Source organism: Nonomuraea sp. NPDC052129, from assembly GCF_040680095.1.
In the GTDB taxonomy this organism is placed as follows: domain Bacteria; phylum Actinomycetota; class Actinomycetes; order Streptosporangiales; family Streptosporangiaceae; genus Nonomuraea.
This window is the reverse complement of the sequence record NZ_JBFAVX010000052.1, coordinates 1-56,103: the sequence shown is the minus strand read 5'-3', so window position 1 is coordinate 56,103 and position 56,103 is coordinate 1. Positions and strand designations below refer to the sequence as shown.

Sequence of the window (56,103 nt, the reverse complement as noted above, 5' to 3'; positions counted from 1 at the left end):
GACCGGCCGGACCGGGCGGTCCACGTTGTGGAAGTGCTGCCACAGCGGGGCCATCCAGCTCATGGGGTGGCGGTGCGGGAGTTCGATGACGACACGGCGCCTGGCGTGGGCGTTCAGCGCGCGGAGGAAGTCGGCCAGGTCGGGCACGTTGTAGATGACGTGGGCGCAGACCACTACGTCGGCGACCGGCACCTGCTCCGCCACGTCGGGCCAGCGGCCTTCGATCGTGGTGAGCGGGACGCCGAGCTTGTCCGCCCTGAGGGTGAGCTCGTCGAGCATCGCGGCGGAGGTGTCGACCGCGTACAGCATGGAGAACCGGTCGTGCAGCGGCAGTGACGCGGCGCCGGTGCCCGCGCCGACGTCGAGCAGTGTGGCGCCCTCGTCCAGCGCCTCGATGAGGTGCGTGGCGGTCGGCCCGTCGTCGGGCTCGGCGAGCGCCCTGTCGGTGCGCGTGGCGAAGCGCGCCGGGTGATGGCCCCACGGATCGACCGGCGCCTTGGCCATGATCTCGGCGGGGATGGCCCAGGAGTCCAGTCGCTCTCGCCAGCGGGTGGCGAGTTCTTCGGCGTCCATGGAGATGAGCATGCCACGCATATTCACGGTTACTCGCGGGTAGCATTTCGAGTAAGGTTACTGGCCAGTACATAACGCCCCCGGTTCAAGGAGATCGACACTCATGGGCCACTACAAGAGCAACGTCCGTGACCTGGAGTTCAACCTCTTCGAGGTGTTCGGGCGACGCGAGATCCTCGGCACCGGGCCGTATGCCGACATCGACGAATCGGTGGCCCGCGGCATTCTGGAAGAGGTCAACAGACTGGCCACCGGTGTGCTCGCGGACTCCTTCGAGGAGGGCGACCGCCACCCGCCGGTCTTCGACGCCGCCACGAGCTCGGTCACCGTGCCGGAGGGCGTCAAGAAGTCGTTCCGGGCGCTGGTCGACGGTGGCTGGGCGCATCTCGACCTGCCGCGTGAGCTGGGCGGCCCCGGCATCCCCCGGAGCCTGGCCTGGGCCACGGCCGAGATGGTCCTCGGCGCGAACCCGGCCCTCTACATGTACGCCGCCGGCCCCAACTTCGCCTACACGCTGTGGGAGGTCGGCACCGAAGACCAGAAGCGCTTCGCCGAGCTGGCCATCGAGCGCGACTGGGGCGCCACCATGGTACTGACCGAGCCCGACGCGGGCTCCGACGTCGGCGCGGGCCGGGCCAAGGCGATCCGGCAGCCCGACGGGACCTGGCACATCGAGGGCGTCAAGCGCTTCATCACCAGCGCCGAGCACGACATGTCCGAGAACATCTTCCACCTGGTGCTGGCCCGCCCCGAGGGGCACGGACCCGGCACCAAGGGTCTGTCGATGTTCCTGGTGCCCAAGTTCCACGTGGACCTGGAGACGGGTGAGCTGGGCGAGCGCAACGGCGCCTACGTCACCAACGTGGAGAAGAAGATGGGCCTGAAGGTCTCCACGACCTGCGAGCTCACCTTCGGCGACAAGCACCCGGCCATCGGCTGGCTGGTCGGCGACGTGCACGAGGGCATCAGGCAGATGTTCATGGTGATCGAGCACGCCCGCATGATGGTCGGCACCAAGGCCATCGCCACGCTCTCCACCGGCTACCTGAACGCCCTGGAGTACGCCAAGAGCCGCGCCCAGGGCGCCGATCTGACCAGGATGGCCGACAAGTCCGCGCCTCGGGTGCCGATCACGCACCACCCGGACGTACGCCGCGAGCTGATGCTGCAGAAGTCGTACGTCGAGGGCATGCGCGCGCTGGTGCTCTACACGGCCACCTTCCAGGACGCCATCCAGATGGACCCCGGAGACCGGCACGCGCGCGACATGAACGACCTGCTGCTGCCCCTGGTCAAGGGTGTCGGCTCCGAGCGGTCGTACGAGCTGCTCGCCCGGTCCCTGCAGACGCTCGGCGGCTCGGGCTACCTGCAGGACTACCCGATCGAGCAGTACATCCGCGACGCCAAGATCGACTCCCTGTACGAGGGCACCACCGCGATCCAGGGCCTGGACCTGTTCTTCCGCAAGATCCTGCGTAACCAGGGCGCCGCGATCGGCTCGCTGCTGGCCGAGATCAACGCCTTCGCCTCCTCCGACGCCGGCAACGGCCGCCTCAAGGAAGAGCGCAAGCTGCTCGCCGAGGCCGCCGCAGACATCAAGGTCATGGGCGACACGATGGCCGGCTGGGCGCTGGGCGCGCTGGAGACGCCGAGCGAGGTCTACAAGGTCGGGCTCAACACGACCAGGCTGCTGCTCGCCCTGGGCGACCTGGTGATCGGCTGGCTGCTGCTGCGCCAGGCCGAGATCGCGCTGACCCGGCTCGCCGACGGCGAGGACGCGTTCTACCAGGGCAAGGTCGCCGCCGCCTCGTTCTTCGCGACGACCGTGCTGCCCCGCCTGGCCACCGAGCGCCGGGTGCTCACCGCCACCGGCCAGGACCTGATGGACCTGCCGGAGGACGCCTTCTAGATCCGAACAGACCAGCCGCCTCCCGCTGAACGCCCGCTTCACTGTGAAGCGGGCGTTTCTGCTGAGAAACGCACAGTCCGTACGCCCCGCACGGGGTACGTTCGCGGCATGAGCGCGTCCACCCACGATCACCCGCTGGCCCCGCCTCGCCTCGAAGAGGTCTCGGCGGGCGTCTTCGCCTACATCCAGCCCGACGGCAGCTGGTGGATCAACAACACCGGCTTCCTGGCCGGGCGGCGCGGCGTGATCTCGATCGACGCCTGCTCGACCGAGCGCCGCACTCGGGCGTACCGGCGGGCCATCGCCGAGGTCACCGACCGGCCGATCACCACGCTGATCAACACCCACCACCACGGCGACCACACCTTCGGCAACTACCTCTTCCCCGAGGCCACCATCGTCGCCCACGAGCGGACCCGTGAGCTGATCCTGGCCGAGGGCATCCCCGATTACCGGACGTTCGCCTGGTCGCCCGACGTGGAGTGGGGCGACCTGGAGGCGGTGGCGCCGTTCCTCACCTACACCGACGGGATCACGGTCTACTCCGACGACCTGCGCTGCGAGGTGCGGCACGTCGGCTTCGCCGCGCACACGACCAACGACTCCTATGTCTGGATCCCGGAGCGGCGGCTGCTGTTCGCGGGTGACCTGGCCTTCAACGGCGGCACGCCGTTCGTGCTGATGGGGTCGGTGACGGGCGCGATCGAGGCGCTCGCCCAGCTCAGGGAGCTGGGTGCGGAGACGGTCGTGCCCGGCCACGGCGATGTGTGCGGGCCCGAGGTCTTCGACCCGGTGCGGGGCTACCTGGAGTTCGTGCTGGCGACCGCCGAACGCGGCCGGGCGGCGGGGCTGACTCCCCTGGAGGCGGCCCGCGAGACCGATCTGGGCGAGTGGGGCGAGCTCCTGGACGCCGAGCGCATCGTCGGCAACCTGCACCGCGCCTACGCCGAGCTGGACGGACTGCCCCGTGGCGGCACGATCGACCTCGTCGCCGCCGTCGTCGACATGATCACGTACAACAACGGAAAGCCACTGTCCTGTCTCGCCTGAGTGTGATCACCCATACCCGGGTATGACCGAGGGCGTACGCGTTCTTTGCCGTCCTGGAGGTCGTCATGGGTGTCGGGGTCAGCATCTTCTTCCTCACGCTCGGCGCCATCCTGCGATTCGCCATCGAGCCGGACGTGTTCGGTCAGAGCGTGCACATGGACACGATCGGCGTCATCTTCATGATCGTCGGCGGGGTGGGCGTGGTCCTGAGCATTGTGCTGGCCCCGAAGCGGGGGCGCACCTCTGACCACCAGCTGATGCACCGCGAGAACAACCCGCCGGAAATCTAATGGCTTGGTCGATCGACCTTCAGGCGGCAGGTGTGGCGGCGATGGTGGCCTTGAGGGCGGCATCGAGCGGAGTCGCGGTCATGCCGAAGGTGTTCTCGAACGCCGAGGAGTCGACGACGAACGGGCGGTCGAACTGGTAGCGCGTCTCTTTCAGCTCACGGATCACGGGGTTGATCAGCTCGAGTGCGAGCAGGATCGGCGCCGGGGGGCGGTTGAGGCGCGGTGCGGGCGCTCCGGCGAGTTCGCACAGCCGCCCGGCCAACGCGCGGGCCGATAGCGCGGCGTTGTTGGGGGTGTGCCAGGCGCGGCCCCAGGCGCGCTCGTCGGTGGCGGCGATGGCCATCGCGGCGGCCACGTCGGGCAGGTAGGTCCACGAGTGGGGCTGGTCGGGGTCGCCGAGGAAAGAGGTGCTCTTGCCGGCGAGCAGCGAAGGCACGAAACGGGTGCCGACGGGCGTCTGGTCGCTGGCGCCCGGACCGAAGTAGTCGGAACTACGGATCTCGGTGACGCGGGCACGGCCGGCCTGGTGCGCGGCCAGCGCGTCGGTCCACATCTTGACGCGGACACGGCCCTTGACGCCGGGAGCGGCGAGGGGGAGATCCTCGACCATCGGCGTGGTCACGGGTCCGTAGGCGTAGAGGTTGCCGGCGGTGACGAGCACCGCGCCAGTGGCCTCGGCGGCGGCCAGCAACGCGGAGGCCAGCGGCGGCCAGTCCTGGGCCCAGCGGGGGTAGGCGGGACCCGCGCAGTTGTGCAGGGCGTCAGCGCCCTTGACGATCCGGGTGAGCCGGTCGCGGTCGGTGAGATCGGCCGCGACGGACTCGACGCCGGCTGGGCCCTTGCCTGACCTGGTGATCACGACGACCTGGTGCCCCTGGGCGAGCAGGTGCCCGGCGAGGTGCTTGCCGACTTGTCCCGCTCCGGCGATGACGTGCTTGCCCATGATGTCCTCCGTTTGATGCGCTGCTCTCTTACGAGATCAATGCTCTCTTAAACTGGCGACCGAGTCAAGAGCAGTGCTCTCATTTCAGGTCGCCGATCCAACGAGTCTTACGGAACAGCAGGTCGCGGGCTTGGGTGCGGCCACGGTCAACAGGCGTTTGGGTTGCTTGGCAATCTGATGGAAGGGTCTCCCGGGAGCGGGTAATCACAGGTGTCCCTGTTCCCCGGCAAGGGAGACCCTTGCATGATCGCATCTGTTGACGGAGCGGTCGCCGATCCCGAGCGGTTCGCGACGGTCTTCGACGCGTACTACGAGGAGATCCGGCGCTACATCGGCCGCCGCCTCGACCTCGACATCGCCGAGGACCTCGCCGCCGAGACCTTCCTCATCGCCTTCCGGCGCCGCGACAGCTTCGACGCCGCCAAAGGCGGCATCAGATCCTGGCTGTACGGCATCGCCACCAATCTCGTCGGCAAGCATCGGCGGGCCGAGCTCCGGCGCTATCGGGCGCTGGCCAGATCCGGCCCGCCTCCGGACGAGGGCGGCCATGACCAGCGGGTCGCCGATCGGGTCACCGCCGGAGTGACCGTACAGAAACTCTCGGCCGCGCTGGCCGGACTCTCGCGCGGTGAGCGCGATGTGCTGCTGCTCGTCGCCTACGGCGAGCTGACCTACGACGACGTGGCCGCGGCGCTCGGCATCGCCAACGGCACCGTCGCCTCCCGGCTGAGCCGGGCCAGGACCAAGCTGCGTGACGCGCTGGGAGTTGAGGTGTGATGAAGGAGTTCCAGCTCATCGACGATGTGATGCCGGACGTGCCGCCCGCCGATCCGGCCAGGACGATGGGGATCCGAGCGCGGCTCATGGGCCGCCCCCCGCGCCGCCGGCTGCCCGGCTGGTCCCGGGTGACGCTCGCGGCGGCGGCCGTTTCCCTGGTGCTGGTCGGCGGGTTCGTGGTGGTGCCCAGACTGGGCGGGAGCGAGGTCGACACGGCCGCCACCTCGAACGTGCCCCCGGTGCTCGCGGCGGCGGCGGACCGGCTGGCCGCGCAGCCCCTGGGCACGGGCGCCTGGTGGCGGCGAGAGACGCTGCAGGTGGGGAGGATCAGGACCAAAGCCAACCCATCGTTCACCGTCGAGCAGCGCGTCACACAGGTGTTGTGGGTGAACCGGGAAGGAGAGGAGCAGCTGGAGCAGGGGGACGTCACGTCCGCGCTGCTCACTCCCGCCGACGAGCAGGCGTGGAAAGACGCCGGCTCGCCACCGCTCTGCGTCCCCAAGGGCAAGTGCGCGGTCGCCACGCTCTTTTGGCCCTCTGCGGACCCGGAATCGCTGAAGCCCGTGACGCGGTTGCCCACCGACGCGGAGGCGCTCAAGGCCGAGTTGCTGACGAGGCGTTCGGCCGGTGACGGACAGACGGAGGCCTGGTGGCTCTGGGCGACGGCCAAATGGCTGCTCTTCGAGACCCAGAGCACCCCGGGCACGAGGGCGGCGCTCTATCGGATGCTCGCGGGACTGCCTGGCGTGCAGGTGACCGACAAGGTCTCGGACGTCGAAGGGCGAGCCGGAGTCGCGTTGCTGTTCGAGCACCCGGATGGGTATCAGCAGCAGATCATCATCGATCGGGAGAGCGGCGACCTGCTCGCCGCTCAGACCGTGCTGCTCCGGCCGAACGGCGAGTACGGGCGCCCTGACGGCCGGCCGCTCGAGTCGTGGGTGATCAAGAAGCTGGGGTGGACCGACGAGACGCCTAAAGGCTGAGCTGCACGGCCGCCCGGCTCGCGATGATGGGCTTGATGTGCTCCGCGATCACCTTCTGGTGTTGAGGGTGATCGCGGTACACCAGGTAGTCGTCGACGTTGTCGAAGTCGGCGACCACCCCGAACTCGTGGTTGCCCTGGTTGATGCCCGCGTCGGCGGTCGCCGTGTAAGCGCGGATCTCCGGGATGATCCCCGGCAGTTTCCGCAACTCGGTGGCCACCGTGGCCTTCTGCTCCTCGGTGGCGTCCTCGGTCCAGGTGAACAGCACGACGTGGCGAATCATGAGGTCAGCCTATCGAGATCCGATCCGCGTTCGGGCCACCGTTGGCCGTCGTGGCGGTGGCTCTGATCTTGTTGACTCCTTGCGCGAGGGTGACGGTGAGGGTGGAGGTCTGCCAGGTGTCCCAGTTGCCGGTGGCGTTGAAGTCGCGGTTCACGGCGGCGCCACCGTTGACCGTGATGGACATCGGCCGGTTCACCGTCGTGCCGTTGGCGTAGCGCAGCTCCAGAGTGACCGGTCCCGCCACGGGGGCGTTGACCGTCCACTCGACGTAGCTGCCGGTCAGGTTGTCGTAGTTCACGAACCCGGTGCCCGTGTAGCCGTCATGGTTCGACTCCACCACGCCCTGCGAGATCGTCGCGTCCTCGGCCTGGTAGATCACCGGGCCGCTGCCGGTGGTCTCGGTGACCGCGTTCGAGGCGTCCGAGGTGTTGCCGGCCGCGTCGCGGGCCTTGACCGTGAACGTGTACGACGTGGCGGCCGTCAGGCCCGAGACCGTCGCCGTCGTGCCGGTGACGGTGGTGGCCAGGGTCGTGCCGTTGTAGACGTCGTAGCCGGTCACGCCGGTGTTGTCGGTGGAGGCGTCCCAGGCCAGCGAGACGCTTGAGGACGTCTTGGCGGTGCTGTGCAGGTTGCCCGGCACGCTGGGCTGCTCGGTGTCGGGCGGGCCGGTCGGACCGGCCGGGACGGTGAGCGTGGCGGTGTTCCAGCCGGAGACCCTGACGCTCGCCGCGCCACTCAGGTCCGAGGCGCGGAACGTGGCGGTCAGCGTCTTGGACTCGCCCGGCCACAGGCTGATGGCGTTGTCCGACCACTGGATCGGCAGCACCGGCTTGCCGGCCGCGTCCACGACGTGCGCGTCCAGCATGAACGCGGGGATCGCGCCCGTGCCGGTGTTCTTGATCGTCACGCTCACGTTCCCCGGGGACGGTGAGGTGGCGGAGGCGGTGATCGGGGCCTGGGCCAGGCCGTTGAGCCCGGTCAGGTTGGCGTAGCTGGTGGTCGGCACGTAGTACCAGTCGTTGTTGTCCCAGTCGATGACGTCGCTCGCGGTGGACAGCGCGTACACGTTGCGGTCGATCTCCTCGCCGCCGCGCAGCAGGCTCAGCCGTACGAGGTAGGTCGTGGACAGGCCGCTGATCGACGGGACGGTGACCGCGGTGGCCTTGCCGCCGTCGGCGGGGGCGGTGACGGTGGCCGTGTTGGTGTACTTCGAGGTGCCGTCCATGTTGAACACGTCGGTCTTGACCGTCAGGCCCGAGGCGGCCGAGGTGCCCGAGTTGACCACGACGACGGACTTGTTGTCGTAGGAGTACTGCACATGCAGCGGCTTGTTCGCCTCACGCGCGCCCCAGTAGGCGCCGCCCTGGTCGAGGTAGTAGTCGAACAGCTGCCAGTGCAGCGACGACCAGCCGCTGTTGAGCATCCAGTAGATGACGCCGGTCGAGGGGTTGCTGGAGTCGGTGAAGTTCCGGCCGTAGGCCTCGAACTGCGCGCGGACCGCCTCGTACTGGGCGAGCTGCGCCTTCTTCACATAGTCGTTCAGGCTGGACGGCACGCCGTACCGGCCTCTGAGGGCGTTGTGGTAGATCGTCAGATTGTTGAACGTGCTCGACGGGGAGCGGTGATACTGCGTCGCGCTCGGGCTCTGCCAAAGCGAGTTGATCTGCGCGGTGGTCATCATCCGCTTCAGTGAATCGAGCGTCGGCACGTCCGGGCCCGCGCTGGTCTCGGAGTTGAAGCCGAACGCGCCGCCTTCGCGCTTGTTGTACCAGTAGTTCGGCGGCACCCACTCGTACGGGCCGGGCATCTTCAGGCCGGAGTTGCCCAGTTGCGGGCTGGACTTGTCCGAGGCCACGGAGACGATCGGCAGCGGCCATTCGGCGGCTGTGAGGGCGTCGAGGTAGTTGGTCTCTTTCTGGGCCGTCGGCGGGTTGTCGGAGCCGATCAGGAACGAGATCACGCTGGGGTGGTTGCGCAGCCGGGTGGCCTCCGCCTGCATCGACGCCTTGGCGATGGGGTAGTCGGCCGTGGCGAACGAGCCCTCCCACTTGTTACAGCACTCCCAGCCGGGCAGCATCAGGATGCCGTACTTGTCGGCCAGGTCGTAGAGCTCGTCGGTGTCCAGGTGGCCTTCGACGCGGATGGTGTTCAGGCCGAGGTCCTTGACGTAGCGGATCTTGTCTTCGAGGTAGCGCAGGTCCTTGCGCAGGAAGATGTCCGGCGACCAGCCGCCGCCCCTGATCAGGATCGACCGGCCGTTGATCTTGTAGAAGCGGCGGCCGCTGGCGTTCTTGCCCGACTCCACCTTGCGGACGCCAAAGCGCTGGGTCAGCGAGTCGCTCACCGCGCCGCCGACGGTCGCGGTGAGGTTGAGGTCGTAGAGGGGCTGGGCGCCCATCTGGTACGGCCACCAGACCTGCGGGTTGTTCAGCGTCTGACTGAACGTGATCCGTTTCGTCTCGTTCGCAGCTAACGAGACGTTCTGGGAGAAGCTGAGTGAGCCGATCGTGCCGCTGACCGTGGTGGTCACCGCGCTGCCGGTGCCGTTGCGTACATCGGCCTTGATCGTCAGGTCGGCGCGGTCGAGCGCCGGGACGGCCAGGTTGGTGATCACGTGCGCGTCGCGCAGGGAGACGTCGGCGCTGCGCCTGATCAGCACGTCGCGGAAGATGCCGGTGTTGTCGTCGCGCGGGACCTGCACCCAGTCGATCCAGCCGATCGTCAGGTGGTTGTTGGGGTTGTTGGCGTTGACGCGGAAGGCCACCGAATTGGCGCCCGGGTGGACCAGCGCGGTGATGTCGCGCTCGTTGCGGGTGTAGGCGCCGGCGATCTGGGCGGCCGTGGCCACCTGGCCGCCGTTGACCCACACGTCGGCGCTCGACATCACGCCGCTGATGTCGATGAACGTGCGTAACCCGGTCTCCGAGCCGAGCGTGAAGTCCGAGCGGTACCACCAGGGCACGTCGAAGTCGGCGGTCGGGATCGACTGCATGTTCGTGGAGAAGAACGGGTCGGAGTAGACGTTGTTCTCCAGCAGCCCGGCCAGGACGGTCGAGCGCGGGCCGACCGGATACCAGCCGGAGGCCGCGTAGCCGGGAGTGGAGATCGCGGCGCCGGAGTCCGACACCTTGGCGGATGACTGGATCTTGTAGCCGGAGAGAGCTGTCGAGGAGGCGGTCGCGGCCGGGGCGGCCAGGGCGACACCTCCAGCGCTGACCAGCAAAGTGCAGGTCCAGAGCAGGATGAGGATGAGCCGGGAGCGCGCCATGGGTCCTCGCAAGGCCGATGGAGTTTGTTAATAAACCTTCTTAACAACTAAACGCGATCTCGTAAATGCCCAAATTTCTGGACATCGTGGAGTTGGCTGGTTATTCTCAAATCGAGACTGACTCAGCTTGAGAAGGACTTGCGATGGAAGAGTTCCTGGCCGGTTACGACCCGCGGCGCTACCCGCCGGTCGCGGTGACGGTCGATGTGGTGGCGCTGACCATCCGCGACCGGCGGCTGCACGTCCTGATCGTGGAGCGCGGCGTCGAGCCGTACGAGGGCGCCTGGGCGCTGCCCGGCGGCTTCATCAGGCCCGACGAGGACCTGGCGGGGGCGGCGGTGCGCGAACTGGCCGAGGAGACCGGGCTGGACACCGCGCCCGCGCACATCGAGCAGCTGGCCAGCTACGGCGGTCCCGGCCGGGACCCGCGGATGCGGGTGGTGTCGATCTCGTACCTGGCCTTCGCCCCCGACCTGCCCGATCCCCGGGCGGGCACCGACGCGGCGGCGGCCGTGTGGCATCCGGTCGACGACGTGCCTCGGCTGGCCTTCGACCATCAGCGCATCCTGGCCGACGGCGTGGAGCGGGCCCGGTCGAAGCTGGAGTACACCCCGCTGGCCACGGCGTTCGCGGGCGACACGTTCACGATCTCCGAGCTGCGGCTGATCTACGAGAGCGTCTGGGGCACGCCGCTGCACGCGGGCAACTTCCACCGGAAGGTGCTGTCGGTGCCGGGGTTCGTGGAGGGCACCGGGGAGACCACGCAGACCGGCGGGCCCAGGGGCGGGCCCCGGGCCAAGTTGTACCGCGCGGGCGACGCCCGGCTGCTGCACCCCGCCCTGCTGCGGCCCTCGCGGGAGGAGGAGATCCGGTGAACGAAGCGAGATCCGGTGAACGCAGAGGAGGTCCGGTGAACGCAGAGGAGGCCGCGTCGATCGTCACAGGGGCGCGTTCGGCCGCCGACCTCTTCACGGGCGACTCCCCCGCGCGGGTCTACCGGCGCTATGCCCGGTTACTCCACCCGGACCTGTCTCCGGGGACCGCTGAGGCGTTCGCCAGGCTGGCCGAGTTGTGGTCCGACTTCAACCGGGGTCAGCAGGTCGGGCCTTATCGGATCGGGCCGCCGCTGCATCGGGGTGGCACCGCCGTCCTCTATCCGGCGGACGGCGACGCGCTGCTCAAGCTGCCGCGCGACCCGGCCGACAACCACCTGCTGGCGCGGGAGGCCGCCGCGCTCACCCGGCTCGCCTCGGACGCGGACCCGCGCTTCCTGCCCTACATCCCCCGCCTTGTCTCGAAATTTCGGCATAAAGCTGGGCGGGCCGTACGGCAGGCGAACGTCCTCAGCCGGGCACCCGGCGGCTTCGTCCCCCTGACCCGGATCGGCACCGGCCTCGACCCCCGGGACGTGGCCTGGATCTGGCGGCGGCTGCTGGTGGCCACCGGCCTGGCGCACCGGGCCGGCGTCACGCACGGCACCGTGCTCCCCCGCCACGTACTCGTCCACCCCCTCGACCACGGGCTCGTCCTCGTCGACTGGTGCCGGTCACAGCTCTCCGACCCGTCCGACGATGTGCTCGGCCTCACCCGATGCGTCGCCGGGCTGCTCGGCGAGCACCCCCGCACGATGCGCGCCTTCGTTCGCGGCTGCCTGCTGCGCCCGCCCTCCGACGCGTGGGCGCTGCTCGGCGAGCTCGACGAGCTCCTCGAAGACCTTTACGGACCGCGTACCTACCGGCCCCTTCACCTCTAGGGAGAACATCATGGGCAGCGGAATCTGGTCCACCGACGTCTACAGCTCGGCCGCCCGCTACCGGGCCGCCACCGGCGCCAGCGCCTTCGCCTACAGCGACGGCGGCGCCTCCACCACCCACCCCGACCTCGACCCGTTCGGCGTCACGCGGGAGAGCCGCGACTCCGACGAGCACCCGGACTCGCTGGCCGTCGCCGTGCTCTTCGACGTGACCGGCTCGATGGGCCACGTCCCGCGTACGCTGCAGGCCAAGCTGCCCGACCTGCTCGGGCTGCTGCTGCGCAAGGGGTACGCCGCCGACCCGCAGATCATGTTCGGCGCCATCGGCGACGCGACCTGCGACCGGGCGCCGCTCCAGGTGGGGCAGTTCGAGTCCGACAACCGCATGGACGACCAGCTCGGCCAGATCCTGCTGGAGGGCGGGGGCGGCGGGCAGATGTCGGAGTCGTACGAGCTGGCCATGTACTTCATGGCCAGGCACACCTCGATCGACTGCTACGACAAGCGCGGCAAGCGGGGCTACCTGTTCATCATCGGCGACGAGCTGCCCTATCCGCGGGTCAGCGGGAAGGCCGTCGCCAAGCTGATCGGCGACCCGCGCCCGCGCGACATCGACGTGGCCGCGATCGTCGCCGAGCTGACCGAGAAGTACGACGTCTACTACATCCTGCCCGCCGGCTCCAGCTATGCCGGCGACGCGCGGGTGCTGCGAGTCTGGCGCGACCTGCTCGGCCAGAACGTCCTGGAACTCGACGACCTCGACGCGGTCTGCGAGACCATCGCGCTCACGATCGGGCTCGGCGAGGACGCCATCGGTCTCGACGAGGGCCTCGATGACCTGGCCGGCCTCGGCTCCGCCGCGGGCGCCTCGGTGTCGAAGGCGCTGGCCAAGCTGGACCGCGGCACGCTCGTGGTGTCGGAGCCGCTCGACGGGCTCGACTCGTGATCGAACGGCTCGGCGCGCTCGACGGGCTCGGCGCGCTCGATGGGCGCGACGCGTGAGCGAACACGTCATCGTCGTCGATCTCGGGTACGGCGACGCGGGCAAGGGCACCGTCGTGGACTGGCTGTGCGCCACGCGGCCGGTCCACGCGGTGGTCCGCTTCAACGGCGGCGCCCAGGCGGCGCACAACGTGGTGCTGCCGGACGGGCGGCACCACACGTTCGCGCAGTTCGGCTCGGGGACGCTGCGGGGGGTGCCGACGCATCTGTCGAGGTTCGTGGTGGTCGATCCGCTGGCGCTCTCCGCCGAGGCCGCCCATCTGGAGCGGCTAGGCGTGCCGGATCCGTTCGGACTGATCACGGTCCATCGGGACTGCCTGCTGGCCACGCCGTACCACGTCGAGGCGGGCCGGCGGCGCGAGCTGGCGCGCGGGGCGGAGCGGCACGGGTCGTGCGGGATGGGCGTCGGCGAGGCGATGGCGTACTCGCTCTCGCATGGCGCGCTCGCCCCGCGCGCGGGCGACTCCCCCGCGACGCTGACCCGCAAGCTCGGCCTGCTGCGAGAGACGCTGGGGGTGGACGGGCCGCCGGTGGCGGACTGCGTGGCGGCCTACCGGGCGTTCGCGTCGCGGGTGCTGCTGGTGGACTCCACCGATGAGCTGCTCAGGCGCGGGCCGGTGGTGTTCGAGGGGGCTCAGGGGGTGCTGCTGGACGAGAACCACGGGTTCGACCCGTACACGACCTGGAGCACCACGACCTTCGCGAACGCGCTGGAACTGCTCGGCGGGGCCGGGGCGATCCGGCTGGGCGTGCTGCGGACCTACACTCCCCGGCACGGGCCGGGGCCGCTGGTCACGGAGGACCCCACGCTGGAGCTGCCGGAGCCGCACAACGGCACCGGGCCGTGGCAGGGGCCGTTCAGGGTTGGGCACTTCGACGCCGTGGCGCATCGGTACGCGGTGGAGGTGGCGGGCGGGGTCGACGGGCTGGCGCTGACGCATCTGGACGCGCCGGTTTCGCGGCTGTGCCACGCGTACGAGGGGGGTGACTTCCGGCTCGGCGACCCCGCCACGCGGACCGCTCGGCTGCTGCGGGCCAAGCCGGTGTACGGCGACGCCGTCACCGACTGGCCCGCGGCCGTGGCGGACGCTCTGGGCGCACCCGTCTGGGTCGGGTCACACGGCCCGACCTCGGCCGACAAGCGCGTCCTCACGCCCGCCCTTGATTAGCTCCAGGCGAGCATGCGGAGTGGGTCCTCCAGCATGGCGCCGACGTCACGCAGGAACAGCGACCCCAGCTCACCGTCCACGATCCGGTGGTCGAAGGAGAGCGCCAGCGTCGTCACCTTGCGCACCGCGAGCTCGCCGTCCACCACCCACGGCATGTCCCGTATCTGGCCGAAGGCGAGGATGGCGGCCTCCCCCGGGTTGAGGATCGGGGTGCCGGTGTCGACGCCGAACACGCCCACGTTCGTGATCGTGATCGTGCCGCCCGCCATCTCGGCCGGTTGGGTGCGGCCTGCTCTGGCGGTCTCCGTGAGCCGGCCCAGCTCGGCGGCCAGCTCGGGGAGGGACAGCCCGTGGGCGGACTTGATGTTGGGGACGACGAGGCCGCGCGGGGTGGCGGCGGCGATGCCCAGGTTGACGTAGTGCTTGACCACGATCTCCTGAGCGGCCTCGTCCCATGACGAATTGATCATCGGATGGCGCCGGGCCGCCGTGAGCACGGCCTTGGCGACCAGGAGCAGCGGCGAGACCTTGACCTCGACGAAGTCCGGGATCGTACGCAGCCGCCGGACCGCCTCCATGGTCTCGGTGACGTCGAGCTGGAGGAACTCGGTGACATGCGGGGCGGTGAAGGCGCTGGCCACCATGGCTTGGGCGGTCATCTTGCGGACGCCCTTGACCGGGACGCGCTCCTCCTCGCCCGGCTGGGTGATCGCCCGCGGGGCGGGCTGCTCCGCGGCGGCGTGGACGTCGTCCCTGGTGATCGAGCCGTTCGGGCCCGAGCCGGCCAGGGTGGTCAGGTCCACGCCCAGGTCCTTGGCCAGCTTGCGTACCGGTGGCTTGGCCAGGACGGCGACCCGCTGCGGGGTGTCGGGCGCCGCCGGGCCGGATGGCGCGGTGACCTCGACGCGCGACGGGTTCGCGACCGGGGTGGCCGGGATCACGGGCGGCTCGGGAGCGGCCGGGATCACGGGTGCCTGGGCGGGCCCGTCAGGGCGGGATTTGCGGGGGCGGCGTTTCGTGCTGCCGGTCTTGACGCCGTAGCCGACCAGGACCGCCTGGCGTTCCTCCTTGGGGGCGGGGCTGCCGTGGGCGCCGGGTTCGACGGCTCCCTCCGCCGGGGGGCGCGGGACCAGGTCGTCCGCCAGCGCCTCGATCCGGTCGTCCTCAGCCGCCTCTGTCTGGGGGACCCCGTTGCCGGCGGTGTCGTCCGGCTCGTCCGTGTCGACGGCGATGATGGGCCGGCCGACGTCGACCGTCTGCCCCTCGTCGGCCATCAGTCCGGAGACCACGCCGTCCCAGGGGATCGGCAGCTCGACGATGGACTTGGCCGTCTCGATCTCCACCACGATCTGGTTGACCTTGACCGTGTCACCGGGCTTGGCGTGCCAGCGGACGATCTCCGCCTCGGTCAGACCCTCGCCCACATCGGGGAGCTTGAATTCACGTCGCATGAGTCCCCCTCCTCAGTAGCCGAAGGCGCGGTCGACGGCGTCGAGCACCCGGTCGAGGTCGGGCAGGTAGTGCTCCTCCAGCTTCGAGGGCGGGTAGGGCGTGGAGAAGCCGCCGACGCGCAGCACCGGTGACTCCAGCTGGTAGAAGCACTGCTCGGTGATCCTGGCCGCCAGCTCGGCGCCGAAGCCGCTGTAGACCGGCGCCTCGTGCACCACCACGGCCCGGCCGGTACGGCGTACCGACTCCATCACCAGCGGCGCGTCGAGCGGGTTGAGCGAGCGCAGGTCGAGGACCTCGACCGAGCGCCCGTCGGCCTCGGCGGCCGTGGCGGCCTCCAGGCAGGTCTTCACCATCGGGCCGTAGGCGATCAGCGTGATGTCCGTGCCCTGGCGCACCTGCCGGCCGCGGTCGAGAGGCAGCCACCAGTCGGTGCCGACGGTGTCGATCTCGGCCTTCTCCCAGTAGCGGCGCTTGGGCTCGAAGAAGATGACCGGGTCTTCGCAGCGGATGGCCTGCTGGATCATCGTGTACGCGTCGGCCGGGTTGGAGCAGGCGACCACGCGCAGCCCGGCGGTGTGCGTGAAATATGCCTCCGGCGACTCGCTGTGGTGCTCGACCGCGCCGATGCCGCCACCGCAGGGGATGCGTACGACGACGGGCAGCTTGATCGCGCCGAGCGAGCGCATCGGCATCTTGGCCAGCTGGGTGATGATCTGGTCGGCCGCGGGGAAGACGAAGCCGTCGAACTGGATCTCGCACACCGGCCGGTAGCCGCGCAGCGCCAGGCCGATCGCGGTGCCGATGATGCCCGACTCGGCCAGCGGGGTGTCGATGACCCGGTCCTCGCCGAAGTCCTTCTGCAGGCCGTCGGTGACCCGGAACACGCCGCCGAGCTTGCCGACATCCTCGCCCATGATGAGGACCTTGGGGTCGTCCTCCATGGCCTTGCGCATGCCCTCGTTTAGCGCCTTGGACAGGCTGAGCACGGTCATGACGCCTCCTTCGGCGCGACGGTCATGCGGCGCTCAGGGGTTCGCTCACTCACTGAAGCCCTCCAGATAAGCGGCGTATTGGGCGCGCTCCTCGTCGATCAACGCGTGCGGCTCGGCGTAGACGTGCTCGAACATCGCGAGCGGCCCGGGGTCGGGCATCGCCAGGCAGCGCCTGCGCAGGTCGGCGCCGAGCTGGTCGGCCTCGCCCTCGACCGAGTCGAAGAACGCCTGGTCGGCGAACTCGTTTTTGAACAGGTACGCCTTGACGCGCTCGATCGGATCCTTGAGCTTCCACGCCTCCAGCTCGCTGGCCACGCGGTAGCGCGTCGGGTCGTCCGTGGTGGTGTGGGCGCCCATCCGGTACGTGAACGCCTCGATGAGCACCGGGCCCTGGCCTTCGCGGGCGTTCTTGAGCGCCTGCCTGGTCACGGCGAGGCAGGCGAACACGTCGTTGCCGTCGACCCTGATGCCGGGGAAGCCGAACCCGGAGGCCCTGCGGTAGAGGGGGATGCGGCTCTGCTTCTCAAGGGGCTCGGAGATGGCCCACTGGTTGTTCTGGCAGAAGAACACGATCGGGGCGTTGAACACGCTGGCCCAGACGAACGACTCGTTCACGTCGCCCTGGGAGCTGGCGCCGTCGCCGAAGTAGGCGATGACGGCCGCGTTCGCGTCGTCGCGCTGGACGCCCATCGCGTAGCCGACGGCGTGCAGGGTCTGGCTGCCGATCACGATCGTGTAGAGGTGGAAGTTGTGCTCCTTGGGGTCCCACCCGCCATGGTTCACCCCGCGGAACAGGCCGAGCAGCTTCACCGGGTCGACGTCGCGGCACCAGGCCACGCCGTGCTCCCGATAGGTGGGGAAGGCCATGTCGGCGTTGGTCAGCGCGCGGCCCGAGCCGATCTGCGCGGCCTCCTGGCCGAGCAGCGAGGCCCAGATGCCGAGCTCGCCCTGCCGCTGGAGAGCGACCGCCTCCAGGTCGATGCGCCGGACGAGCACGAGGTCGCGGTAGAGGGACCGGACCTCTTCGGGTTTGAGGTCGATGTCGTAGTCGGGGTGCTCGACCCGCTCACCCTCGGGGGTGAGGAGCTGGACGAGCTCCGGGGGTGCTTGTGCACCACGAGAGGCGTCGAGTGTCACGTGCCACTCCTGTGCGGTCAGGGCCGGAGTCGATGGGGTTGCCACCTTAGGCCAGCCTTTCGAGCGTCGGACCATGTGGTGGTGGTTCGTACGCGTTTGGGGACATGGTGGCAGACGTCACAGCCCTCAGCGCAAGCCCCATGCCCTCCCCGTTCCCGTTGTGTTGCCTGCCACACGCGCCGGTAGGCTGGCTTTCCCAACTCCCACCGCACCCAGGAGGAACGCAGTGGCGCGCGTCATCGTAGACGTCATGCTGAAGCCCGAGATTCTCGACCCACAGGGCCAGGCCATCGCCCGCGCGCTGCCCAGGCTGGGCTTCTCCGGCGTCGCGGCCGTACGGCAGGGCAAGCGCTTCGAGGTCGAACTGGACGGTCCGGCCGACGAGTCGGCACTTGCGGACGTCCGAAAGATGGCCGAGACGCTGCTGGCCAACACCGTCATCGAGGACTACGTCGTGCGGGTTGAAGAGTAGAACAGCACATTTGACGCATCGAAATACCCGCGAGCGGCTAAAGTCGGGTTCCGGCATGCCACAATGCCACGGGCTTGCCAACAGTAAATAACAACAACGTGATTTTGCGGTTAGCCCCGATTTCACGGGGAAACCTACTCCAGGTGACATTCCGGAGCCCGGAGGAGTCCGGTGGATATTGAGTTCTCGTTGGCGCTGCCTCGGGATGCGATCGGCATACCGATGGTCAGACGAGTGCTAGGGGATGCGATGCGTTCGCTCAACGTGAGCGAGGCGTGCATCTCCGACATGCTGCTCGCGGTCTCCGAGGCGTGCTCTAACGCGGTACGCCACGGCGGCCCGGCCAACCGTTATGAGGTCACGGCCTCGATCGGCTACGGCCGCTGCGACGTACGCGTCGTCGACAACGGGGTCGGCCTGCCCTCGATGCCCCTGCACTTTCCGCCCCCCGACACCGAGAACGGCCGTGGCCTGCTGATCATGCGCTCGGTCGTGGATGAGATCTCCTTCGGCATCACTCCTGGCCGCGGCACCACGGTCCACCTCCGCAAGACCCTCGCCTGGGAGGAGACGGCGAACCGCCGCTCCCGCGAGCTGGCCGCGGTCTAGCCGTCCGCTCCATCTGACCCCTTCGCGGGCCGTCGCAGCGGCCCGCCCCTTGGCATGCCGTACCGCTGTTGGGAGGCATCGTCGAGCACCAGATAACCTTGGCGGTGCACACCACGAACGCTGGAGGAACGCAAGACATGAGCGCCCGCGTGGGGGTAGTCACCTTTCCAGGAACTCTCGACGATCAGGACGCCGCCAGAGCGATCAGACTGTCCGGCGCGGAAGCGGTTCCGCTGTGGCACGCCGACCACGACCTCAAGGGTGTGGACGCCGTCTTCCTGCCCGGCGGCTTCTCCTACGGCGACTACCTGCGGTGCGGCGCCATCTCGCGGTTCGCGCCGCTGATGCGGGAGCTCGTCCCGGCCGCCCGTGAGGGGCTGCCGGTGCTCGGCACCTGCAACGGGTTCCAGATCCTGTGCGAGGCGCACCTGCTGCCTGGCGCGCTGACGCGCAACGCCTCGCTGCACTACGTCTGCCGTGACCAGCGGCTCCGGGTCGAGGCGACCGGCACGCCCTGGACGAACTCGTTCGAGGCCGGCCAGGAGGTCGTGCTGCCGATCAAGCACGGCGAGGGCCGCTACGTCGCCGACCCCGAGACGATCGCCGCACTGGAGGCCGACGGCCGCGTGGTCGTGCGCTATCTCGGCAACCCCAACGGCTCCGCCAACGACATCGCCGGCATCCGCAACGAGGCCGGCAACGTGGTCGGGCTCATGCCGCACCCCGAGCACGCCGTCGAGAACCTCGTCGGCGCGCCGAGCACGGACGGGCTCGGCTTCTTCACCTCGATCCTCAAGAAGCTGGTGAACGCGTGAGCACCGACAGCGTCAAGCGGGCCGTCGAGACGCCCGCCGAGCCGATGCCGTTCGCCGAGCTGGGGATGAAGCAGGAGGAGTACGACCGGGTCAAGGAGATCCTCGGCCGTCGTCCCACGGGCTCCGAGCTGGCCATCTACAGCGTCATGTGGTCCGAGCACTGCTCGTACAAGTCGTCCAAGGTGCACCTGCGGCAGTTCGCCACGAAGGCCCCCAAGTCCGACGCGCTGCTCGTCGGCATGGGAGAGAACGCCGGCGTCGTCGACATCGGTGACGGCTGGGCCGCCACCTTCAAGATCGAGTCGCACAATCACCCGTCCTACGTGGAGCCGCACCAGGGCGCCGCCACCGGCGTGGGCGGGATCGTCCGCGACATCATGTCGATGGGCGCCCGCCCGATCGCGGTCATGGACGCGCTGCGCTTCGGCGGTGCCGACCAGAACGACACCCGGCGCGTGCTGCCCGGCGTGGTCGAGGGCATCAGCAGCTACGGCAACTGCCTGGGCCTGCCCAACATCGGCGGCGAGGTCGTCTTCGACCCCTGCTACATCGGCAACCCGCTGGTCAACGCGCTCTGCGTGGGCCTGCTGCGCAAGGACCAGATCAAGCTGGCCACCGCGCCCGGGCCGGGCAACAAGGTGGTGCTGTTCGGCGCCTCGACCGGGCCCGACGGCATCGGCGGCGCGTCGGTGCTCGCCTCGGCGACCTTCGAGGACGAGTCGCACGCCAAGCGGCCCGCCGTGCAGGTCGGCGACCCGTTCATGGAGAAGCTGCTCATCGAGTGCTGCCTGGAGCTCTACGCGGCCGACGTGGTCGTGGGCATCCAGGACCTCGGCGCGGCCGGCGTCTCGTGCGCGACCACCGAACTGGCCGCCAAGGGCACCGGCGGCATGCACGTCGACCTCAACCTGGTTCCGCTCCGCGATCCCTCGCTCAGGCCCGAGGAGATCCTGATGAGCGAGTCGCAGGAGCGGATGATGGCCGTGGTCCGGCCGTCGGACATCGCGGCGTTCATGGCGATCTGCGAGAAGTGGGACGTCCCGGCCACCGTGATCGGTGAGGTCACCGACACCGGCCGGCTGGTGATGACCTGGGACGGCGAGACGATCGTCGACATCCCGCCCGGCACCGCGGCCGACGACGGCCCGGTCTACGAGCGGCCCTTCCACGAGCCCGCCGGGCAGGTCGCGCTCAACGCCGACACCCCCGACCGCCTCGACCGGCCCGCCGACCTGCGCGTCACCCTGCTGGAGCTGCTCGGCTCGCCGAACCTGGCGTCGAAGGAGTGGGTGACGTCCCAGTACGACCGTTACGTCCGCTCCAACACCGTGCTCGCCCAGCCCGCCGACGCCGGGATGCTGCGTATCTCCGAGGTCATGGCCGGCGCCGAGCCGACGACCCGGGGCATCGCCCTGGCCACCGACGGCAACGGCCGCTACGCGCGGCTCGACCCCTACGCGGGCGCCCAGCTCGCGCTGGCCGAGGCCTACCGCAACGTCGCCGTCACCGGGGCCCGCCCGCTGGCCGTCACCAACTGCCTCAACTTCGGCTCGCCGGAGGACCCCGAGGTCATGTGGCAGTTCGCCGAGGCCGTACGCGGGCTCGCCGACGCCTGCCGTACCCTCGGCGTGCCGGTGACCGGCGGCAACGTCTCCTTCTACAACCAGACCGGCTCGACCCCGATCCACCCGACACCGGTCGTGGGCGTGCTCGGCGTGATCGACGACGTGGCCAAGCGGGTCGCCACCGGGTTCGTCGCCGAGGGGCTGCGCATCGCGCTGCTCGGTGAGACGAAGGAGGAGTTCGGCGGGTCGGAGTGGGCGCACGTCGCCCACGGCCACCTCGGTGGCCTGCCGCCGGCGGCCGACCTGGCGGCCGAGCAGGCCATGGCCACCGTGCTGGTGGAGGCCGCCGCTCAGGGACTCCTTGAGGGCTCCCACGACCTGTCCGACGGCGGCCTGGCCATCGCGCTGGCCGAGTCCTGCCTGGCGCGGGGCATCGGGGCGACGGTGGCGCTGAGCGGCGAGGCGTTCACCGACCTGTTCAGCGAATCGTCGGCCCGCGCGCTGGTGGTGGTCCGGCCGGAGGCGTTCGACCGGTTCGCCGCGCTCTGCGCCGACCACGAGGTGCCCTGCTACGGCCTCGGCACCACCGGCGGCACATCGCTGGTGGTGGAGGGGGTGCTGGAGGTGCCGGTCGCGGAGCTGCGCGAGACGCACTCCGGCACGCTGCCCGCGCTGTTCGGCTGAAGTTTTAGCGCGAAGGCCGGTACGGGGTGCTGTTCGTACCGGCCTTCGCTTGTCAGAGAGTCTTGTGAGTCAGGAGCTCTTGAGGGTCAGGACCTCTTGAGGGTCAGGACCTCTTGAGGGTCAGGAGCTCTTGAGGGTCAGGACTTCTTGAGGCAGACCACGTAGACGGTGCCGCTCACACCGTGGTTGCCGCTGGTCTGCACGCCCATGTCCTTGTTGGTGTCGTTCTTGGCCGCGGTGACCGACCAGCCTGACCCGCCGCTGGGGGCGCTGCTGGTGACGTTGCCGTTGCCGCTGATGGTGAAGCCGCCGCCGGTCGCCGCGTCGCCGCTGTTGCAGGAGACGGAGCCGCTGCCCGAGCTGAAGTTGTTCGAACGGGTGTAGGTCGTGTAGGTGATGCCCTTGCCGTCTACACCGTCCTTGCCATCCCGGCCGTCCTTGCCCGGCAGGCCGTCCTTGCCGTCCTTGCCCGGCAGGCCATTCTTACCGTCGGCGCCGTCCTTGCCCGGGAGCCCGTTCTTGCCGTCGGTGCCGTCGGCGCCGGGCTTGCCCGGAAGGCCGTCCTTACCGTCGGTGCCGTTCTTACCGGGCAGGCCGTCCTTGCCGGGGAGGCCGTCCTTGCCGTCCTTGCCGGGGAAGCCCTGACGGCCCTGGAGGCCGGTGTCACCCTTCGGGCCCTGCGGGCCGGTGTCGCCCTTGGTGCCCTCCGTGATCGTGGTCGTCGACTGGCCGCCGCCGCCGATCACCATCCGGATCTCCGTCTTCCGGCACGGGGTCGCGGCGTTGACGATGCGGGCGTACCGGGTCTTCTTGTGCACGCACGCGTACACCTCTGTAGCCGACGACGCGGTGGCGACTCCGCCAACGGCGAGGAGCGATGCGGCGAGCGCTCCAACAGTGGCGAGGGTGAGGGTGCGCGCACCGCGAATCTTGATAGCCACGGCTTTCCTTCCGAGGAACGTGTGTTGCTCAGGTTGAGCATGAGGTTCACGTTTCAACCGTTCCAACGGATGACAAGAACTGCATAACAGGTTCATTACGGGACAAATCAGACAGAAGGCGATAACGCTACTTGACGAGTCATGAAAGTCGGCTGTGGGTAAAAGGACGCATTGGCCGGGCCTGTCTACGATGGATAATCGGGACCGTTCGGGGGCGCACGCATTCCACGGAGGATGACCTTGTCGACCGCCAGTCCCTACCTCCCTCCTGCCACGCAGCCGGTGCGAGGGGTCGTCTGGGCCATCCACCTGGTCCTGCCGCTGCTCGGCCTCTGGCTGCTGCTGGCCCAGAGCCACCTCAACATCATGTGGGAGCACCACTCCAGCCACTTCTGGATGATCATCTCGGTGGCCGGCCTCAACGTGGCGCTCGGCGCGCTGATCAGCGAGGCGTCGCGGAAGCGGCAGGACGCCCGGCTCTTCCTGGTCTCGATGGTGTTCCTGGCCAGCGCCGGCTTCTTCTTCCTGCACGGCCTGGCCACTCCGCAGATCATCCTGCCCACCGGATCGATGGGGTTCGACCTCGGGCAGCAGGTCGGGCTGACGATCGCCTCGGGATTCGCGTTCGCCTCGGCGTTCCCGCTGGGCGAGCGGGCGGCGCGGACCGTCATGAGATCCCAGCACCTCATACGGGGCGTGCTCCTCGGATTCATGATCCTCTGGGGGCTCGCCTCACTGATCCCCGGGCTGACGCCGCTCAGCGAGCCACCGCTCAGGGAGCCGGTCAACTGGCTCGTATGGCTGTCGCTGCCGGGCCTGGGCCTGTACGGCGCGGCCAGCGTGATGATGTTCCAGCTGCACCGGCAGCGGCCGTCGGCCATGCTGGTCAGCCTGATCACCGCCTACGCGCTGCTCGCCGAGGCCATGATCGCCGGGATGTCGCAGCTCAACTGGCACTTGTCCTGGTGGGAGTGGCACATCCTGCTGACGCTGGCCTTCGTCTTCGTCGCCTACAGCGCCTACATCCAGTTCAGGCGCGAGGGGTCGAGCGGCGGCCTGTTCGACTCGGTCGCGCTGTCGGCGACCGTGGCCCGCATCCAGCTGCACTACGACGAGGCCCTGGAAGAGCTGGTCGAGCACGTACGGCGCGGCGAGTCGCTGGCGGCCACCCGGTTATCGGACAAGTTCCGGCTCAACGAGGGGCAGGCCGCGGTCCTCGACCGGGCCGGCGAGGCACTGGCCCGCGAGCGTGAGCTCTCTGAGCGCCTGAGTGCCCTGGTGGCGGTGAGCGCCCAGACCCGCGTACGCCAATCCGAGAGCGACCTCCTGGCCACCACGCTCGAACGCGTCCGTCAGGCGTACGGCGACGTGCGGATCGGCCTCGTCGCCGACGGCAAGACGCAGATCGGCTCCCGCGAGTACGAGTTCGCCGGAGACGCCCCCATCAGACGCGACAACCTGTTCGCCTTCCCGCTGACGGTCAAGGGCAACCTGGCGGGCGTGCTCGAGGTGCCGGTCGGCCGCACGGCGCAGGACGAGGCGCTGGCCGCCACCCTGGCCGGGCAGATCTCGATCTCGCTGGAGAACGCCCGCCTCTACCAGGAGCTCGACACCCTCTTCCGGCAGTACATGTCGCCTGACGTGGCCAACGCCCTGCTGGCCGACCCAGGCCAGGCGGCGCTCGGCGGCCAGATGAAGGAGCTGACGGCGCTCTTCGCCGACCTCAAGGGCTTCACCACGTTCTCGGAGCGGGTCACGCCCGGCGAGATCGTGGAGATGCTCAACCGGTATCACACGGCCGCGGTGCCCTGCATCCTGGCCAACGGCGGCACGATCGTGCAGTTCGTCGGCGACGCGTTGCTGGCCCTGTTCAATGCCCCGGCCACGCAGAACGGCCACGCCAGGGCGGCCTGCCGGGCCGCCCTGGCCATGCAGGAGGCCGCCTCCGAGGTGGCCGAGGAGATCGCCTGGAAGCGGGAGGACGCGGAAGCGTGGCCGACGTTCCGGGTCGGCGTCAACACCGGTCCCGCCCTGGTCGGCAACATCGGCAGCCCGGAGCTGCGCGGCTTCAACGCGATGGGCGACTGCGTGAACGTGGCCGCCCGGCTGCAGAGCCTCGCCGAGCCGGGCACGGTGGTGATCGGCGAGACGACGCGCAGGCAACTGGGAGCCGGCGTCACGGTGAACCCCCTCGGAAAGCTGAGCCTCAAGGGCAAGGAAGAACTCGTGGGTGCCTACGTTCTGACCGCAATGACCTAGAAGGGCGCTGACCGTACCGACATAATCGGCGCATGAACCCAGATCCCGGCGAGTTCCTCTCCATGCTCACAGCCGACGAGGTCGAGGAAATGCGCGCCGCGGGACGACCTCGCAGGTGGGAGCGCGGGACGACCGTGATGAGCGAGGGCGACACCTCCGACTGGGTGCTCGTCCTGACCGAGGGCCGGGTGAAGGTCTCGTCGCACACGAGCAGCGGCACCGAGGTGGTGCTGGCCGTACGCGGGCCGGGCGGGCTGCTCGGGGAGATGTCGGCCATCGACGGCTCACCGCGGTCGGCCACGGTCACCGCGCTGGAGCCGATCGCGGGCATCGTGGTCCGCGACTTCCCCGCGTTCCTGCAGGCCCATGGGCGCATCGCCGTACTGCTCATGCAGCTGGTGACGGGACGGCTACGCGACGCGGACCGGAAGCGGATCGAGTACGGGGCGTTCGACACGACGGGCCGGGTGGCGACCCGGCTGATCGAGCTGGCCGAGCGCTACGGCGAGAAGACCAACAGCGGCGTACGCGTGGCGCTGCCGCTCTCCCAGGACGAGCTGGCCGGGTGGACCGGGGCCTCGCGCGAGGCCGTCAGCAAGGCGCTGCGGCTGCTACGGGACCGCGGGCTGATCGAGACCGGGCGGCGGCGCGTGGTGATCCACGATCTTGACGGGTTGCGCAAGCGGGCCAGGTAACCCCCTCCCCCACGACAAATCGGACGTACGTCGTACGTCATAGTGGACCGCATGCCCCTCGCGTACGACGACCGCCTCCGTTACGCCTGGCGCGTGTGCTCGGTCACCAGTCTCGGTCTCGTCCTCATCGGCATCGCGGGCAGCACCCTGAACGTCGCGTTGCCCACCGTGGTCCGGCACTTCCACGCGAGCCCGTTCGAATCCGGCTGGATACTGCTGGCGTTCCTGCTGGTCAACACCGCGAGCCTGGTGTTCTTCGGCCGGGTGGCGGACCTGCTGGGGCGGCGGGAGATCTATCTGGCCGGGTTCGCGCTGTTCACCGTCGCCTCGCTGCTGGCCGGGCTGTCGCCGGGCGTGTGGTTCCTGGTCGCGATGCGCGTGCTGCAGGCGGTCGGCTCGGCGATGATCCTGGCCAACGGCACGGTCATCATCACCGACGCGTTCCCGCCCGACCGGCTCAGCCAGGGCATGGGCGTCTACATCGGCACCCTCTCCGTAGCGCAGCTCGCCGGGCCGACGCTGGGCGGGCTCATCGCGGACACGGCCGGCTGGCAGTGGATCTTCTGGGTGAACGTACCGGCCGGCCTGATCGCCTTCGGCTGGGGCGCGGTGATCTTACGCAAGATGCCCCGGGGTCCGCGCGAACCGGTGGACGCGCTGGGCAACGCCCTGGTGTTCGCCGCGCTCTCGGCCATCCTCATCGCCCTGTCGGAGGCGGGCTCCGCCGGGCTGTCGAGCCCTGCCGTGCTGACGGGGGTGGCGGTGTTCGCGGTGCTGGTGCCGGTGATCGCGCTGGTGGAGCGGCGGGCCGCGCATCCGGTGCTCGACCTGCGGCTGTTCGGGGAGCGGCTGCTGGCCTTCGCCAACCTGGCCTCGTTCTGCAACGCGCTGGCCCGCTCGGCGCTGATCCTGGTCGTGGCCCTGTACTTCCAGGCGGCCAGGGGCGTGGACGCCTTCACGGCCGGGCTGAGCGTGCTGCCGGTGCCGGTCGGCATGGCGGTGGCCTCGCCGCTGGCGGGCTCGCTGAAGATCTCCCCGTATGCCGTGTCGATCGGCGGCGCGCTGATGAGCGCCGTGGGACTCGGCACGCTGATGCTGACGGCGGACCCCGCCACGCCGTACTGGATCATCGGGGTCGGCCTCTTCGTGGCCGGGTGCGGGAGTGGCACGTTCCTGACCGGCAACACCACGCAGGTCATGCGGGCGCTGCCTCGCGGCAGCCTGGGGGTGGTCAACGGGTTCCGGGTGATGATCATGAACATGGGGATCGTGATCAGCGTGGGCGTGTCACTGAGCGTCCTGGCCGGCTCGGTGGGGCCCGCCGAACGGGCCCAGGTGTACGCGGGGACGCTGGCCAAGCTGTCGCCGGTGGCGGTGGGGCAGGTGATGCACGGGTTCGAGCGAACGTACGCGATGCTGTTCGCCGTCGCCCTGACGGGCGCCTTGTTCGCGGCGCTGGCCCGGCCGCGACCGTCGTGACGATCAAGCCGAGATGCTCGCGATCCAGCGCTTCATGGGCGTCACACCGGACGCGCACGAGGCCTCCGAGGTGACCGCGAGCAGCGGCCTCAGCGGAAAGCCGCGGCCAGCCGAGATTCCACGTCGCGGTAGCGGCTGACCGGGATCAGGTGGACGCCGTCGAAGGCGCCCGAGTCGCGGATGGCCAGGACCTGTTCGCAGGCCGCGTCCACGCCCGCCATGCGGTCGGCCGCCACCGCGTGGATCAGCCGGTCGGGGATGGCGATGTCGGGGATGGCCGCCGCCAGAGTGCGGGCGTGGCGCTCGCTGGCCAGCACCATCACCCCCGCGTAGACCGGCACATCGACCTGGTTGGCCTCGCGCCAGCGCAGCAGGGCCTCCAGAGAGAAGCCGACCTGGAGGAACAGGAAGTCGGCCGCGCGCTTCCAGGCGGGCAGGGGACGCAGCCCGGCCGCCGCGCCGACGCGGAACCCGCCGTCGAAGTTCCTGGCCTCTTCGATCATCGAGCGGACGGTCAGGTCGCTGGTCCGGTTGCCGCTCGCCGGCTTGTCACCGTAGACGAACAGGAACTGGTCGACCCCATAGGCCGCGGCCGTCAACAGGTCGCGCTGGAAGCCGAGCAGGTTGCGGTCGCGGGAGTTGAGGCAGGCGATGCTCCGCCCGCCCATCGCCTCGACCTCGTGCGCGACGGCCACGCTGGACACGGTCGCCCGGCCGATGTGGTTGTCGGGGATGAGGAACGAGTGGGCGATCTTGCTCATCGTGCCGATCTGGTGCCGGACGTGCTTCAGGTCCGGCGTGGTGGGCGGCTCGATCTCGCAGACCAGCTCGAAAGTCATGCCGAGCACCCTAACGTCTGGCCGCCAAAGCCTCCACGCCGCTGATGACCAGGTCCACGCCGAACGAGTCGTAGAAGCCGGCCGTCATCCCCTCGACCATCGGGCCCGCCATCTCCACCAGGTTCGGGTATTGGTCCGCCGGCAGGGACTCCAGGCCCAGGCGCTTCACCCGGACGATCTCGGCGATCTCCTCCGAGGTATGGCGCGAGCGGAAGTGGACCGGGGCGTCGGCGATGGAGATGGCGCTCTGCAGCAGGTATTTGGAGATCAGGCAGCACTCCTCCACGGTGAACCCCGCCGCCCGCGCCAGCCCGAGCGCCAGGTCCCAGACCGTCAGGAAGCTGGGCACCGCGCCCTGGTCCACCTGCTCCAGCACGCTCTTCGCGCACGGGTGGGCGCGCAGGACCCTGATCAGGCCCTCGACCAGCTCCCGTAGCCGGTCGGGCCACGGGCGGTCGTCCTCGCCCTCCTTGATCCCGAAGCCCAGGATCAGGTGGTCCGCCATGCCGATGAGCAGCTGGTCCTTGTTCTTGAAGTGCCAGTAGAGGGCCATCGGCGTCACGCCCAGGTCGGCCGCCAGTCGCCTGATCGTCACGGTGTCGAGCCCTTCGGCGTCACCGATCTCCAGGGCCCGCTCGACGATGGCCGCCGCGGTCAGTTTTCCCATCACGGTTGACAACTATACGACGTACAAGTTCACTATACGACGTACAAGTACGACGTATAGGAGACGAACATGGACCGGCGCTGGTGGGCGCTCACCGCGGTGACGCTCGGGACCTTCATGACCTACCTCGACAACAACCTGGCGAATGTCGCGCTGCCGACGATCCAGCGGGAGCTCGGGCTGACGATCTCCGGGCTGGAGTGGATCGTGAGCGGCTACATCCTGGTGTTCGCCGGGCTCATGCTGGTCGGCGGCAGGCTGGCCGACGTGTTCGGCGCCCGGCGGGTGTTCACGACCGGATTGGTGATCTTCACGCTGTCGTCCCTCGCCGCCGGGCTGGCCACCGACGGCACCATGCTGATCGTCGCCCGCGCCGTGCAGGGCCTCGGCGCGGCCATGCTCACACCAACGGCGCTCTCGCTGCTGACGCAGATCTTCCCCCACCCGGGCGAGCGCGGGCGGGCCGTGGGCATCTGGAGCGCGTCCGGCGCGCTGTCGATGGCGCTCGGCCCGGTGACCGGCGGCTTCATCAGCGAGCGGCTGCACTGGGGTTGGATCTACCTGATCAACGTGCCGATCGGGCTGGTCACGCTCGGCCTCGCGCTCTGGGCCGTCCGTCCCGCCTTCACCCGCGTACGGCGCGGCCTCGACCTGCCGGGCCTGGCCACCTCGGCGCTCGCGCTGTTCGCCCTCACCTACGGGCTGATCGAGGGTGACGGCGCCGGATGGACCTCGCCGGAGATCCTGACCGCCTTCGGCGTCGCGCTCGCTTCGGCGCTGGCGTTCCTGCTCGTCGAGGCGCGGTCCGCCGAACCGATGATCGACCTGTCACTGTTCAGGGCGCGGATGTTCAGCGGCGGCCTGATCACCATGGGCATCTGGTCGTTCGGCGTGTTCGGCATCTACTTCTTCAGCGCGCTCTGGCTGCAGAACGTGCTCGCCTTCTCCCCCTCCGAGGCCGGCGCCGCGTTCGTGCCGATGGCCCTGGTCATGGCGGTCACGGCGATCCTGTCGCAGCGGGTCAGCGCGCGGCTGGGCATCGGCCCGACCGTCGCGCTCGGCATGGCGCTGATGGGCGGCGCACTGTTCATGATCTCCGGGATCGGCGCCGACGGCGGGTACGGCGACGTGGCGCCCTGGTTCCTGCTGTACGGCCTGGGCGGCGGCCTGCTGGTGCCCCTGACCGCCGCGATCCTGTCCGGCATGCCCCAGGGCAGGTCGGGCGTCGCCTCTGGGGTGCTGAACGTGTCGCGCGAGGTGTTCGGGCTGCTCGGCATCACCGTCCTGGGCGCGGTCCTGAGCTCCAGGCAGAGCGCCAGTGACCGGCCGCCGCTGGCCGCCTTCCTCGACGCCTACCAGTTCACGCTGGTGCTGGCGGCCGTGCTCGTGCTGACGGCGATCCCGGTAAGCCTGTACGCCCTGCGCACCCGCCGTACGAGTGACAGCCAGACGAACCAGCCGCGAGCCGAGCGGCGGGAGCAGACGACCGCCGCCTGAGCGACCGAGCCGCACCCGCTCACGCGACCCCGACGGTGGCGGGCTCGTCGAACTGGGTGCGGTACAGCTCCTCATAGCGCCCCCCGGCGGCGAGCAGCTCGGCATGCGTACCCCGCTCGACCACCCGCCCGTCCTCGATCACCAGGATGACGTCGGCGGCGCGGATCGTGGACAGGCGGTGCGCGATCACCACGGCGGTCCTGCCCTGCAGCGCCTCACCCAGCGCCTCCTGCACGGCCGCCTCCGAGGTGGAGTCGAGCGCCGCGGTGGCCTCGTCCAGGATCACCACCCTGGGCCGGGCCAGCAACAGCCGGGCGATCGTCAGCCGCTGGCGCTCGCCGCCCGACAGCCGGTAGCCGCGCTCCCCGACCACGGTGTCGAGACCGTCGGGCAGGGACTCGATGAGCGTGGCCAGCCTGGCCCGGCCGAGCACCTCCCAAAGCTCCGTCTCATCGGCCTCGGGCCGGGCGAGCAGCAGGTTGGCCCTGATCGTCTCGTGGAACAGGTGCCCGTCCTGGGTGACCATGCCGAGCGTGTCGCGGATCGAGTCGGCGGTCAGGTCGCGGACGTCCACGCCGCCGATCTTCACGGTCCCCGAGTCGGCGTCGTACAGCCTCGGCAGGAGCTGGGCGATGGTCGACTTGCCCGCGCCCGAGGAGCCGACGAGAGCGACCATCTGGCCCGGCTCGGCCGTGAAGGAGACGCCGTGCAGCACCTCGACCCCGCCACGCGAGTCGAGGACGGCGACCTCCTCCAGCGAGGCGAGCGAGACCTTCTCGGCCGCGGGGTAGGCGAAATGTACGTCGTCGAACTCCACGGAGACCGGCCCCTCGGGGACCTGGACCGCGCCCGGCCGCTCCTTGATGAGCGGTTCGAGATCGAGCACCTCGAAGACCCGCTCGAAGCTGACCAGCGCGCTCATCACGTCCACCCGGGCGCTGGCCAGGGCGGTCAGCGGCGTGTAGAGGCGGGTGAGCAGCAGGGCCAGTGCCACGACCGAGCCGGGGTCGAGCTGGTCGCGCAGGGCGTAGAAGCCGCCGAGGCCGTACACGAGGGCCAGGGCCAGCGCGGACACCAGGGTGAGCGCGGTGACGAAGACCGACTGGGTCATGGCCGTGCGCACGCCGATGTCACGCACCCGCCTCGCCCGCGCGGCGAACTCCGCCGACTCGCGGGCGGGCCGGCCGAACAGCTTCACCAGCGTCGCTCCAGGCGCGGAGAAGCGCTCGGTCATCTGCGTGCCCATGGCCGCGTTGTGGTCGGCCGCCTCACGCCGCAGCCGGGCGATCCTGGAGCCCATCCGGCGCGCGGGCAGGACGAACACCGGCAGCAGCAACAGCGCGAGCAGCGTGATCTGCCAGGAGATCCCGATCATCACGATGAGGGTCAGCACGAGCGTCACGATGTTGCCCGCCACGCTGGACAGGGTGTCGGTGAAGGCGCGCTGCGCGCCGATCACGTCGTTGTTCAACCGGCTGACCAGGGCGCCCGTGCGGGTCCTGGTGAAGAAGGCGATCGGCATCCGCTGGACGTGGTCGAAGACCGCCGTACGCAGGTCGAGGATCAGTCCTTCGCCGAGTCCCGCCGACAGCCATCTGGTCACCAGGCCGAGCCCGGCCTCCGCCAGGGCGAGGACCGCGATCAACCCCGCCAGCCCGGCCACGATGCCGAACGCCTCACCCTTGACGATCGCGTCGACGACCCGGCCCGCGAGGACCGGCGCGACCACCGCCAAGGCCGCCATCACCACGCTTAACACCAGGAAGAGCGTCACCCGCCGCCGATGCGGCCGGGCGAAGGCGCCGACGCGACGGAGCGTCGCCCGAGACAGTGGGCGACGCTCCGTCTGGTTGTTCATCGAATACAGCTGATGCCAGGCGGTCATTTCCATGCTCATGCATGGCAGCCTAGGACCTCAACTTAACTTCAGGTCAAGCGCCGATCTTCTGGCCCTTCTCGTGCCAGACGACCGCGACCGACGGACGCGGCTGGTCGCCGTCGGGCCAGTGGCTGGCCGGCTTGTCGGGGGTGGCGCCGTCCAGCTCGCCCGGATGCTGCACCGCGACGAACACGCTGCGCTGGTCCTCGGTGACCATCGGGCCGCAGGTCTCCGCGCCGAGCGGGACCGTGAGGAACTGCCGCAGGTGCCCGCGCTCCTTGCCGCGCACGGGCATCACGAACATACCGTCGTTGCTGCCGAGCTGGTTGCCGTCGGTGGCGATCCAGAGGTTGCCGTCCCGGTCGAAGGCCACGTTGTCCGGGCAGGAGATCGGCGAGACCTTCGTCTTGTCGTAGCCGGCGAAGTAGGTCGCGGCGTCGTTCGGGTCACCGCAGACCAGCGGGATCGACCAGGCGAACGTCTTCTCCCCCGCGTCGTCGCGCCGCTCGACGATCTCCAGCACGTGGCCGTGCTTGTTGGACGGGCGCGGGTTGGCCTCGTCGACCTGCGCCGCGGTGCGGTTGGTGTTGTTGGTCAGCGCCACGTACACGCCACCGGTGACGGGGTTGCGCTCCATGTCCTCGGGGCGGTCCATCTTGGTCGCCCCCACCTTGTCGGCGGCGACGCGGGTGTAGACCAGCACCTCGGTGGCGGTCATGCCGTCCACGTACGACTTGCTGCCCGAGACCAGCGGGATCCACTGACCGGAGCCGTCGAAGGCGCCGTCGGAGGGCAGCTTGCCCGACCCGTCGATCTCGGCGGCGGGACTGTCGCCGGTGAACTTGGCGACATAGAGCGTGCCCTCGTCGAGCAGGTCCCTGTTGTGCCGGTCGTTACCGGGGATGAAGCGGTTCTTCGACACGAACTTGTAGATGTACTCGAAGCGGGAGTCGTCGCCCATGTACACGACCACGCGCCCGTCGCGGGCCAGTGTCGTGTTGGCGGCCTCGTGCTTCAGGCGGCCCAGCGCGGTCCGCTTGACGGGCGTCGAGTCGGGGTCGAACGGGTCGATCTCCACGACCCAGCCGAACCTGTTGGCCTCGTTCGGGTGCTTGGCCAGGTCGAAGCGCTCCTCGACGCGGTCGAAGCGGCGGCTGCTCGACGGGGTACCGGTGGTGATCGTGTAGCGGGAGATGTACGGCAGCTGCGCCGCCGGGACCTTGTCGCCGTTGACGAAGTACTGGTCGATGTTCTCCTCGGCCGTCAGCACGGTGCCCCACGGCGTGGATCCGCCGGAGCAGTTGTTCAGCATGCCGACGGGGGTGCGGCCCTTCGGGTCAGCGGCGGTCTTGAGCAGGTCGCTGCCCGCGGCCGGGCCGCTGAAGCGCATCGGCGTCTGGGCGGTGACGCGCCGGTTGTACCGCCTGCGGCCCGAGGTGACCAGCTTCCACTGGCCGGTGCCGCGGACGCGCTCGATCTCGACGACCGAACCGCCATGGGCGGCCAGCGCGATCTTGATCTGGTCCTCGGTGGCGGCGGCACCTGTGGTGTAGCCGCGGAACATCAGGTTCTCGTTGGTGTACTCGTGGTTCACCCAGAGCAGCCCGCGGTTGGCGCCCATCGGGAAGAGCGTGACGAAGTCGCAGTTGTACCCGAACTGCTTGGCCTGCGCCTCGGGGCTCTGCTTGTCGAAGTCGAACGCGGGAGCGTCCGCTGTCACGGGGTCGCCCCAGCGCGCGACGACGCCCGAGGTGTAGCCCTCGGCGACGGTCAGCGCGTCCTCCTTGTTCGGCGGCACGGGGGTGAAGCGGATGCCGCCCGAGGAGTGGCCCGCGAGGTCGGCCTCCGGAGGCTCCGTCGGGTCGGCCAGAGCCGGTACGGCCCCGGCGACGCCGACCCCGACGACCCCGGCGGCCAGAGCGCCCAGGGCGCCGGCGCGGAGCATGCCCCGGCGGGACATCGCCTCGGCGACCACGTCGCCGAAGTAGGTGTTGTCACTGGTGTTGGCCACGTCGTGCGCACAAGCGTTGCCGCAGCGGAACCGGCAGGTCATCGCCGATCGTCCAGATGTATGCGCGGGAAGCAGCGGTAGCAACCGGTTCGCCACAGTTCCTCCAAAAATGAGCTGTCTTACGGCGGGGACGCTACGACCGCCATCGAAACCGCAGGTGAACGAGGACCTCCGACACGATGAACGCTTTCCACGACACAATGGTCAAGTGCCTTCGCGGAAATTGGACCCGGAAAAAATGCGGGCCGCACTGGACGCCCAACTCGTGGCGCTGGACGAACCGCCCTTCGACGGACCGTCCTCGGCGCTGGCCGACGCTCTGGTCTCGGCCGTACTCGCCGCCTACGAACGGGATCTCCGGCCCGAGCGCGACGCCGCCCGGCAGGCCGTACGCCACCTGCTCGACCGGCTGGCGACCGCCGCGCCCGGCCGGACGGTGGAGGTGCGGGTGCCGCCGTACGCGGCCGTACAGGCCATCGCCGGGCCGCGCCACACACGCGGCACTCCCCCGAACGTCGTGGAGACGGACGGCCGCACCTGGATCGAGCTCGCGCTGGGCCGCCTCACCTGGGCCGAGGCCATGGCGAAGGGCGCCGTCTCAGCGAGCGGCGCCCGTGCCGACCTGTCCGGCCATCTCCCGCTCTCCTAGCGGGTGCGCCTCATCCAGGGGAACTTGCTCTCGAAGCACTGGTCGGCGAGCTGCCCGGGAAGGTGGCCGCACTCCTGGACCACGCTCCAGAACCAGATGGCCACGACGGCGAAGAGGATCAGGGCCAGGATGCTGACCGCGATGCCCGCGATGGCGCGGCCCTTGCCCACGCCCTTGCTGAGCGCGACGCAGCCGAAGACGATCGACAGGATCGCGGTGAGCAGGCCGGTGAAGCAGACGAAGACGAGGAACGGGCTGGCGACGCCCAGCACCAGCGAGGCCGTGGCCAGGCCGCTGCCGGGCGGGGCGGGCGGGCCGGCCTGGTACGGCTGGTACGGACCCCCTTGCTGGTACGAACCCCCTGGTGGGTAGGCGCCCCCTGGCGGCGGGCCGTAGCCGGGGCCACCTCCGCCGGGCGGGCCGCCGTACGGGCTGGAGGGCGAGGTGCCGGGCACGGCCGGGATGGGCTCGGTTCGAGGGGGCGGGCCCGGCGGCTGGCCTTCCCCATAGGACGGGGTCTGGGGCCCGGTTTCCCCGTACGACGGGGGCTGCGGCACGAACGACGGCCGCTCCTCCTGCGGAGACGGCGGCGGCCCACCCTGTGGCGTGGTCGGGGGCGCGGTCGGCGGCTCATGGCGCGGCGGCACACCCGGCGGCGTCGGCGGCTCATGGCGCGGGGGCTCGCCCTCGGGCGAGGTCGGCGGCTCGTAGCGCGACGGCGGCGTGGGTCCCGGTGCGCCGTTCTGGGGCTCCGCTCCTTCGTCGTCCCACCCCGGGTAGGGCGGCCGCGCGCCCGGCGCCGGAAACACCTGGGTCTCCTCCGCCTCCTCACCCTCCTGACCCTCGGCCGGACCAGGGGTCTCGGGCGCCGTGGGCAGGTCGGGGTGGAACGGCTTGCCCGGCTCGCGGCGGGGCCGCGGCTGCTCCTCCGGAGGCTCGTCCTTCGAAGGGTCGCCGTCGTTCGGGCGAGGCTGGTTCGGATCCCCAGGTGTGGTCACGTCTGCGTCTCCCGACGGGTCTGTATGCCGGATACTTCACCTTTTCGCGGCTGACATCGCCAAAACCGCGCGACACGGTAAGAGCCCGCTCATCCTTGGGTCACCATGCGCCAAAATGGCAGGCGACGGGCAAGATGAGGACATGCTGGAAGAGACCCTGACCTACGCGTTGATCATGGTCATGAAGACGAAGCGCAACCAGATGGCCGCGGCCTTGGTCCCGCTCGGCCTGCACAGCGGCCAGGAGCTGCTGCTCAACCAGCTGTGGCAGCAGGACGGCCTCACCCAGAGTGAGCTCATCCGGCGGCTGGGCGTCGAGCCGCCGACCGTCACCAAGACCATCCAGCGCCTGGAGCGGGCCGGCTTCCTGCACCGCTCGCCCGACCCCGACCGGCCACGGACGAGCCGGGTCTGGCTGACCGACATCGGCAAGGCCGTCCGCGAACCCGTGGAACAGATCTGGACCAGGATGGACGAAGAGCTGCTGAGCGCGTTCGACCCGGACGAGCGGGACATGTTCGGCCGCCTGCTGCGTGCCATGCCCTAACGACCCTTTCACTCCCAGCGAAACCGGCTTGCGGGCAGGCATCGCCATGGAGTTAGCTGGCTAATTAGTCGGCTAACAACTAAGGGAGTTCATCATGCACGTGCTCGTCACCGGCGGTTCGTCCGGCATCGGCGCGGCCACGGCCGTCGCCTACGGAGCCACGGGAGCCCGCGTCACCATCACCTACCACTCGGGCGAGGAACGGGCGGCCGAGGTGGTCAAGCGGGTGGAGCAGGCCGGGGGCAAGGCCGCGGCCATCCACCTCGATCTTGAGGACCACGCGAGCATCACCGCCGCCGTGTGGGAAGCGGGGCCCGTGGACGCGCTGGTCGCCAACGCCGTGCGCTGGGGCACGATCATGCCCAACAGCATGGCCTTCGAGGACGTACCCGCGGCTGAGTGGACGGCCGCCCTGCACGCCAACGTGGTCGGAAACGCGATCCTCGCGGGGGCCGTACTGCCCAATATGCGGCGGAACGGTTTCGGGCGGATCGTGTTCGTCTCGTCGGGTGCGGCGGAGGAGGGACTGCCGGGCCCCGGGGCGTACGGCACGGCCAAGATGGCCCTGCACGGCATGGCCCGCGCGCTGGCCTGGGAGGCCGGCAAGGACGGCATCCTGGTGAACGTCGCCGCCGCCGGATTCACCCTCACCGAGCGCGAACGGCCCGTCCCGCAGGAGGTCGCGGACGCGCTCGCCGCCCGCACGCCCACCCGGCGGCTCTCGACGGCGGACGACCTGGCGGCGCTGATCGTCTTCCTCGGCTCCGCGGCGAACCGCAACCTCACCGGAGAGATCATCCGCGACGGATCCAACGCCGGCCGGTCGGCGCACGCCCTCTGATCTGGCCCCCGGGTGCGAGCAGGGGAGCGGCCGACCTAGACTGAAGCACGTGCTGAAAGGCGACGGCCGGCTCGGCCATGACCTGGACCCCCAAGACCATGCTCCTAAAGACGCCTGCGGCGTCTTCGGTGTCTGGGCGCCAGGCGAGGAAGTCTCCAAACTCACCTACTACGGGCTGTACGCGTTGCAACACCGCGGACAGGAGTCCGCGGGCATCGCGGTCAGCGAGGGCAGCCGCATCCTCGTCTACAAGGACATGGGCCTGGTCTCCCAGGTCTTCGACGAGTCGGTGCTCGGCACCCTCAGGGGCCACCTGGCCATCGGCCACTGCCGCTACTCCACGACCGGCTCCAGTGTGTGGGAGAACGCGCAGCCCACGCTGAGCTCCACCGACGAGGGCGGCCTCGCGCTCGCCCACAACGGCAACCTGATCAACACCGCGGAGCTGGCCCAGCGGCTGGCTCCCGGGGCGACCAGGGCGACCACCGACACCGAGGTGCTCACCACGCTGCTCGCCCAGGACCGCGACCGGTCCATCGAGGACGCGGCGGCCGAGCTGCTGCCGCAGGTCAAGGGTGCCTACTCACTGGTGTTCATGGACGAGAAGACGCTCTACGCGGCCCGCGACCCGCAGGGCATCCGCCCGCTGGTCCTGGGCCGCCTGGAGCGAGGCTGGGTGGTGGCCTCCGAGACGGCCGCGCTCGACATCGTGGGCGCCACGTTCACCCGCGAGATCGAGCCCGGCGAGATGCTCACCATCGACGAGCGCGGTGTCAGGTCGCGCCGGTTCGCGCTGGCGGAGCCGAAGGGCTGCCTGTTCGAATACGTCTACCTGGCCCGCCCCGACACCACCATCGCCGGGCGCGGCATCCAGGTCACCCGGGTCGAGGTCGGCCGCGCGCTGGCCCGCGAGCACCCCGTCGAGGCCGACCTGGTCATCCCCACGCCCGAGTCGGGCACGCCCGCCGCCGTCGGCTACGCGGAAGAGAGCGGCATCCCCTACGGCCAGGGCCTGGTGAAGAACTCCTACGTCGGCCGCACCTTCATCGAGCCCTCGCAGACCATCCGGCAGCTCGGCATCAGGCTCAAGCTCAACCCGCTGCGCGAGGTCGTCGAGGGCAAGCGTCTGGTCGTCGTCGACGACTCGATCGTGCGCGGCAACACCCAGCGCGCGATCGTCAGGATGCTGCGCGAGGCCGGCGCTAGTGAGGTGCACGTACGCATCTCCTCGCCGCCCGTGGCCTGGCCCTGCTTCTACGGCATCGACTTCGCCACCAGGGCCGAGCTCATCGCCGGCTCGCTCAGCGTCGAGGAGATCCGGGCCTCGCTCGGCGCCGACTCGCTGGGCTACATCTCGCTGGAGGGCCTGACCAAGGCCACCACGATCCCCGCCGAGCGGCTGTGCCGGGCCTGCTTCGACGGCTCCTATCCCATCCCCATCGACCAGGACAACGTGGGCAAGTTCGTGTTGGAGAGCAAGGCGTGACGACGTACGAGGCCGCCGGGGTCGACATCGAGGCGGGGGAGCGCGCCGTCTCCCTGATGAAGGCCAAGGTGGCCCGCTCACGCAGGCCCGAGGTGGTCGACGACGCCAGCGGGTTCGCCGGTCTGTTCGACGCCTCGGCCCTGCTGCGCTACCAGCGCCCGCTGCTGGCCACCTCGACCGACGGCGTGGGCACCAAGGTCATGCTCGCCCAGCAATACGGCAAGCACGACACGATCGGCGTCGACCTCGTCGCCATGGTCCTCGACGACCTGGTGGTGTGCGGCGCGGAGCCGCTGTTCATGACCGACTACATCGCCTGCGGCAAGGTGGTGCCCGAGCGCATCGCCGAGATCGTGGGCGGCGTCGCCGAGGGTTGCCGGCTGGCCGGGGCGGCCCTGCTCGGCGGCGAGACCGCCGAGCACCCGGGAGCCATGGGCCCCGACGAATACGACCTGGCGGGCGCGGGCACCGGCGTCGTGGAGGCGTCGGCGATGCTCGGCGCCGACCGCGTACGGGCCGGCGACGTGGTCCTCGGCCTGGCGTCGTCGGGAGTGCACTCCAACGGCTATTCGCTGGTACGCCATGTGCTGCGCGAGTCGTCGCTGTCGCTCGACGCCGACCTGCCCGAGCTGGCCAGGCCGCTGGGCGCCGAGCTGCTGGAGCCCACCAGGATCTACTCGCTCGACTGCCTGGAGCTGGCCCGGAGGGTCGACGTCCACGCCTACGCCCACATCACCGGCGGCGGCATCGAGAGCAACCTGTCTCGCTCACTCCCCGACCACCTCGACGCCGTCCTCGACCGTTCCTCGTGGACCCCGCCACCGATCTTCTCGGTCCTGGCGGGCTATGGCGGCATCGAACAGAAGGACATGGACAAGACCTTCAACCTGGGCATCGGCATGGCCGCCATCGTCGCCCAGGAGGCAGCGGACGAGTCCATCCGCCTACTGACCGAACGCAACCAGCCCGCCTGGGTGTTGGGCGAAATCAGGGAAGGCACCGGCCAAGCCACCTACCGCTGACGCACTGGGTGGCGGGGGTTGGCGACAACACCTGCCACCTGTTGGCACCCAGACGGTTGCACCGTCTTGTAACGGCGCCCGGCCCTGTGCGGGCTCAGCGGCCGTATTCCTGGAGGCCCTCAGCCCTGTACGGCGGGTGGGGCCAGCCGGGCTTGCCGTAACCCTAAGAAGTAAAAACCCCCGACGGCAAGAAAGCGCCCCACGGGTGGGTGCCGTGGGGCGGCGCGCTCAACCGGAACAACCGTTACCGGTCGTCGGCGTCTTTGTTGCCGTAGTCGTCGGCGTAATCTGCATAGCGATCCGCCAGCTCATCGCTGAGGTCGTCGGCGGCGTCGTCATTGTCGCTGGAGTCTCCGACCCCGAGTTCATCGCGAAGACGATCAAGATCCGTGCCACCGCTGTTGTACTTCAGCTGGCGAGCAACCTTGACCTGCTTGGCCTTTGCTCGGCCGCGCCCCATTGGCTCGACCCCCTCGTGTGGGGTCGTCCCCGACCCCTCGTCGCTAACGCACCACACACTGACGCCGCCTGACTTTGGGCGTCAGCCTATCGTTCGCCTATTACCGTACCTGTTTTGTGCCCAGCTCGGTACGTCGTATGGGCGCGGGGCGTCAGCGGCCCAGCCAAATGCCCCTAATACGCCCGACTTCCGACATTCTGCGCTCGGCCAGCCTATCTGCTGCGACCGCCGGAGGGACGCCCTCGTCGGCCGCGATCCCGAAGATCTTCAGAGTCGTGTCGTAGATCTGGGTCGCCTTGGCTCTGGCACGCTCCATGTTGAAGCCCTCCAGCTCGTCGGCGACCTGGATCACGCCGCCCGAGTTGACCACGTAGTCGGGCGCGTAGAGGATGCCGCGCTCCGCGAGCTGTTTCTCCACGCCCGGATGGGCGAGCTGGTTGTTGGCCGCGCCGCAGACGATCTTGGCGCGGAGCCTGGCCGCCGAGTGGTCGTCGAGAGCCCCGCCCAGCGCGCAGGGGGCGAACACGTCGATGTCGGCTCCGGTGAGCGTCACCGCGTCGCCCACGACGTCGACCTCGGGGTGGCGCTGTCGTACGCGCTCGACCGCCTTGGGATCGACGTCACACAGGACGACATCGGCGCCGTCCTCGCGCAGCAGGTCGACCAGCCGATGGCCGACCTTGCCGACGCCCTCGACGCCGACCCGCTTGCCGCGCAGCGACGGCGAGCCGTAGACGCGCTCGGCCGAGGCGCGCATGCCCTGGTAGACACCGAAGGCGGTGAGGATCGAGGAGTCGCCCGCGCCGCCGTGCGCCGGCGTGCGGCCGATCACGTAGCGTGACTCCCTGGCGATGACGTCCATGTCCTCGCTGAAGGTGCCCACGTCACAGGCGGTGATGTAGCGCCCGCCGAGCGACTCGACGAAGCGGCCGTAGGCGCGCAGCAGCGCCTCGCTCTTGTCCCGGCGCGGGTCGCCGATGATGACGGCCTTGCCGCCGCCATGGTCGAGACCGGCCAGCGCGTTCTTGTAGGCCATGCCCTTGGCCAGGTTGAGCACGTCGGCCAGAGCCGCCTGCTCGCCCGCGTACGGATAGAACCTGGTGCCTCCCAGGGCCGGCCCGAGTGCGGTGTTGTGGATGGCGATGATGGCCCGCAGGCCGCTCTGCTCGTCGGCGCAGAACACGACCTGCTCATGGACGTCCTTATGGGACGAGCCGAAGACATCGGTCACGGTAGTGACTCCCTGTCCCGTGTCCGCCGCCCCGTTGCGGCGGATCTCGTCTATCAGCGTAGTAGCGCGACGATGCGAGCAGGTTGTCTTCATGACACGATGCCTCCGTGCTGCCCTATGCCGCTTACCTCCGGGTCTACGAGCCGCTGACCGCGTTCGCCGAGTCCGAGCGCAAGGTCTGGGCCGAGTACGCCGAATCGCGTGATCGTCCCCGCCGGGCCACCGCGCTCAACGCCGAGCACGCCGAGGCCGTCAGGCGCCTGCTCGGCATGCCGCCCCACCCGGCACCCGCGCAGGAGAGCCCCAACGCCTATCTGCGGCGCGTTGAGGACCGTCTCTATGTGTGTCCGTGGCAGACCCGGCTTCGCTCGTGGCTGGCCTTCTCAAGGCTGCGTGGCAGTACTCCCGCGAAGCTGATGGACCGGTTCGTGCCCAAGGCGATCGCCGAACAGACCGCCGACGACTTCGACCGGTACAAGCGCACCGGTGACTCCGCCGCGCTCCGCACCCACATCCGCACGACGGCGTGGCACGTGCCACCCGCGTGGTTCGTACCCTTCGACGGCAACGAGCGCTGGCTGGTGCTCGGCTCCGCGACGCCCGGACAGGACGTGACCACCACGACGGGACGCAACCTCATCTACGTCACCTCCATGGCCCAGGCCAGGAGGCGCTCCGCGCGGGCGCTGCAAGTGCTGCGCAGGCACCTGGGCGACGTGGCGGCCAACCTGGACGTGGAGGACGTGGCCAGGTGGCTGGAGGAGTTCCACCCGCACTCGCTGGTCGAGCTCGACTACGGCGGCCTGGTGCGGCTCATGAACGATGACGCTCTGCAAGCGGATCAGTCCGTCGCGGAGCTCTCAGCGGCCCTCACGGGCCTGGACACGGGTCAAGAAGAGCTTGCCTACGCCATGTATCAGAGGGTGATCCTGCGCTGGAAGTCAATGCAACTTCTGGAATCTGCCAACTGAACCCCAATACAACCGTCTGACCTGCATAAGTAGGTCATGACTCGCGGCTGCTCTCTTCTGCGAACTGAGTAGTTTGCCGTTTTCACTGCGATACCACGAAACGTGTCGCTAGAATCACCGAGCGTGACATCGCCATGTGAGCGGGCAGTTGGGTCAAAGAAGGGCTCGCAAATCGCTCTGCGTGGCGGTATGGTCACTTCGGGTGATGCCGCATATGGCTCAGAAAAGCCGCACGCTCTGGGCTATAGGGGGACATCCGTGACACGCGCAAAGGGAGTCACAGGATCGCTGAGCCGGTCCACACGGAGGAGAGGCCGCACAAATGTCAGCTCGTACACCCGAGGCCGAGCCGCTGCTCACGCCCGCTGAGGTCGCGACCATGTTCAGGGTCGACCCCAAGACCGTTACCCGGTGGGCGAAGGCAGGCAAGTTGACGTCGATTCGTACCCTCGGCGGTCACCGGCGTTACCGGGAGACCGAGGTCCGCGCACTGCTGGCGGGGATTCCGCAGCAGCGCTCGGAGTAGTGCCGAGGTCGTCACGAACCTCAGGGGGGTTGAATGGTGGGCCGTGCTGGACAGCCCGGTCCACCCAGGTGACGACGTCATGTCGTAAATGGGGAGCTGGCGCCGCCCGCCCGGCGCCATCCTTCCCGAAGGGGACCTAGGCCAGTTGTTCCTTGGTCAGCAGATCCAGCAGCCGGTTGACCTCCGGGTCATAGCCGGCGGCTACTCTGAGTAGTGAGACCATCTGGTCCACGAGCATCTTCTCGAGCGTCGGACGCTCGATGTCGCGGTGTTCCAGCCAGTCGAGGCCGGCGGTCTCCACCGACGCGATCCACGATCTCAGCGTCGTACGCAGCACCGGGCTCGGCCGCTCCACCCGCATCTGCCGCTGGATGAGCCGGAAGAGACGCTGCCGCACACCATCGACGATCTCCCCGACCTCCCCCGCCCGGTTGGCGGGGCCGCCGCGCAGCAGCGCCGCGAACCCGGCCGCGTGCTCCTCGACGAAGTCGAAGTAGCGCCCGAGCCCCAAGGCCAGCTCATCGAGAGGTCTGCCGCCGCCCTGCGGGCGCAGCCGCGACTCCAGCTGGTCGGCCGCGCTCTTCAGCGCCGCCACGTAGAGCTCCTGCTTGCCGCCGAAGTAGTGGTAGACCAGTGCCCGCGAAGCGCCGGCGGCCGAGGCCACGTCGTCGATCGAGACGTCTTCCGCGTCGCGTGTGCTGAAGAGTTCGAGGGCCGCGGCCATGAGCTCCTCGCGACGGCGATCCACGCTGAGCCTGCGCCGAGCCGGTCGGGCCGCTTCGGCTGACTTCCCGGGTGTCACAACAGCACAGTATCCGACGCCATGCCTAATAGCGGACATGTAACCAAGGGGTCAATATCAGCCTTCCCTAACATGAGGCCGTACCCTGCGGCGAACTCGATCGTTTGGTCAGACAGGTGCCCAACTTCGCATCGCGGGGGAGACACATGTCAGGACCACCCGTCAACACTTCAACTATTACCGAGCTCCGGGAGGTAGACGCGGTACCTCGGCCACGACCGACCATCCGCAACGTCGCCGAGCGAGCCGGCGTCTCGAAATCGCTGGTCTCGCTCGTACTACGCGGATCCCCGCACGTGAGCGAGCACCGGCGGCAAGCCGTGCTGCAGGCGGCCCGCGAGCTCGGCTACCGGCCCAACGCGGTCGCGCGGAGCCTCGTCGAAGGCCGTACTCACCTCGTCGGCGCGCTCGTCGCCGACCTGCACAACCCGTTCTACGCCGAGTTCCTCGACGGACTGCAGGAGAGCCTGCACGGCGACGGACTGCGCATGCTGATCGGCAACAGCCAATGGGACCCCGCCTTCGAGGACGAGGCCGTGGAGGCCTTCCTGGAGCTCAGGGTCGACGGGCTGGTGTTACTCGGCATCGCGCCGACCAGCGAGACGCTGATCGAGGCGACCTCCTACACGCCGACGGTCGTCGTAGGGGAACGTGACATCGAGCTCGACGGCGTCGACATCGTGGTCGACGACGACCAGCTCGGCGCCCGGCTGGCCATCGATCATCTGGTCGAACACGGCCACAAAAGGATCGCGCACATCGAGGGTCCGCGCTCCTCACGCTGCGAGGGCTACCTCGTGGCGATGCGCAGACACTCGCTGGCGCCCTACATCATGGTCGAGGCGGCGGAGTCGACCGAGGAGAGCGGCCGGCAGGCCGCACTCGCCCTGCTCAGCCGCGAACCCAGGCCCACGGCGATCTTCGCCGCCAACGACGTAGTTGCGCTCGGCGTCCTCTCGGCCGCCGCGGAACTGGGCCTGAAGGTGCCGGACGACCTGTCGGTGGTCGGTTACGACAACACCCACCTGGCCGCCTCGCACCACATCTCTCTCACCTCCGTAGACCAGCCGCGCCGTACCATGGGCCGGTCCGCGGCGGCACTGCTCAGCGACCGGATCGGAGACCCCGCGAAAGTAGCCCGTCTGCGCCAGGTGACCCCCGAACTCATCGTCCGGCGGAGCACGGGTCCCGTTTAGAGAAAGCCAAAGCTGGGTCAACCCGTGCGGTGGCGGCGCCGCACGGCGGTTTACTCGTCAGGGTCATGCGACACGATCTGATCCGGGGGGACAGCCATGCGTGATCCGGAACTGGTGTCCTGCGCCCAGCGCGCGGCGACCGAGCTCGAACGTGCCTGGGCGCAGTGGCGCGCGGGCCGGGACAGGGGCAGGGGAATCGACGTCGGTGCGGAGTCCGTGGCCAGCTACGTCGCCCACTCCCTCGACCACCCGTGGGGCCGTCCCCGCGTCGTCCTCGGCCTCGACGCCGAGGATGCCCGGGAGCTCGCCGCGCTGCTGGAGCGGCAGGAGGTGGGCGAACACGTCTGGTGAGGAGCCGCTCTTCACACAGGAGCCGCGCTCCCCACAGGAGCCGCTCTTCACATAAGCGTCTAGCGAGGGGCCGCTTCTTGACATAAGCGTCAGGTGAGGACGCCGCTTAACGTAAGTTGGAGCGTATGCGTGCTCTTCCAGCGTCACTCCTCGCCGCCTGCGGCCTGATCGCCACCGCGTGCGGCGGCACCGACAGCGGTGGCGCCGCGGCAGGTCAGGTCGCCCGAGCGGCCGCGACGACGCCCGCCTCGGCGTCGACGCCGACTCAGGCGAAGTCTCAGGCCCATGCCAAGCCCCAGGCGGTGGCCGGCCCGCTGGAGGGCAAGACCATCGTCATCGACCCTGGGCACAACGGCGGCAACTACCGCAATCCCACGGCCATCAACCGCAAGGTCAACGTGCTGACCAAGTGGAAGCCGTGTGACACGACGGGCACCGAGACGGCGAGCCACTACACCGAAGCCGCCTTCAGCTGGGACGTCTCCAACCGCATGGTCAAGATCTTGAAGGCCCGCGGCGCCAAGGTGAAGCTGACCAGGGCCGACAACAACAGCGTCGGTCCCTGCATCACCCAGCGGGCCGCCATCGGCAACAAGGCCAAGGCCGACGCCGCGATCTCCGTGCACGGCGACGGCGCCCCGGCCACCGACCACGGCTTCCACATCATCATGCCGAAGAAGATCAACGGCCCGGTCGACCCCGTCGTGGCAGCCTCGAGCAGGCTGGGCATCGCCGTGCGCGACGCGTACACGAAGGGCACCGGCATGCCCTTCTCCAACTACATCGGCAGCAAGGCCCTCGACTACCGCAATGACCTCGGCGGCCTCAACCTGTCGACCGTGCCGAAGATCTTCATCGAGTGCGGCAACATGCGCAACGCGGGTGACGCGGCCAAATTCAAGGATCCCGCGTTCAGGCAGCGGATCGCGGTGGCGCTCGCCGACGGATTGCAGCACTATCTCAAAGCATGATTCCTCGCCCCAATCTGCTGAGCGATCTGTCCGCCTCCTACGAGCTGACCTCGGGCGCGGCCGTCTCGGGGCCCGATGACCTGGTCGAGGCCGTACGACTGGCGCTCCCGGTGCTCGACCTGCGGCCGGGCGACGCGGGAGCCGTCGACCTGCGGCACGACCCCACACTCGGGCCGGAGGCGTACCGGCTGGTCGTGGGGTCGCGCGGAGTGGAGATCACGGCGGGTGACCGGGCGGGCGCCTTCTACGCGGGACAGTCGCTGCACCAGTTGCTGCCGCACGCGTCCTACCGTTCGGCGTTCTCGGCCGAGGCGGCGTGGATCGTTCCCGGGGTACGGATCGAGGACGCTCCCCGCTTCTCGTGGCGTGGGCTGCACCTCGACGTGGCCAGGCACTTCTTCCCCAAGCGGGAGGTGCTGCGCCTGGTCGACCTGATGGCGACGCACAAGCTCAACCGCCTCCACCTGCACCTGGTCGACGACCAGGGCTGGCGGGTGGAGAGCAGGGCCTATCCGAGGCTGCACGAGGTGTCGTCGCACCGCTCGCGTACCGCGACCAACCACTACCGCGAGCCGGAAACCTACGACGAGATCCCGCACGGCGGCCACTACTCGCTCGACGACCTGGCGGAGATCGCCGCCTACGCGCGGGCCCGCGCCGTCACCGTCGTGCCGGAGATCGACGTGCCGGGGCACGCCCAGGCGATCCTGGCCGCCTATCCGGAATTCGGCTCCTCCGATGAGGACTACAAGGTGCTGGAGCGGTGGGGCATCACTCCGGCCATCCTGTCCCCCATGCCGCCCACGGTGGAGTTCCTGACCACGATCTTCGACGAGTTGATCGGCGCCATCGGCGAGACCCCATACGTGCACATCGGCGGCGACGAGGTGGTCCTCGACCACTGGGCCGCCTCCCCCGAGATCACCGCCTACCGCGACTCACTGGGCCTGTCGTCCATGGGCGAGTTGCAGGCGTGGTTCCTGCGCCGGCTCGCCGACGTACTCGCCGATCGCGGCGCGCGGGCGGTCGTGTGGGACGAGGCGTTCGTCAGCGGCGAGTTGCGGCACGACACGCTGGTGATGCCGTGGCGCGGGATGAGCGTCGGCCGCCGGGCCGCCGCGGCGGGCCACGAGGTGATCGCGACGCCGGTGTTCCCGCTGTACTTCGACTACGCGGAGTCCGCGTCGGCCGACGAGCCCGTGGCGATCGGCGACACGATCACGGTCGCCGACGTCGCGGCCTTCTCCCCCGCCCCGGACGACTGGTCCGAGGAGGAGCGGTCGCGGGTCGTCGGGGCGCAGGCCCAGCTCTGGAGCGAGCGCATCCCTGACGCCCGTACGCTCGACTACCGGGCGTGGCCGCGGGCGTGTGCCCTGGCGGAGGTGGCGTGGTCCGGCTCGGCGGGGAGCGACTTCCCGGCCCGCCTGACCGAACATCTCGGCCGGCTCGACGCGATCGGGGTGGAGTACCGGCCGCTGGACGGGCCCAAGCCGTGGCAGCGGCGCAGGCCGCACCGGCCCGCCGTCGTACGCGTGGCCGACGTCATGACGCGGCTGGACTCGATGACCCACGACGCGGAGTCGACCAGGCCAAGCGTGTGAGCCGCGGCCCCAGCGTGTGAGTGGCGGGTCACATCTCCAGGACCATGGTCATGAAGGCCAGCAGGTCGGCCCGGCGACGGAACGGATTGCGATAGAGCGCGGGGCCGCCCTGCCTGATCCGCAGCGCCTCGCGCACGATCCGGTGCCAGCGCTCGTGGAAGGCCTCCAGCGCGTATTCGCCGGCGGCCGACTTCGACGTCACCTCACCCACCGCGAGCGTCTGGCGCAGGCGGGCGATGCCGAGCACGCCCCACGCGGTCTGGTAGTCGCTCAGCGCGGCCACGCCCGGCCAGGAGATCCGCCGGGCACTGCGCTGGACCCACCTGGTCCAGTACGTCGCCAGGCTCTCCCTGGTCGTCCGGGCGAGCGCGTCCCAGTCGGTGTGGATGCCGAGCTGGGCCGCCGCCGGTCCCCGGACCGCCACCCCGCTCTGGGCGAGTACGTGCCAGGTGACCAGGTGCCGCTCGGCCCGTCCCGACTCGGTCAGCCGCCATTCGCTCACCGACGGGCCGTCGGGTGCCTGCGCCGGATCCTTGCGCAGGTCGTCCCAGGTCACGTAGAGGCCGTCGAAGTGCGGCCTGGCCCCGCTGGGCCTCAGCTCGGCGTGGATCGTACGAAGGGTTGCGGGGTCGGGCGACCGGCTGGTCACGGCGACGAAGTCGACGTCGCTCAGCTGCGGCCGGTAGTCGCCCAGCGCGATCGACCCCTGCAGGTACAGCCCCTCGACCAGACCGGGCGCGTGGCGATCGGCCAGCGCGAGGTAGTCCCGGCACAGACGCGAGGGTATGTCAGGCAGATCATCGAGCATCCGGGAACCCTAGCAACGCCGGGAAACGCGTGCCGTCCCGTTTCCGGGATCGCAGTTTTCAGGCCACGCGCTTCACACCGTACGTTTTCACGTCGCGCGCCTCAGGCCGTGCGGCCGATGGCTTCGGAGATCGAGCTGAGGCCGTGGCGGCGGACGCGGCGGGCCAGTTGCCGGTGGATGCGCGCGGCCCAGAACGGCCCGCCGTAGATCCACCCGGTGTAGCCCTGGACCAGGGTGGCCCCGGCGAGCAGGCGTTCCCAAACGTCGTCGACGTCCTCCACGCCGCCCACCGAGACCAGCGTGAGCCGGTCGCCGACGCGGGCTCGCAGCCGGCGCAGCACCTGAAGGGAGCGGGCCTTGAGCGGGCGGCCCGACAGCCCGCCGGTCTCGCCACCGTGCCGGATCGTGGTGTTGGTCGCGATGATCCCGTCGAGTCTCAGCTCCAGCGCAAGGTCGGCGACGGCGTCGACGTCCTCGTCCGCGAGGTCAGGGGCGATCTTCACCAGCAACGGGGTACGGCGCGGCGTGCCGTCCGCGACCAGCTTGACCGAGGCGAGCAGCGGGCGCAGCAGCGACACGGCCTGCAGGTCGCGCAGCCCAGGGGTGTTGGGCGAGCTCACGTTGACCACGAGGTAGTCGGCCAGCGACGCCAGCTCCTTGGCGCTGGCCACGTAGTCGGCGACGGCCTCGGACTCGGGCACCACCTTGGTCTTGCCGATGTTGACCCCGACCACGACCGGCACCCCACGGGTGCGGCGCAGGCGGCGCGCCGCGGCGGCCGCCCCGGCGTTGTTGAACCCCATCCGGTTGATGACAGCCCGTTTCGGCACCAGCCTGAACAACCGGGGCCGGGGGTTGCCGGGCTGGGCGTGCGCGGTGATGGTGCCGACCTCGACATGGCCGAAGCCCAGGGCGGCGACGCCCTCGGCGCAGGCGGCGTCCTTGTCGAACCCGGCGGCCAGGCCGAGCGGTCCGGGGAAGTGCACGCCGAACGCGCTGACGCGCAGAACCGGGTCGTGCGGCGCGAGAGCTCGGTGGAGCAGCCGCTTGAGCAGGGGTAGCGCCGAGAGCAGCGCGAGGGCCCTGACAGTCAGATGGTGCACGGCCTCGGCGTCGAAACGTCGCAAGACCTGCGTGAACACGAGGCGATACATCAGGGGTCAGGGTACCAATTCGGACGAGCCGGCTCCGCCCCCGGGCAAGCGCGATCGGCTGGGGCCTTGACAGAGGGGCGAGGTTCAGGAGTGGAGTTGGGCGGGCGGTATGGTCCGACTCATGAGCACTCACTATGACGTCGTCGTTCTCGGCGCGGGTCCCGGAGGGTACACGGCCGCGGTCCGCGCCGCCCAGCTCGGGCTGCGCGCAGCGGTCATCGAGGAGAAGTACTGGGGTGGCGTCTGCCTGAACGTGGGCTGCATCCCGTCCAAGGCACTGCTGCGCAACGCCGAGCTCGCGCACATTTTCCACAACGAGGCCAAGACCTTCGGCATCAGCGGCGAGGTCACCTTCGACTACGGCGCCGCCTTCCAGCGCAGCCGCAAGGTGGCCGACGGGCGGGTCAAGGGCGTCCACTACCTGATGAAGAAGAACGCCATCACGGAGTACGACGGCCGCGGCACGTTCCTCGACGCCAACACGATCCAGGTGAACGGCGAGACGATCACCTTTGCCAACTGCATCATCGCCACCGGGGCCAGCACCAGGCTGATCCCGGGCACGTCGCTGTCGGAGCGGGTGGTGACGTACGAGGAGCAGATCATGACCGATCAGCTCCCCGGCAGCATCATCATCGCGGGCGCCGGCGCGATCGGCGTGGAGTTCGCGTACGTCCTGCACAACTACGGCGTCAAGGTGACGATCGTGGAGTTCCTCGACCGGATGGTCCCGCTGGAGGACGAGGAGGTCTCGGCCGAGCTGGCCAAGCGCTACAAGCGGCTCGGCATCGAGGTGCTCACCTCCACCCGTGTCGACGGCATCGAGGACACCGGCGCCTCGGTCAAGGTGACCGTCACCCGCGACGGGCAGCAGCAGGTGCTGGAGGCCGACAAGGTGCTGCAGGCCATCGGCTTCGCACCGCGCGTCGACGGCTACGGCCTGGAGAAGACCGGTGTGGCCCTCACCGACCGGGGCGCGATCGCGATCGACGGCCGGTGCCGGACGAACGTGCCGCACATCTTCGCCATCGGCGACGTCACCGCCAAGCTGATGCTGGCGCACGCCGCCGAGTCCATGGGCATCATCGCCGCCGAGACGATCGGCGAGGCGGAGACCATGGAGCTCGACTACGTGATGATCCCGCGCGCCACCTACTGCCAGCCGCAGGTGGCCAGCTTCGGCTACACCGAGGCGCAGGCCCGTGACCTGGGCTATGACGTGAAGGTGGTCAAGTTCCCGTTCACCGCGAACGGCAAGGCGCACGGCCTGGGCGACGCGGTCGGCTTCGTCAAGATCATCAGCGATGACACGCACGGCGAACTGCTCGGCGCGCACCTGATCGGCCCGGAGGTGACGGAGCTGCTGCCCGAGCTGACGCTGGCCCAGCAGTGGGACCTCACCGTGCACGAGGTCGCGCGCAACGTACACGCCCACCCGACGCTCGGCGAGGCGGTCAAGGAAGCGATCCACGGCCTCTCGGGGCACATGATCAACATGTAGGGACGTACCTGACGAGATCGGTACGGCCGCCGCCGTACCGATCGTGCCTCGGCTTCTCAAGCTTTGGCGATCGCCTCCCGTACGGCGGGAACCACCTCCCTGGCCCAGCGGCTGAGGATGAGGGGGTCCGGCCCGGCGTGGTTGGCCGAGAAGAGCATGAAGCCCGACGCGCCGTGCTCCAGCACAGCCCCGGTCAGTTCCTCCACCCACTGCTCGACGGAGCCGCCGACCCAGCGGCCGTCGCGGTCACGCGTGGCGGGCAGCGGCCGGTCGGTGATGCTTCCAGGGAAGTTGAAGACCGTGCGGATCTCGCCCGGGTCGCGGCCCACGGCCGCCGCCGCTTCGTCGATGACCGGCCGGGACGCCCGGTATCGCTCGCTGAGCCAGTCCGCCGCGTGACCGGGGATCCAGCCGTCGGCCACCCGCCCGGTCGCGGCCAGGGACTTGCGGCCCACTGATCCGGTCCACACGGGCGGCGCGGCCACGGAGGCCGGCTCGATCTGGCTCACCTGGTAGTGGCGGCCCTGGTAGGTGACCGGGGGGCCGCCGCCCGACAGCAGCTTGACCAGGGTGATCGCCTCCTCGAAGGCGTCCACGGCATCGCCCGGTGACAGCTGCGGCACTCCCATGGCGGCGATGCGCTCCCACAGCCCGCCCGCTCCCATGCCGAGCACGACGCGGCCGCCCGACAGCGCCGACAGCGACGTCACGGTCCGCGCCAGCATGGCCGGCGGCCGGGTCGGCAGATTGGTGACGTTGGCGAAGCCCGCGATGTGCTCCGTGCGTCCCAGGATGAAGCCGAGTGAGGCGTAGGCGTCCAGGCGCTCGCCGATGTAGGGGTGGTCCGACAGCGAGAAGAGGTCGAGCCCGTCGCGGTCGGCTTCCTGGGCCATGCGCAGCAGCTCGGTCATCTCCCCGATGCCGCTGTGCGCGCCGAAGCCGAAGACGACTTTCCTGTCCATAGGATGTTCTGCCTTTCCAGTGATCACCATGCGTACGCCTCAGGCGCGGGCTTGGCCCCGTTCGGGGCGGGCGGTGGGAACAGCTCGTCCAGCTTGGCCAGCGTGCTGTCGTCGAGCGTGATGGACAGCGCGCGGAGCGAGCTGTCGAGCTGCTCGACCGTGCGCGGCCCGATGATCGGCCCGGTCACGCCCTCCTGCGCGAGCAGCCAGGCCAGCCCGACATGGGCCGGGTCCTCGCCGAGGTCGGCGCACAGCCGCTCGTACCTCTCCAGGGTGTCCCGGTGCCTGGCGAGTGTCGAGACCGAGCGTCCCGAGCTGCCGCGGGAGGCGCCGCCCTCTTTCTGCTTGCGCAGGACGCCGCCGAGCACGCCGCCGTGCAGCGGCGACCATGGGATCACGCCCAGCCCGTAATGTCGCGCCGCGGGCAGCACCTCCAGCTCGATCCAGCGGGTCATCAGGTTGTAGATCGACTGCTCGCTGACCAGGCCGAGGAAGTGCCGCGACCGCGCGGCCTCCTGGGCCTGTGCGATGTGCCATCCGGCGAAGTTGGAGGAGCCGAAGTAGAGCACCTTGCCCTGCTCGCGGAGGACGCTGAACGCCTCCCAGATCTCCTCCCACGGCGTCTGCCGGTCGATGTGGTGCATCTGGTACAGGTCGATGTAGTCGGTCCGCAGCCGCCGGAGGGATGCCTCGAACGCGCGCCGGATGTTCAGCGCGGACATGAACCTCTCGTTGGGCCAGGTGCCCGTCGGCAGGTAGAGCTTGGTGGCCAGCACGGTCTTGTCGCGCCGGCCGCCGCTGGTGGCGAACCAGCGGCCGATGATCTGTTCGGTGACGCCTTCGCCCTGCGGCACGCCGTAGACGTTGGCCGTATCGAAGAAGTTGATGCCGTGCTCGTGCGCACGATCCATGATCGTGTGACTGTCGTCTTCCGAGGTGTCCTGCCCGAAGTTCATCGTGCCGAGCACGAGCCGGGACACGGACAGGCCGCTGCGGCCCAGGTGGGTGTATTCCATGTCGTCCAGCCCTTCAGGCCGCGCCGAACTGCTCGGTGAAGCGGCCGGTGAACAGGTCGGCGCCCTTGTACGCCGAGACCGTCGTGGCCGGGACGACGGCCGGGCCGTCGGGTGTGGGGAGCTGGCCGGCGCCTCCGCGCGGGCCGAGCGGGAGCAGGATCATGGGGTGGGCCGCGGCCTGGTAGGTGGCCGTGGGCCGCTCGCCGCGCAGTTGCGCGGTGATGTTCTGCGCCACCACCTCGGCGTGCTGCATCGCGTACCCGGCCATCTTCGCCTCGGGGACGTCGGTGATGTCGCCGATGGCGTAGACGTGGTCGTACCCGTGGACGTTGAGGGTCTCGGTGACGGGGACCTGTCCCTGCGGTGTGCGGGTGGTGATCCGGCCGTCGGCGAGGTAGTCGCTGTTGACGCGCACGCCGTGGGCGCGGAACCAGATGTCGGCGGTGATGTCGTCTCCGCCGGTGGTGGTGACGGTGAAGGTCCCGGCCTGGCCGGGCTCGGTCGCCGGCGGCGCCGTCAGGCCGGTGCCCAGCCGCAGCTCGATGTTCTGCTCGTCGAGCTGGCGGTGCAAGTCTTGGCGCATCTCCGGCTGGAAGGCGGGCAGAAGCTGCTCGGCCGGGTCGACGATGGTCACGTGCTTGTGCGGCCAGACCTCCTTGACCTCTCCTGCCAGCTCCAGGCCGACCGGCCCGGCGCCGAGGATCAGCACCCGCTCGGCGCCGGCCAGCTCCTTGTGGGTGAGGCGGAGGTCGTCCATGACCTCCTCGGTGGAGTCGGCATCGGGCTTGGCCGGGTAGGCGTAGCTGGAGCCGGTGGCCAGGACCACATAGTCCGCCTCGACCCGCTGCCCCGAGGCCAGGGTGACGCCGCCGGGGTCCACCGAGGCCGCACGGTCGCGCAGCACCGTGCCGCGCGTCAGCCACTGCTTGTAGGGGAAGAACATGTTGCTCCCCCACTCAGGCTGGGTCAGCGCCCGCAGCGACCCCGCCGTGTTGATGAACGCCTCCCGGGGGTCGACGAGGATGACGTCCGCCTCGGACTCCAGTGCCTTGGCGACCGCCGAGCCCCCGTAACCGCCACCGATGACAGCGACTGTACGACGCATGATTCACGCTCCCACATTCAATAAGAGTTGCAGTTCGCGATACGAACAATAATAGTTCGCTACACGAACTGCAACTCGCCTCGAAGGCGGCGGGGCGGTTTCACCGCTCGGCGAGGGCCCCTTCGTCGGGCTCCCGGAAGATCATCGGGACCTTGTTGTCCAGCACGACGCGGCCGAGCAGGCCGGCGAGCGTGTCACGTTCGGCGGCGTCGAGCCCTCCCGTCAACTGCTCGATGCGCCGGCAGGTCTCGACATAGAACTCCTTCGCGAGCCTGTCTCCGCGCCGGGTGAGCGCGACCCGCACCGCACGGGAGTCCTGCGGGTCCGGCTTGCGCTCGACCAGGCCGTTGCGCTCGGTGCGGTCCACCAGGCCGGTCAGGCTCGACTTCGCCAGCCCCAGCGTCGCGCCCAGCTCACTCATGCCGTACGGCTGCGGCATCAGCACGCACAGCAACTGCCCCTGCTGCGAGGTGAGGCCGTACTCCCGGGCGGACTCGGCGTACACGGCGTTCACCAGGAACGTGGACCGCACCAGCCCGGCCACAGCCCCGATCTGGCCATCGTCATCTTTAACCACTCGATCAGGGTAACATCGAAACGCCAGACAGTTCGTGAGGCGAACTAGGGCTTTCTCCGGCCAGCACGAGAGCGGCGGCGCAGGACAGACTGCGCACGTGGTTCCAGCGCGGCGAGTACGCCGGCCAGTCCATGTCGCCGGCCTCCAGCGCGTTGTTCCGAGGTCATAGGTGGCGTGCTACCGAAAACCACACCACACGATCAACATGTGACGGAGCGCTCGGACAAGGCGCTTATTCGCGGCTAACACCCGACCCGCCACGCTCGACCCCATGCGAGTGCTTGTCGTGGAGGACGAGGAAGAGCTGGCCGACGCGGTCGCGCGCGGCCTGCGGCTGCACGCGATCGCCGTCGACGTGGCCTACGACGGGCAGGAGGCGCTGAACCTGGCCTCGTACGTCGACTACGACGTCGTGGTCCTCGACCGCGACCTGCCCGAAGTGCACGGCGACGACGTCTGCGGCGAGCTGGCCAGCGCCAGCCGGATCCTCATGCTGACCGCCGCGGGGCAGGTCCGCGACCGGGTCGACGGGCTGTCGCTGGGGGCCGATGACTACCTGGTCAAGCCGTTCGCGTTCGCCGAGCTGGTGGCCAGGATCCGGACGCTGGCCCGCCGGTCGTCCCGGGTCGTGCCGACGCCGCTGGAGCGGGCCGGGATCCGGCTCGATCCCGGCCGCCGTACGGTGACCAGGGATGAGCGGGCGGTCGCGCTGAACCGCAAGGAGTTCGACGTCCTGGAGCAGCTGCTGCTGGCCGGAGGCGACCTCGTCACCTCCGCCGAGCTGCGCCGGCGGGTCTGGGACGAGCACGCCAACACGGGCACCGGTGTGCTGCGCGTCACGATCACGTCGCTGCGCAGGAAACTGGGCGCGCCGCTCGCGGTCCAGAACGTCCCCGGCAAGGGCTACCGGCTGTGACACGGCCCTGGCCGTGGGACCGGCTCGGGCTGCGCATGCGGCTGGCCCTGCTGTACGGCGGGCTGTTCTTCGTCGCCGGGTCGATGCTGCTCTGTGTCACGTACCTGCTGACGGCTCGGGCGATGAACACGCAGTTCGTCACGAAGTTCGGCGGCCCGCTGATCGCCGGTTCGGAGGACGTGCCGCCCGACGCCGGCTCGCCCGTCCGGCAGGTACGGGTCGATGTGGAGCAGGGCGCGGCCACCGTGCTGAGTGACATGCTGCGGTCCTCGGTGGTCATCATGATCGTGATCGGGATCATCGCGTTCGTGCTCGGCTATCTGGTGGCTGATCGGGCGTTGCGGCCGTTGGATCGGGTGACGGAGACGGCGCGGCGGTTGTCGGAGAGTACGTTGCATGAGCGGATCGGGTTGCGGGGT

52 protein-coding genes and 1 pseudogene (1 of these 53 only partly in view) are annotated in these 56,103 nt (G+C 69.6%); 31 read left to right on the top strand and 22 right to left on the bottom strand.

Translation table 11 applies throughout. From position 1 onward, the window contains the following. Nucleotides 1–585 carry the 5' portion of a methyltransferase domain-containing protein gene (locus tag AB0L53_RS55910; RefSeq protein ID WP_364014165.1) on the bottom strand. The gene continues 225 nt to the left of window position 1, outside the view, so the window shows 585 of its 810 coding nt (coding positions 1–585); the start codon lies at nt 583–585; the stop codon falls past the left edge of the window. Between the two features lie 91 nt (nt 586–676). Here AB0L53_RS55910 and AB0L53_RS55905 point away from each other — a divergent pair, with 91 nt between their 5' ends. The 3 genes from AB0L53_RS55905 to AB0L53_RS55895 all read left to right on the top strand — a co-directional run bounded on the left by AB0L53_RS55905 (nt 677) and on the right by AB0L53_RS55895 (nt 3,822). Beyond that, the gene (locus AB0L53_RS55905) at nt 677–2,482 is read left to right on the top strand and encodes an acyl-CoA dehydrogenase (protein ID WP_364014162.1); all 1,806 of its coding nucleotides are present in this window, start codon (nt 677–679) and stop codon (nt 2,480–2,482) included. A 108-nt stretch (nt 2,483–2,590) separates the two neighbouring features. Beyond that, entirely contained in the window at nt 2,591–3,532 is a 942-nt protein-coding gene (locus AB0L53_RS55900) for an MBL fold metallo-hydrolase (RefSeq protein ID WP_364014159.1), read from the top strand. Nucleotides 3,533–3,597: 65 nt separating this feature from the next. Further along, on the top strand, nt 3,598–3,822 hold the full coding sequence (locus AB0L53_RS55895) for a hypothetical protein (protein WP_225301634.1): 225 nt from the start codon (nt 3,598–3,600) through the stop codon (nt 3,820–3,822). A 19-nt stretch (nt 3,823–3,841) separates the two neighbouring features. Here the strand turns inward: AB0L53_RS55895 and AB0L53_RS55890 are convergent, their stop codons facing one another. Then, nucleotides 3,842–4,765, bottom strand: a complete 924-nt coding sequence (locus AB0L53_RS55890) for an NAD-dependent epimerase/dehydratase family protein (protein ID WP_364014156.1) — start codon at nt 4,763–4,765, stop codon at nt 3,842–3,844. Nucleotides 4,766–5,008: 243 nt separating this feature from the next. On the opposite strand from AB0L53_RS55890, the gene AB0L53_RS55885 reads away from it, so the two are divergent. Continuing rightward, nucleotides 5,009–5,542 (top strand): RNA polymerase sigma factor, encoded by a 534-nt coding sequence (locus AB0L53_RS55885; RefSeq protein WP_364014153.1) that lies wholly within the window; start codon nt 5,009–5,011, stop codon nt 5,540–5,542. Then, nucleotides 5,542–6,525, top strand: a complete 984-nt coding sequence (locus tag AB0L53_RS55880) for a CU044_5270 family protein (RefSeq protein WP_358447547.1) — start codon at nt 5,542–5,544, stop codon at nt 6,523–6,525. The genes AB0L53_RS55885 and AB0L53_RS55880 overlap by 1 nt, the downstream gene beginning before the upstream one ends. Here the strand turns inward: AB0L53_RS55880 and AB0L53_RS55875 are convergent. Then, nucleotides 6,515–6,808, bottom strand: a complete 294-nt coding sequence (locus tag AB0L53_RS55875) for a Dabb family protein (protein ID WP_357652147.1) — start codon at nt 6,806–6,808, stop codon at nt 6,515–6,517. The genes AB0L53_RS55880 and AB0L53_RS55875 overlap by 11 nt on opposite strands. A gap of 4 nt (nt 6,809–6,812) precedes the next feature. Continuing rightward, the gene (locus AB0L53_RS55870; protein ID WP_364014149.1) at nt 6,813–10,076 is read right to left on the bottom strand and encodes a fibronectin type III domain-containing protein; all 3,264 of its coding nucleotides are present in this window, start codon (nt 10,074–10,076) and stop codon (nt 6,813–6,815) included. Between the two features lie 143 nt (nt 10,077–10,219). On the opposite strand from AB0L53_RS55870, the gene AB0L53_RS55865 reads away from it, so the two are divergent. From AB0L53_RS55865 to AB0L53_RS55850, 4 genes are read left to right on the top strand one after another with little or no spacing between them, the layout of a single operon-like run. After that, nucleotides 10,220–10,951, top strand: coding sequence for an NUDIX hydrolase (locus tag AB0L53_RS55865; RefSeq protein ID WP_364014146.1), 732 nt, complete (start codon nt 10,220–10,222; stop codon nt 10,949–10,951). Nucleotides 10,952–10,986: 35 nt separating this feature from the next. Continuing rightward, on the top strand, nt 10,987–11,829 hold the full coding sequence (locus tag AB0L53_RS55860) for a molecular chaperone DnaJ (protein ID WP_364014143.1): 843 nt from the start codon (nt 10,987–10,989) through the stop codon (nt 11,827–11,829). Between the two features lie 10 nt (nt 11,830–11,839). After that, nucleotides 11,840–12,775: a hypothetical protein gene (locus AB0L53_RS55855; RefSeq protein WP_357939673.1), complete on the top strand. Its 936-nt coding sequence runs from the start codon at nt 11,840–11,842 to the stop codon at nt 12,773–12,775. Nucleotides 12,776–12,827: 52 nt separating this feature from the next. Further along, a complete protein-coding gene (locus AB0L53_RS55850) occupies nt 12,828–14,000 on the top strand; it encodes an adenylosuccinate synthetase (RefSeq protein ID WP_364014140.1) in 1,173 nt (390 codons plus the stop codon). On the opposite strand, the gene AB0L53_RS55845 is transcribed toward AB0L53_RS55850, so the two are convergent. The 3 genes from AB0L53_RS55845 to pdhA are packed head-to-tail and all read right to left on the bottom strand — an operon-like array spanning nt 13,997 to nt 17,581. Continuing rightward, a complete protein-coding gene (locus AB0L53_RS55845; RefSeq protein ID WP_364014137.1) occupies nt 13,997–15,451 on the bottom strand; it encodes a dihydrolipoamide acetyltransferase family protein in 1,455 nt (484 codons plus the stop codon). The two genes, AB0L53_RS55850 and AB0L53_RS55845, sit on opposite strands and share 4 nt — an antisense overlap. Nucleotides 15,452–15,463: 12 nt before the next feature. After that, on the bottom strand, nt 15,464–16,444 hold the full coding sequence (locus tag AB0L53_RS55840) for an alpha-ketoacid dehydrogenase subunit beta (protein ID WP_364014134.1): 981 nt from the start codon (nt 16,442–16,444) through the stop codon (nt 15,464–15,466). A 45-nt stretch (nt 16,445–16,489) separates the two neighbouring features. Further along, nucleotides 16,490–17,581, bottom strand: a complete 1,092-nt coding sequence (gene pdhA / locus AB0L53_RS55835) for a pyruvate dehydrogenase (acetyl-transferring) E1 component subunit alpha (protein ID WP_364014131.1) — start codon at nt 17,579–17,581, stop codon at nt 16,490–16,492. Nucleotides 17,582–17,807: 226 nt separating this feature from the next. Between pdhA and purS the strand changes: the two genes are divergently transcribed. From purS to purL, 4 genes are all read left to right on the top strand, one after another. Continuing rightward, nucleotides 17,808–18,053 (top strand): phosphoribosylformylglycinamidine synthase subunit PurS, encoded by a 246-nt coding sequence (gene purS, locus AB0L53_RS55830; RefSeq protein ID WP_364014128.1) that lies wholly within the window; start codon nt 17,808–17,810, stop codon nt 18,051–18,053. A 222-nt stretch (nt 18,054–18,275) separates the two neighbouring features. Further along, a complete protein-coding gene (locus tag AB0L53_RS55825) occupies nt 18,276–18,662 on the top strand; it encodes an ATP-binding protein (RefSeq protein ID WP_225301701.1) in 387 nt (128 codons plus the stop codon). A gap of 137 nt (nt 18,663–18,799) precedes the next feature. Beyond that, the gene (gene purQ / locus AB0L53_RS55820; protein ID WP_364014125.1) at nt 18,800–19,477 is read left to right on the top strand and encodes a phosphoribosylformylglycinamidine synthase subunit PurQ; all 678 of its coding nucleotides are present in this window, start codon (nt 18,800–18,802) and stop codon (nt 19,475–19,477) included. A gap of 44 nt (nt 19,478–19,521) precedes the next feature. Beyond that, entirely contained in the window at nt 19,522–21,726 is a 2,205-nt protein-coding gene (purL, locus tag AB0L53_RS55815; RefSeq protein WP_364014197.1) for a phosphoribosylformylglycinamidine synthase subunit PurL, read from the top strand. A 137-nt stretch (nt 21,727–21,863) separates the two neighbouring features. Here purL and AB0L53_RS55810 read toward each other — a convergent pair whose 3' ends face one another. After that, the gene (locus AB0L53_RS55810; RefSeq protein WP_364014122.1) at nt 21,864–22,667 is read right to left on the bottom strand and encodes a hypothetical protein; all 804 of its coding nucleotides are present in this window, start codon (nt 22,665–22,667) and stop codon (nt 21,864–21,866) included. Between the two features lie 240 nt (nt 22,668–22,907). Between AB0L53_RS55810 and AB0L53_RS55805 the strand changes: the two genes are divergently transcribed. From AB0L53_RS55805 to AB0L53_RS55795, 3 genes are read left to right on the top strand one after another with little or no spacing between them, the layout of a single operon-like run. Then, entirely contained in the window at nt 22,908–24,926 is a 2,019-nt protein-coding gene (locus AB0L53_RS55805) for an adenylate/guanylate cyclase domain-containing protein (RefSeq protein WP_364014119.1), read from the top strand. Between the two features lie 32 nt (nt 24,927–24,958). Beyond that, on the top strand, nt 24,959–25,621 hold the full coding sequence (locus AB0L53_RS55800) for a Crp/Fnr family transcriptional regulator (RefSeq protein WP_357939658.1): 663 nt from the start codon (nt 24,959–24,961) through the stop codon (nt 25,619–25,621). 51 nt (nt 25,622–25,672) lie between these two features. Continuing rightward, nucleotides 25,673–27,100, top strand: coding sequence for an MFS transporter (locus AB0L53_RS55795; protein ID WP_364014116.1), 1,428 nt, complete (start codon nt 25,673–25,675; stop codon nt 27,098–27,100). Nucleotides 27,101–27,189: 89 nt separating this feature from the next. On the opposite strand, the gene AB0L53_RS55790 is transcribed toward AB0L53_RS55795, so the two are convergent. Both AB0L53_RS55790 and AB0L53_RS55785 read right to left on the bottom strand, forming a co-directional pair. Then, a complete protein-coding gene (locus AB0L53_RS55790; RefSeq protein WP_364014113.1) occupies nt 27,190–27,939 on the bottom strand; it encodes a methylenetetrahydrofolate reductase in 750 nt (249 codons plus the stop codon). Between the two features lie 10 nt (nt 27,940–27,949). After that, nucleotides 27,950–28,606, bottom strand: a complete 657-nt coding sequence (locus tag AB0L53_RS55785) for a TetR family transcriptional regulator (protein WP_364014194.1) — start codon at nt 28,604–28,606, stop codon at nt 27,950–27,952. Nucleotides 28,607–28,675: 69 nt separating this feature from the next. Between AB0L53_RS55785 and AB0L53_RS55780 the strand changes: the two genes are divergently transcribed. Further along, the gene (locus AB0L53_RS55780; protein ID WP_364014110.1) at nt 28,676–30,103 is read left to right on the top strand and encodes an MFS transporter; all 1,428 of its coding nucleotides are present in this window, start codon (nt 28,676–28,678) and stop codon (nt 30,101–30,103) included. A 19-nt stretch (nt 30,104–30,122) separates the two neighbouring features. Here the strand turns inward: AB0L53_RS55780 and AB0L53_RS55775 are convergent, their stop codons facing one another. Further along, nucleotides 30,123–32,000 carry an ABC transporter ATP-binding protein gene (locus AB0L53_RS55775; RefSeq protein WP_364014107.1) on the bottom strand — a complete coding sequence of 626 codons (1,878 nt, stop codon included), beginning with the start codon at nt 31,998–32,000 and terminating at the stop codon, nt 30,123–30,125. Between the two features lie 34 nt (nt 32,001–32,034). Next, a complete protein-coding gene (locus tag AB0L53_RS55770; RefSeq protein ID WP_364014105.1) occupies nt 32,035–34,035 on the bottom strand; it encodes a PhoX family phosphatase in 2,001 nt (666 codons plus the stop codon). 196 nt (nt 34,036–34,231) lie between these two features. On the opposite strand from AB0L53_RS55770, the gene AB0L53_RS55765 reads away from it, so the two are divergent. After that, complete coding sequence (locus tag AB0L53_RS55765; RefSeq protein WP_357939646.1) at nt 34,232–34,642, top strand: sterol carrier family protein; 411 nt, start codon at nt 34,232–34,234, stop codon at nt 34,640–34,642. Here the strand turns inward: AB0L53_RS55765 and AB0L53_RS55760 are convergent. Beyond that, nucleotides 34,639–35,640: a DUF4190 domain-containing protein gene (locus tag AB0L53_RS55760; protein WP_364014102.1), complete on the bottom strand. Its 1,002-nt coding sequence runs from the start codon at nt 35,638–35,640 to the stop codon at nt 34,639–34,641. The genes AB0L53_RS55765 and AB0L53_RS55760 overlap by 4 nt on opposite strands. Before the next feature lie 142 nt (nt 35,641–35,782). Here AB0L53_RS55760 and AB0L53_RS55755 point away from each other — a divergent pair, with 142 nt between their 5' ends. From AB0L53_RS55755 to purM, 4 genes are all read left to right on the top strand, one after another. Next, nucleotides 35,783–36,187 carry a MarR family transcriptional regulator gene (locus tag AB0L53_RS55755; protein WP_364014099.1) on the top strand — a complete coding sequence of 135 codons (405 nt, stop codon included), beginning with the start codon at nt 35,783–35,785 and terminating at the stop codon, nt 36,185–36,187. Nucleotides 36,188–36,281: 94 nt separating this feature from the next. Further along, nucleotides 36,282–37,028, top strand: a complete 747-nt coding sequence (locus AB0L53_RS55750; protein ID WP_364014097.1) for an SDR family NAD(P)-dependent oxidoreductase — start codon at nt 36,282–36,284, stop codon at nt 37,026–37,028. Between the two features lie 49 nt (nt 37,029–37,077). Continuing rightward, on the top strand, nt 37,078–38,514 hold the full coding sequence (purF, locus tag AB0L53_RS55745; RefSeq protein ID WP_364014094.1) for an amidophosphoribosyltransferase: 1,437 nt from the start codon (nt 37,078–37,080) through the stop codon (nt 38,512–38,514). Beyond that, complete coding sequence (purM, locus tag AB0L53_RS55740; protein ID WP_364014091.1) at nt 38,511–39,536, top strand: phosphoribosylformylglycinamidine cyclo-ligase; 1,026 nt, start codon at nt 38,511–38,513, stop codon at nt 39,534–39,536. The genes purF and purM overlap by 4 nt, the downstream gene beginning before the upstream one ends. 244 nt (nt 39,537–39,780) lie before the next feature. Here purM and AB0L53_RS55735 read toward each other — a convergent pair whose 3' ends face one another. Next, a complete protein-coding gene (locus AB0L53_RS55735) occupies nt 39,781–39,996 on the bottom strand; it encodes a DUF3073 domain-containing protein (protein WP_357939634.1) in 216 nt (71 codons plus the stop codon). A 151-nt stretch (nt 39,997–40,147) separates the two neighbouring features. Next, the gene (locus tag AB0L53_RS55730) at nt 40,148–41,227 is read right to left on the bottom strand and encodes a Glu/Leu/Phe/Val dehydrogenase dimerization domain-containing protein (RefSeq protein ID WP_364014087.1); all 1,080 of its coding nucleotides are present in this window, start codon (nt 41,225–41,227) and stop codon (nt 40,148–40,150) included. A 107-nt stretch (nt 41,228–41,334) separates the two neighbouring features. On the opposite strand from AB0L53_RS55730, the gene AB0L53_RS55725 reads away from it, so the two are divergent. Further along, a complete protein-coding gene (locus tag AB0L53_RS55725; RefSeq protein ID WP_357939630.1) occupies nt 41,335–42,198 on the top strand; it encodes a hypothetical protein in 864 nt (287 codons plus the stop codon). Between the two features lie 322 nt (nt 42,199–42,520). Next, a complete protein-coding gene (gene bldC / locus AB0L53_RS55720; RefSeq protein ID WP_013133571.1) occupies nt 42,521–42,724 on the top strand; it encodes a developmental transcriptional regulator BldC in 204 nt (67 codons plus the stop codon). Between the two features lie 136 nt (nt 42,725–42,860). Here the strand turns inward: bldC and AB0L53_RS55715 are convergent, their stop codons facing one another. After that, complete coding sequence (locus tag AB0L53_RS55715; RefSeq protein WP_364014084.1) at nt 42,861–43,472, bottom strand: TetR/AcrR family transcriptional regulator; 612 nt, start codon at nt 43,470–43,472, stop codon at nt 42,861–42,863. 230 nt (nt 43,473–43,702) lie between these two features. Here AB0L53_RS55715 and AB0L53_RS55710 point away from each other — a divergent pair, with 230 nt between their 5' ends. The 4 genes from AB0L53_RS55710 (at nt 43,703) to AB0L53_RS55695 (ending at nt 47,645) form a co-directional block, all read left to right on the top strand. Beyond that, nucleotides 43,703–44,722 carry a LacI family DNA-binding transcriptional regulator gene (locus AB0L53_RS55710; protein WP_364014191.1) on the top strand — a complete coding sequence of 340 codons (1,020 nt, stop codon included), beginning with the start codon at nt 43,703–43,705 and terminating at the stop codon, nt 44,720–44,722. A 96-nt stretch (nt 44,723–44,818) separates the two neighbouring features. Beyond that, nucleotides 44,819–45,073: a hypothetical protein gene (locus tag AB0L53_RS55705; protein WP_225301664.1), complete on the top strand. Its 255-nt coding sequence runs from the start codon at nt 44,819–44,821 to the stop codon at nt 45,071–45,073. A gap of 125 nt (nt 45,074–45,198) precedes the next feature. Beyond that, nucleotides 45,199–46,044: an N-acetylmuramoyl-L-alanine amidase gene (locus AB0L53_RS55700; RefSeq protein ID WP_364014081.1), complete on the top strand. Its 846-nt coding sequence runs from the start codon at nt 45,199–45,201 to the stop codon at nt 46,042–46,044. After that, complete coding sequence (locus AB0L53_RS55695; RefSeq protein WP_364014078.1) at nt 46,041–47,645, top strand: beta-N-acetylhexosaminidase; 1,605 nt, start codon at nt 46,041–46,043, stop codon at nt 47,643–47,645. The genes AB0L53_RS55700 and AB0L53_RS55695 overlap by 4 nt, the downstream gene beginning before the upstream one ends. A gap of 28 nt (nt 47,646–47,673) precedes the next feature. On the opposite strand, the gene AB0L53_RS55690 is transcribed toward AB0L53_RS55695, so the two are convergent. Further along, complete coding sequence (locus tag AB0L53_RS55690) at nt 47,674–48,453, bottom strand: aminoglycoside adenylyltransferase domain-containing protein (RefSeq protein ID WP_364014075.1); 780 nt, start codon at nt 48,451–48,453, stop codon at nt 47,674–47,676. Nucleotides 48,454–48,554: 101 nt separating this feature from the next. Then, entirely contained in the window at nt 48,555–49,607 is a 1,053-nt protein-coding gene (locus tag AB0L53_RS55685; protein WP_364014072.1) for a quinone-dependent dihydroorotate dehydrogenase, read from the bottom strand. A 121-nt stretch (nt 49,608–49,728) separates the two neighbouring features. Here AB0L53_RS55685 and lpdA point away from each other — a divergent pair, with 121 nt between their 5' ends. Further along, on the top strand, nt 49,729–51,108 hold the full coding sequence (gene lpdA, locus AB0L53_RS55680) for a dihydrolipoyl dehydrogenase (protein ID WP_364014069.1): 1,380 nt from the start codon (nt 49,729–49,731) through the stop codon (nt 51,106–51,108). 56 nt (nt 51,109–51,164) lie between these two features. Here lpdA and AB0L53_RS55675 read toward each other — a convergent pair whose 3' ends face one another. The 4 genes from AB0L53_RS55675 to AB0L53_RS55660 form a co-directional block, all read right to left on the bottom strand. Then, nucleotides 51,165–52,070, bottom strand: a complete 906-nt coding sequence (locus AB0L53_RS55675; RefSeq protein WP_364014066.1) for an LLM class flavin-dependent oxidoreductase — start codon at nt 52,068–52,070, stop codon at nt 51,165–51,167. A gap of 23 nt (nt 52,071–52,093) precedes the next feature. Next, nucleotides 52,094–53,086, bottom strand: a complete 993-nt coding sequence (locus tag AB0L53_RS55670) for an aldo/keto reductase (protein ID WP_364014063.1) — start codon at nt 53,084–53,086, stop codon at nt 52,094–52,096. 13 nt (nt 53,087–53,099) lie between these two features. Further along, nucleotides 53,100–54,191 (bottom strand): FAD-dependent oxidoreductase, encoded by a 1,092-nt coding sequence (locus tag AB0L53_RS55665; protein WP_364014060.1) that lies wholly within the window; start codon nt 54,189–54,191, stop codon nt 53,100–53,102. Nucleotides 54,192–54,291: 100 nt separating this feature from the next. After that, nucleotides 54,292–54,768, bottom strand: a complete 477-nt coding sequence (locus AB0L53_RS55660; RefSeq protein ID WP_364014057.1) for a MarR family transcriptional regulator — start codon at nt 54,766–54,768, stop codon at nt 54,292–54,294. A gap of 271 nt (nt 54,769–55,039) precedes the next feature. Here AB0L53_RS55660 and AB0L53_RS55655 point away from each other — a divergent pair, with 271 nt between their 5' ends. Further along, complete coding sequence (locus tag AB0L53_RS55655; protein ID WP_364014054.1) at nt 55,040–55,684, top strand: response regulator transcription factor; 645 nt, start codon at nt 55,040–55,042, stop codon at nt 55,682–55,684. Then, a pseudogene (locus AB0L53_RS55650) lies at nt 55,681–56,103 on the top strand (two-component sensor histidine kinase); the annotation flags it as partial. The gene AB0L53_RS55655 and the pseudogene AB0L53_RS55650, both read left to right, overlap by 4 nt.

Excerpts from the sequence above, each read along its gene's own strand:
- AB0L53_RS55875 (WP_357652147.1), bottom strand. The coding sequence starts at position 6,808 with ATGATTCGCCACGTCGTGCTGTTCACCTGGACCGAGGACGCCACCGAG.
- AB0L53_RS55880 (WP_358447547.1), top strand. The coding sequence starts at position 5,542 with ATGAAGGAGTTCCAGCTCATCGACGATGTGATGCCGGACGTGCCGCCC.
- purQ (WP_364014125.1), top strand. The coding sequence starts at position 18,800 with ATGAGCGCCCGCGTGGGGGTAGTCACCTTTCCAGGAACTCTCGACGAT.
- AB0L53_RS55905 (WP_364014162.1), top strand. The coding sequence starts at position 677 with ATGGGCCACTACAAGAGCAACGTCCGTGACCTGGAGTTCAACCTCTTC.
- AB0L53_RS55695 (WP_364014078.1), top strand. The coding sequence starts at position 46,041 with ATGATTCCTCGCCCCAATCTGCTGAGCGATCTGTCCGCCTCCTACGAG.
- AB0L53_RS55825 (WP_225301701.1), top strand. The coding sequence starts at position 18,276 with ATGGTCAGACGAGTGCTAGGGGATGCGATGCGTTCGCTCAACGTGAGC.
- AB0L53_RS55655 (WP_364014054.1), top strand. The coding sequence starts at position 55,040 with ATGCGAGTGCTTGTCGTGGAGGACGAGGAAGAGCTGGCCGACGCGGTC.
- AB0L53_RS55865 (WP_364014146.1), top strand. The coding sequence starts at position 10,220 with ATGGAAGAGTTCCTGGCCGGTTACGACCCGCGGCGCTACCCGCCGGTC.
- AB0L53_RS55735 (WP_357939634.1), bottom strand. The coding sequence starts at position 39,996 with ATGGGGCGCGGCCGAGCAAAGGCCAAGCAGGTCAAGGTTGCTCGCCAG.
- AB0L53_RS55870 (WP_364014149.1), bottom strand. The coding sequence starts at position 10,076 with ATGGCGCGCTCCCGGCTCATCCTCATCCTGCTCTGGACCTGCACTTTG.
- AB0L53_RS55670 (WP_364014063.1), bottom strand. The coding sequence starts at position 53,086 with ATGGAATACACCCACCTGGGCCGCAGCGGCCTGTCCGTGTCCCGGCTC.
- AB0L53_RS55790 (WP_364014113.1), bottom strand. The coding sequence starts at position 27,939 with ATGACTTTCGAGCTGGTCTGCGAGATCGAGCCGCCCACCACGCCGGAC.
- AB0L53_RS55765 (WP_357939646.1), top strand. The coding sequence starts at position 34,232 with ATGCGGGCCGCACTGGACGCCCAACTCGTGGCGCTGGACGAACCGCCC.
- AB0L53_RS55700 (WP_364014081.1), top strand. The coding sequence starts at position 45,199 with ATGCGTGCTCTTCCAGCGTCACTCCTCGCCGCCTGCGGCCTGATCGCC.
- AB0L53_RS55780 (WP_364014110.1), top strand. The coding sequence starts at position 28,676 with ATGGACCGGCGCTGGTGGGCGCTCACCGCGGTGACGCTCGGGACCTTC.
- AB0L53_RS55770 (WP_364014105.1), bottom strand. The coding sequence starts at position 34,035 with ATGACCTGCCGGTTCCGCTGCGGCAACGCTTGTGCGCACGACGTGGCC.
- AB0L53_RS55690 (WP_364014075.1), bottom strand. The coding sequence starts at position 48,453 with ATGCTCGATGATCTGCCTGACATACCCTCGCGTCTGTGCCGGGACTAC.
- AB0L53_RS55665 (WP_364014060.1), bottom strand. The coding sequence starts at position 54,191 with ATGCGTCGTACAGTCGCTGTCATCGGTGGCGGTTACGGGGGCTCGGCG.
- purL (WP_364014197.1), top strand. The coding sequence starts at position 19,522 with ATGCCGTTCGCCGAGCTGGGGATGAAGCAGGAGGAGTACGACCGGGTC.
- AB0L53_RS55755 (WP_364014099.1), top strand. The coding sequence starts at position 35,783 with ATGCTGGAAGAGACCCTGACCTACGCGTTGATCATGGTCATGAAGACG.
- AB0L53_RS55675 (WP_364014066.1), bottom strand. The coding sequence starts at position 52,070 with ATGGACAGGAAAGTCGTCTTCGGCTTCGGCGCGCACAGCGGCATCGGG.
- bldC (WP_013133571.1), top strand. The coding sequence starts at position 42,521 with ATGTCAGCTCGTACACCCGAGGCCGAGCCGCTGCTCACGCCCGCTGAG.
- AB0L53_RS55900 (WP_364014159.1), top strand. The coding sequence starts at position 2,591 with ATGAGCGCGTCCACCCACGATCACCCGCTGGCCCCGCCTCGCCTCGAA.
- AB0L53_RS55800 (WP_357939658.1), top strand. The coding sequence starts at position 24,959 with ATGAACCCAGATCCCGGCGAGTTCCTCTCCATGCTCACAGCCGACGAG.
- AB0L53_RS55855 (WP_357939673.1), top strand. The coding sequence starts at position 11,840 with ATGGGCAGCGGAATCTGGTCCACCGACGTCTACAGCTCGGCCGCCCGC.
- AB0L53_RS55750 (WP_364014097.1), top strand. The coding sequence starts at position 36,282 with ATGCACGTGCTCGTCACCGGCGGTTCGTCCGGCATCGGCGCGGCCACG.
- AB0L53_RS55775 (WP_364014107.1), bottom strand. The coding sequence starts at position 32,000 with ATGAGCATGGAAATGACCGCCTGGCATCAGCTGTATTCGATGAACAAC.
- AB0L53_RS55795 (WP_364014116.1), top strand. The coding sequence starts at position 25,673 with ATGCCCCTCGCGTACGACGACCGCCTCCGTTACGCCTGGCGCGTGTGC.
- AB0L53_RS55705 (WP_225301664.1), top strand. The coding sequence starts at position 44,819 with ATGCGTGATCCGGAACTGGTGTCCTGCGCCCAGCGCGCGGCGACCGAG.
- AB0L53_RS55785 (WP_364014194.1), bottom strand. The coding sequence starts at position 28,606 with ATGGGAAAACTGACCGCGGCGGCCATCGTCGAGCGGGCCCTGGAGATC.
- AB0L53_RS55845 (WP_364014137.1), bottom strand. The coding sequence starts at position 15,451 with ATGCGACGTGAATTCAAGCTCCCCGATGTGGGCGAGGGTCTGACCGAG.
- AB0L53_RS55890 (WP_364014156.1), bottom strand. The coding sequence starts at position 4,765 with ATGGGCAAGCACGTCATCGCCGGAGCGGGACAAGTCGGCAAGCACCTC.
- AB0L53_RS55885 (WP_364014153.1), top strand. The coding sequence starts at position 5,009 with ATGATCGCATCTGTTGACGGAGCGGTCGCCGATCCCGAGCGGTTCGCG.
- lpdA (WP_364014069.1), top strand. The coding sequence starts at position 49,729 with ATGAGCACTCACTATGACGTCGTCGTTCTCGGCGCGGGTCCCGGAGGG.
- AB0L53_RS55895 (WP_225301634.1), top strand. The coding sequence starts at position 3,598 with ATGGGTGTCGGGGTCAGCATCTTCTTCCTCACGCTCGGCGCCATCCTG.
- AB0L53_RS55685 (WP_364014072.1), bottom strand. The coding sequence starts at position 49,607 with ATGTATCGCCTCGTGTTCACGCAGGTCTTGCGACGTTTCGACGCCGAG.
- AB0L53_RS55840 (WP_364014134.1), bottom strand. The coding sequence starts at position 16,444 with ATGACCGTGCTCAGCCTGTCCAAGGCGCTAAACGAGGGCATGCGCAAG.